We start from the raw sequence: 52,908 nt of genomic DNA, 5'->3' as shown, positions 1-52,908 counted from the left end.
ATCGCCGCCGCCAGCGTGCCGCCGGTGGCCAGCATCGGGTCCACGACGTAGCACTGCCGGCCGGACAGGTCGTCGGGCAGCCGGGTGGCGTAGGTCTCCGCCTGGAGCGTCGACTCGTTGCGGATCATGCCGAGGAAACCGACCTCCGCCGTGGGCAGCAGCCGCGTCATGCCCTCCAACATGCCGAGCCCGGCCCGCAGGATCGGGACCACCAGCGGGTACGGCCGCGCCAGCCGTACACCATGGGCCTCGGCGACGGGCGTGCGCACCGTGACGTCGGTCACCCGGACGTCACGAGTGGCCTCGTACGCGAGCAGAGTCACCAGTTCGTCCGCGAGCCTGCGGAACGTCGGCGAGTCGGTGCGGACATCCCGCAGCGCGGTGAGCTTGTGCGCCACCAAGGGATGATCGACGACGAGGGTTTCCATAAGGGACAACGCTATCTTGTGTGGAACGTACCGGCACGTCGCGGAACTGGTTTTGATCACAATTTGGTCGGAGCCGCCCACGGCGGGTAGGCACGTCTGGAACGATTGGGTGCCCTACTAGTGGCCGTCAGGTCAGGGATCGGGTGGATGGACGATGGCAGACGAAGACGCCCTTGATTTTGCCGTCGTGGTCTACCGCGAGGACGGCTGCTGGGACGCCGAACTACTTCCTATCGGGCTCACCTCCGACCTGCACGGGCTGATCCACTCGCTACGCCAGCAGCCGAGCGAGAGCGGCACGATTGGCCTGGTCGCCGTTGGGGATGAGTTCTTCGTGGCGCTGCGCGTTCTCGGAGAGCGGGTCGATGTCTTCCTGTCCGACATCGCCGCCTCCTGGGATTTCCCGCTCGCCCAGCAGGTCCTCGAATACATCGACGTCCCGATCCCCGACGAGGATGAGCTCGACGAGATCCTCCAGGACGAGGACACGGTGCTGCCCGCGGGCGACCTGTCGATCTTCGCCGACCTCGGGCTCGACGAGATGGAGCTGGGCATCCTGTCCGGCGACATCGACCTGCTGCCCGAAGACGTCCTGTCCAGCATCGCCGGGCGACTCGGATTCTCCGAGCCGTTCGAGCGCGCCATCGAATCGGTCTTCGGCTGACTCACGGGAGTTCGGGATGGCCTCTAACACCTTCTCTGCGGCTTTCGTCAGGACCGAGGACGGCTGGAGCGGTGCCGAGGTCGACCTCAGCGCGGCCGAGTTCGTCGACGATCTCGGCGACGCCGTACAGGAGAGTCTGGGCCTGGCCGGCGATGAGCTGGCGCTGCTGTGCGTCGAGGTCGAGGACGAGTGGTTCGCCATCGCCCGCTACACGGGCGAGGAGGAGCCGCGCGTCTTCCTGTCCGACGCGCACGCCGGCCTGACCGACACCCTCGGCGAGCTGTTCGCCGAGTTCGCCGGTGTCGCGCCGGAGAAGGAGGGCAACGGGCTCGGCGTGAAGCCGTCCGGCGACTTCGAGCTGCTGAGCGACCTCGGCGTCAGCTCCGAGGAACTCCTGGAGCTCAGCATGGAGGAGGGCGTGCTGCCCGCCGACGTCCTGTCGGTCATCGCCGAGCGCCTGGCCTTCGCCGACGAACTGGACCGCCTGCGTTGACCCACGCGGCCGCCATGCGCCTGGCACTCCAGGAGGCCCGGCAGGCCGGGGCACGCGGCGAGGTCCCCGTGGGCGCCGTGATCCTCTCCGCCGAGGGCGAGGTCCTGTCCCGCGCGGGCAACGACCGCGAGGCGAGCGCCGACCCCACCGCCCACGCCGAGATCCTCGCCGTACGGCGGGCCGCCACGGCACGCGGCTCCTGGCGCCTGACCGGCTGCACGCTCGTGGTCACCCTGGAGCCGTGCACCATGTGCGCGGGCGCCGCTGTGCTGGCCCGGGTGGACCGGATCGTGTACGGCGCGGTGGATCCGAAGGGCGGCGCCGTGGGTTCCCTGTGGGACGTCGTCAGGGACCGCCGCCTCAACCACCGCCCCGAGGTCGTCATGGGCGTGCTCGCGGATGAGTGTTCCGCGGTACTTAAGGAGTTCTTCGCCACTCGGCGGATCCGGTAAGCTCATCGGCGGTGGTGTCGCCTAGTGGCCGAGGGCGCACGCCTCGAAAGCGTGTGATGGGGCAACTCATCCGTGGGTTCAAATCCCACCACCACCGCGCACCAAAAAGAGCCGTTGACCTGCGTGTACAGGTCAGCGGCTCTTTGTGTCTCCAGGAAATGGACACACATTTGGACACACCAGGGGCCGCGCGGAGGTCGGTGGCTCCTACGGAGGGATGTCCAGATCGTGGCCAAGATAGATCACCGGCCGACCAAATCCGGCATGCATTACCGCGTCCGTTGGCGCGTCGACGGCAAGAAGGACGGCCGCATCGACAGCGAGACGTGTCACGACTACACCACCGCCCGCCGCTTCAAGGGCCTGGTCGAGGCTCACGGCGAGAACCGACCGCCCGGCTACCCGAAAGGCTGCCGCGGTATCGGCATCGGCGCAGCGGTCGAACCCGTCCCTGAGCCAGCGCCGCCCGCGCAAGAGCTCGCCGAGGCCGCTGCCGTCGGCCGCTCGCTGGCCGAGGTCTTCGAGGAGTACGTCGGCCAGCCGCACCACCCCGCCGAGGAGCGGCAGTTGGAGAACTACGCCGATCAGTTCGACCTGCACGTGCGACCGGCGGTCGTCACGCTGGCGGACGGGCGCCGGGTGGGCCCGCTGGGCGGGCTGGATGTCGGGCAGTTCACCGTCGAAGTCGGCCAGGCCTGGGTCGCGTGGATGGAAGGTCGCGGTTACAAGGTCCGCGGCGAACTCATCCCGTACGCGCCCAAGTCCATCCGCAACGTCCACGGATCCGTCTTGTCTCCCGCGCTGGCCTTCGCCGCCACCCGCGGCTACATCGCCGCCAACCCCTGCGCCAGTGTTCGGCTCCCGGCCCTCGAGGGCCGCGCGGTCACTCGCGACGAGGTCCCCACGGCCGACGAGATCGCGTTCTGGATCGTGCTCGCCTACCAGATCAGCGAGCTCGCGGGCGACATGGTCACGCTCGCGGTGGCCACCGGCCTGCGCTTCGGCGAGCTCACCGCTCTGCGCCGCCGGGACGTCGACCTCAAGCGGCGCCTGCTGACGGTCTCCGGAGCCATCAAGGAGACGCGCAGGCCTAGGCGGCTGTATCGCGCGCCGTACGGCAAGAGCGACAAGGCGCTGAGGACGATCCGGATCCCCAAGGCCGCAGTGCCCGTGCTACGCCGCCTCATCGAGGACCTCGCACCGGACGACCTGCTGTTCACCGCTCCCCGGGGCGGCATCCTGCACTCCAACGGCTGGTCGCGGATCTGGGCCAAGGTCGCCGACCTGGCTCAGAAGTCCGGCATCGTCACGGCGGCGACCCTGCACAAGTTCCGCCACTTCCACGCCACCGAGCTGCTGGCCGCCAACGTGAGCATGGACACCGTCAGCCGCCGCCTCGGTCATGCCTCCATCCTGGTGACCACCGCGCTGTACGGACATCTGTCACCCGAAGCGGACCAGCGCGCCGCCGAGGTGCTCGAGCTCGTCATGAGCCCCAAGCCCAAGAAGGCGAAGAAGGACAAGAAGAAGCGCAAGAAGACCAAGCAGGACGCAGCGGTCCCGCTGGCCGCCTGATCAGGAACTCAGGGCAGGCTGCTCATGCTCGCGTTCGACCGCGTAGCGCGTGGTGGGGATGGCGATATCGGCCGTCGCCACCGCGCGCTGCTCGGCCCAGTACGTTCGCCAGATCACTAGCATGATCGTTCCCTCGGGACACCCTGTCTTCGCCGCCTCCTCGGCCGTGGCCATGCGGGCAGTCTCGCGTTCGACGATCCGATCCACCTGGACACCGATCTGCGCCATGCGCCCCACCACGCCCTGAGTCGCGTACGGGCCCTCCTCGGGAAAGGCGATCGGCGTTCCGCGCACGAGCTCACCCGGCTCCCAGGACGTTGCCACGACTGCCGGATCGTCATCGACGTACCAGACGTATTGGATGTGCACCACATCGGCGCCGATGTTCAGGCCGAGCCGCTCGGCCACGGAGACGGAGGCCGGCTGTGTCGCCCCCGTGCATCGGAAGCTTCCTGCTGCACCGTCCGCGGGTCTCAGGTCCGGCAGGAAGGGCGGAGCGCCGTACAGGCGGACGTTGGAGCCAGTACGTAGCAGCCGGCGCACAGTGGGCCGTTGAGCCACGTACGTGCCCGATCCCTTGCGGCGCTCGATGAGGCCCTCACGTTCCAAGAGATCGAAGGTCGCGTTGACCACGTTCGAGCTCACGTTGCGTTCTCGGGAGAGTTGCGGCCGAGAAGGGAGCTTCTCGCCTGCGGCGAGCTGTCCGATCAGGATGCGTTGCCTCAGCTCATCGGCCAGTTGTACGTACAGCGGCGCTTCCACCCGGACAGCTTGACGGGCCTGGACGATACGGATCAAGCTGTCCCGACAGCATGTGAACTTGCCGTTACAACTCAGGGGACTTGGATGGCCGAAGAGGAGTCCTTCGACCTCATCCTGCCTGCGATCCCAGCGATGTGCGCGACAGCCCGACGCTTCGCCCGCGGTCTCGTCGAGCACCTGGTGGACGAGGCCTCAGCACACCGCATAGAGATCATCGTTGGTGAGATGGCGATCAGCGCCCTCGCTGCCCTCCCCGAAGGGATCTCTCCGGGCCGCCTGCACGTGCGGGCTGATATCCGACTCGATCGTGTGCGGTTCGAGGTGATCGAGGCAGGAGAGATCGCACTCGTCGACCGCCGGCCCTGGGATTCAAGGGCATACAGCCTCACCCTCATGACCGGGTTGGGCTTCCGCTGGGGACGTGACCTCACCACGGCGGGCGAGGTCGTGAGATGGGTCGAGATTTCGTTAGGTAGCAGCGGTGAGGCCGGTGGACGACCACCTCATGAGCGCTCCTTGATGGCCCACTTGGACGCCGCTGGGGTCGACCTTGAAAGCGCCGAACACCGTAGTGGTCTCCAGGGCCAGCGCGGTTGACCATAGGGCTTGCCGCTCCGTGGTTCCCACCTGCCTCGTACAGTGAGCTGCGAGGGTCGCGGTGGCGGCGGCCTGGACCGCCGGGTAGTCCGGAGCATCGCCGGTCCGGTCCTTGTACCGGGCTACGAATTCCACCTCGCTCAGGCCGAGGTGCGCTTCACCACCACTTCCAGGAATCCATTGCCCGACGCCGTAAACCCCCTGCGGGTGATCGAGAGCCTCGCCGAACTCTTGGACTCCGGCAGCCACGGCGCAAATGGACTGCGGTGGGCGCGGCAGTTCTCTAACGAGCCGGACGCGCTCGACGTCCTCCTCGAACGAGCCAGCGCAGAAGAAGTTCCAAGCTTCCCGGGGCGACGGGAGCGCTTCGTCCGGTCCAAGACGCACGGTGGGGATCTTCATCGAGCGAGCGACCTTCTCGGCTCCGTCAGCGACCTGTTGCCCGAAGCGCCCCTTGCCGTGAGCGATCCATAGTCGGCCAGAGCGTTCGGACCGCAGCACCCGGCGAATGAACGGCTCCGCATAGAGGCTCGTTGGGGTCAGTACAGAGATGACGTGGCCAGGATGCGCTGCCTCGACATCGTCGCCAGACCCGCCGTGGTTCCAGAGGAGGCGATCAAGAGACGCGATGACCCTCCCGGCCCGCCGCATGAGGTGCGTGGAGTACGGCCCAAGGATGATGTCGGAGAAGTCGGCCAAGCGGCGAAGCCCCGCTTCAAGAACGTCCGGCTCGCTCTGGTCATCCTCGATCATCAGCTCGGCGGCCTGATCGGCGTCCCGCCAGACCTGGAGGCCGGCAGCGGCCTGGCGTCCGAAACGCGCGTGTTTGCCGGAGAGCGAGAGGCAAGCTCCGATCCGAAGCGGGCGGGGGCCGGCGGTCATCTCATCTGCACCTCGTATCGGAACGCGTGGCTGGCCGCGGACATGACAGAGTCCTGCACTTCCACTGGCCTGTCCTCGGAGTCGTAAACAGTGCGGACCACCTGAACCACTGGGACGCCCAACATGAGCCCGAGAGCCTCAGCTTCAGCCGGTGTCGGCATCCGTGCCACCAGGTCGTCGATGGAACGGCTGATCAGTCGGCGGATTGGCCCGTCCGGATCCTCGATCACCGCATATACGCCACCCTTGATCATGTTTGGCTCGGCGATGGGTGTGCCCTCGGCGAACTCCGCAGGGTAGTAGCTGTCGCAGAGGGCGACGGCCTCGTCGTTGGCGGTGAAGATCCGCCGACGAGCGATGACCGGCGCGCCCTCTGCGAGGTTGAGGCGTTCGGCAATCGCCGCTGTCGCCGGAACCGTGGCTACCTCGTGCACCCGCTGCGCCGGGATCATGCCCTGTTCCAGTACTTGGGCGTTGAAGCCTGGGAGTCCCGCCTCTCGGTGTCGGCGGAAGTTCGAGCCGCTGATCAGGAGTCGTACCCGGGGCTTGTTACGGACGAAGACGCCTTGACCTTGCCTGGAGGTCAGCAGCCCTTCTGCTTTGAGCAGCGCGAGGGCCCGACGCACGGTTGGCCGCGTCGTTCCGTAGCGCTTGGCTAGGTCGTTCTCGGACGGGAGCTTCTCGCCCGGCACCACCGCTGCGCCCAGAATCTCTGCGCGCAGTTCATCGACGATGCGCTGGTACGGGAAGCCCTGGGCTTCGGACATGGACAGAGGATACAAGTCCACTTGGATTTCCAAGTACCTTGACTTGTAATTCCAAGTGAGTTTATCGTCGAGGACGCGAACTTGTAATTCCAAGTGGGGCGCGAAGTAGGACGCCTTGCAAGGTCAGGTTCGCGCTGACCTAGACACAGGTCGGGCCCGCTCCGGCGCCGCAGACGACCAGAACGGGCCCTTGATCAGGAAGAGGTCCTGACCCGTGGCCAACCATAGACCTGACGCGAGCGCGGTCGGCTTGGATGTCGCCGAGTGCGAAACTCCGTCGGTAGCGCTCAAGTCGTCGTGCCTCCAGTTACTCGCTGAGGGCTACATCACCGCGCTGAGTGTGTGCGACCGGTGCGCGAGCATCGTGGTGAGCGCGCTGAACCAGGCGAGTCCCGAAGAGTTGTACTGGCACCCGAGTATCGCGTTGCGCGTGGGGAGCGAGCGATGAGCGGCCTCACGCTCGACCTGGCTCCGCGAGCCGCTCGCCGTCGTCCAGCCGCTCCGGCCCCGGTAGTGCGCGAGCAGTGCTACAGCGTGGATGATCCGCCGTTGGCGATGGGGTGCGCGGTTTGCGGCCACCCGCCCTACGCGCACGGCTGTAACGCTGCGGGCCCGCACGAGTATGCGGCGCCGTCGGCCGAGCTGATGGCCGAGCGGTTGAGCATGTACGTGGCCTGCGGATTGCATCGCCGCCGGATGTCGGACGCAGAGTTCCGGCGCACACACGTCTGCCTCACGGCGGACGTCGAGGCAGCCGACCTCGGCGAGGTGGAGCCGGTGGCAACGGTTCCGGCCGAGGCCGCTGCAGAGCGTCGAGTCGAGCAAGTGGCGGTTGTGCTTCCGCTTGAGGCGAGAAGCCGTGGACGCGATCAGGCACGGTCGCTGGCTGCCGCGTGTCGTACCTCAAGCGTGGCTGTTCCTGCAGCGCGAGGCGTCGGGGGAAGGCCGAGTGCCGATGGATATGAGTTCGCTGGAGGGGCGGTGGCCCGGATGGCGGGCATGGCGACCGCAGAACTCGCTGGCGTGGTGCGCGGGCTGGGGGCCGGAGCTGTCGGCCGAGCAGGAGGCCGCAGGCTGGGCACGGGTCGCGGCCGCCGACGAACTGGCCGCTCTCGAACGGCTGCTCGCCGTCCTACCCAATCGGCTCGACCCCGCGCGCTAGATCGTTCCGCGGGCGGAGCTGGCTATTCCGGCTTCGACCGGCTCCCACAGAACGACCCGCCCTGGCTCGAACATGCCGGGCCGCGAGCAGATACGCCGGGCCGTCGGTTGCTCTTGGGCCGAGCCGCCGAGGCCTTGATGGAGGTGGCGTGAGTGGCCGAAGTCAAGACGTGCGGTGACGCGCTGGAGTACAACATCTACCAGGTCTTTCGCCAGTGGACACGCCTCGGGCACACGCCGCGGGAGGCACGTGGCGTGGAGTTCCGCCTGGAAGAACTGGCCTGGCTGTCGGCGCTCGCGTATTGGACGCTGCGCCATCACATGCTGGCGTTGACGAACGCGCTGCAGTTCGGTGCGCCCGTGTGGCGGATCGCCGATGCGATGGGGATCGCCAGGGGCGACGTGGCCGCGATCCGAGCGGTATGGGAGCCCTGGGCACGCCAGGAGGTTCACGACCACGAGCATGGTTACGGCCTGGTCTCCGGCGAGTCGTTCGAGTACATCCTGCGTGTGCTCGCTGACGCTGAGGCTGCAGTGCGGTGATGGCCGGTCAGCCGAACGTCATGATGTCCGAGGCCGTCACGTACGCACTCCTCAAGGCTGCGATGAGGGTTCGGTGGCAGCTCACCCGCCGGCAGCGTGAGGGAATCGAATGCGTCTCGTGCGGTCGAGATCTCGTTGTCGAGGTCACAGCGGCCGCGGGCCCTGCGGCGTTCTTCCGCACCGATGGTTGCCGCCCGGCTGTCTGCACCACCTGCGTTGCCGAACACCAGGTGGGCATCCAGTTAGAGGAGCAGTATCCGGCATGGCGGCTCTGGCGTAGCCGAGGCTCAGGGGTTGCGGGCGTCGGCGCCTGGTACGCCACTCGCCGCATCGCTCTGCCTGCCCCTCTGCGCCGCAAGGGGTGGCCGGCGACTCTCGACGCGCCCACGCTCGACCAGCTCGAAGCCAAGCTCGCTGAGCGCGTTCACGTCGAAGACCTGCTGCTGGCCGGTACGGCGCGCTCGCCCCGACGAGAGAGCACAGATCCATCAGCGAGGGAGGGTGACAGAGATGGCTGAGCCCGTAAGGAACTGGAGATTGAGCGGCGGCGACAGGCAGCGCTGGCCGGACGGCAGTGAGGTCAGCCCGGCCAGTCGGGCTGCTCTGCGCCGGATCAGCGCGGTTGTCCGGCGCGTGTGCGCCGGACGCGGTGCGGAGTACCGCTCAGATATCGGTGGGCCAAAGGCCGTCGCGTGCTGACCGTGAAGGCCACCTACGACCTGGTCCGCCGTTTCGATGCCGACGGCGGCTACAGCGTGCTGGTCGAAGGCCAGCTCGCCGGGCTTGCCCGGCCGGTCGTTGACCGAGCCGGTCAGGTGGTCGGCTGGTCGCCCTGCCGCGTCAACGGCGCTCAACTGGGAGATCCCATGGACATGCTCACGGCCGCGGCACGCCGGGTGCTTATCCACTTCCATCACTAACCGCGGCCCAGCCGCCGCACTCGGGTGGCGTCTCTGCCGATGGGGCGGCGGCTGGGCTGTACGGAACACAGTTCGAGCACGACGAAAGGAAGTCACACCACCCTCTGGAGGGATAGTGCTTGAGGACTTCGAGCGCGGGCGCGTGGCCGCGTTCTTCCGCCGCATCACCGAGGCGCACCCCGTCACTGATCAGCCCGCCAGCCTGGTCATCACCCATCTGCTCGCCGAGCGCCCGGCCTTCCTGCACGGCGTCGCCCGGCTCTCCGACGTCGTGGCGATCTTGCCCAAGCCCCGCTCCATCAACGAGGCCGCACTGCGCGAGGTCAGCTCGGCCATGCAGGTAGACGAGCTCGACCGGCAGACCTTCTCCAACCCTGAGCACGTCCTGGCCTACGTCGAGTCGCGGGCCGCCGGACGCGACCTGGTGCTTCTGGATGTCGGCGGCTACTTCGCCCCGGCGCTGGGGCAGCTGCACATGCAGTTCTCCGGGAGGCTCATCGGTGTCGTGGAGGACACCGAGAATGGCCACCAGCGCTATGCCCAACTCGACAAGCCACCGTGCCCGATCTTCTCCGTCGCCCGCTCACCCTTGAAGGACCCAGAGGACTACCTCGTCGGCCAGAGCGTCGTGTTCTCGACCGAGGCCCTCGTACGCAGCCGCGACGACATCCTTAACGGCCGCCCTGCCTGCGTCATTGGCTACGGCAAGCTCGGCCGCTCCATCGCAGCGATGCTCCATGCCAAGCACGTCGGTGTCACCGTCTACGACCTAGACCCCGTCCGCCGCGTCCAAGCCGTCTCCCAGGGCTACCGCACCACCGCCACCCTGACCGAGGCCCTCGCCGGAGCCGGGATCGTAGTGTGCGCGACCGGCAACATGGCCTTACGCGAGGAGGACTTCGGCCGCGTCGCCAACGGCGCCTACATCGCAAGCGTCACCAGCAGCGACGACGAGTTGGAGCTGTCGGCCCTGAGCGGTCTCTACACCCGTGCCGCCGCAGAGCCGCACGTCACCAAGTACAGCCGTACGGGCCACTACTTCTACGTGCTCGCCGACGGCAACGCGGTCAACTTCCTGCACGGCGCATCCGTCGGCGCATTCATCCTTCTGGTGCAGGCCGAGATCCTCGCCGCGCTCGCCCTGCTCGCCAGCAGCGACCACGATCCGGGCATGTGGGAGGTTCCCGCCAATGTCCGGCAGTCGATTGCGGCCACCTGGCTCACCTACTTCCATGAGGTGTCATGACCGTCACCCGCGAGGAAATCCGCGACGTCGTAGCGCGATATCTCGAAGCCCACCCGGACCGCGCACCCGACCTCCTGCCCCTGTTCGCCACGCTCAACGGACAGGCAGACCCCACCTCGCGCATCACCTTGCCACTCCATGTGACCTGTAGCGCCGCCGCCATCAACGACACTGGCCAGGTCTTGATGATCCACCACAGAGCGCTGGACAGGTGGCTACTGCCCGGCGGTCACGTCGAACCCGAAGACCTCACGCTGTACGGAGCGGCGCTACGCGAGCTGGAGGAAGAGACCGGCCTGCCCTGGCAGCATGCCGTCTCCCCACCCGCCCACGACATCATCCCCGTGGACATCGACGTCCACGACATCCCAGCCAACCCGGCCAAAGGCGAGCCCGCCCACCAGCACGCCGACTTCCGCTTCGCGTTCTGGGCCAAGGACAGCACCATCTCCATCCAACCCGAGGAGATCCTCGCCTACGCGTGGCGCCCGCCCACCGACCTGCCTACACCACGCCTGGCATCCAACGTCGCCTCCATCTGAACCGTCTGGAGCACGAAAAGGGCGCCCCGCTCGATCCCCTTTCGGGGACCGAGCGGGGCGCATCCTTGTGTACCAGGGGACGGTGGTCAGCCCCGGAAGGTGTACGGTTCGCGATCACCGGTGGTGCCAGGGCCGCTTGTGGAGGTATAGCTGGGCTGGCGCTTGGAGAAGAACAGCACGCCGAGCCAGGGCCAGCGCTTCTCGCCGGCACGGACGACCGCGTAGTACGCGGAGACCGCCAGCGCGACGACGACGATGGTCATCTGGTCCACGGGCAGGTCGATGCCGAACTTGGCGAGGAACGCGGCGATGGAGGGGATCCAGATCGCGGCGTAGGTGCGGATCAGGCTGACGAGGTGATCGGACATGGCCATGCTCCCTCAGGGAAGGTGAAGCCCTCACGCCGGTCGACGTGAGGGCAGGGTGATGAGGTCTCAACTGCAGGAGTCGATGCTGCGCACTGCGTCGGTGAGCTGGCGAACGCCTGCGGCGCCCTGTTGCGGTACGACGCCGTTGCCGAGGGCGTGCATCTGGGCGGTACGGGAAAGGCCGGGGATGGCGGTGACGTGCCCGTCGGGCAGGCCCATCATCCACTCGACGAACCGCGCGGCGAGGCGAGGTTGTCCGCGGGTGCCGAGTTCGGTCGGTGCCGGGGCCGATCGCTCCATCACGTGTTCCCACCGCCGGATAGCCGCCTCGTAGACTCCCCAGTCGGGGATGCGGTCCCAGTTGCTCTCGATCAGCTGGTCGTCGGCTCGCCATTCGGCTTCGACGCCGACAGGAGCACCGTGGACAGCGGCGGCCGGAATCCAGGGCTGGGCTTTCGCCCCAGCGTCCCTGTGTCGCTGGCCCTGGGCGTCGGCAGCAGCCGTACCGCCACGGCCAGCGGCATCGACCGCCGCGATCGCTGCTGATCTCGGCGAGCCAGCCACGACTGCGGGCTCTCCCCGTCGTTGGGGTTCGAGGCTGTCGGGGTCGGCAGCAGGTACGCGCAGACCACATCCGGCAGATTCAGCTGATGCTTGCCCCGCCGACGGGACTCGGGGCTGGCGGCGCCACGGGAGTCTCGGGCTGTCGGGGTCGGCAGCAAGCAGGAACATGCGCTCGCGCCGATGGGCTGCGCCGACATCCGATGCTCGCAGGCTCGTCCACGCTGTGTCGTACCCGAGCGCGGCCAGGTCCCCGAGTACGCGGTCGAGTCCGCGCCTGCGGAGGGCGGCCACGTTCTCCACGACGACGAGCGCCGGTCGTAGCTGGCGAAGGGCGTCGGCGATGACGAACCACAGTCCACTGCGCGTCTCCTTGGTCATGCCAGCTCCGCGGCCGGCGTATGAGATGTCCTGGCACGGGAACCCGGCGGCGACGACGTCGACCGGCGGCACAGCTGCCCAGTCGACGGCGCTGATGTCACCGAGGTTGGGAACGTGCGGCCAGCGGTGAGTGATGATCTGCGCGGCTCCGCGGTTGTTGTCCGCGGTCCAGGCCAGTTCGGCGTCGAACACCGTCTGAACGGCCATGTCGAGGCCGCCATATCCGGTGCAGAACGAGCCCAGCCGGAGCGGATCGGTTGTGCAGGTCATGGGTAACTCCCCAGCCGCGCACCGTTGTCCGGTGGCGGGTCGGGCGGGGAGGGGTGGACGTCGGGGGGTTCCGGCCCTCAGCTACCCCCCGATGAGCTGAGGACCGGAAGCCAGAGACCGAGCGAGGTTGGCCCGGTTCAGGTGATGGGCGCGGTCCAGGCGGCGCGCCAGGTGGCCTCGTCGACAACGCCGGTGGCGGTCAGGCGCTTTTCGCGCTGGAACTTGCGGCAGATGCTCCCGTCGATGCCTGCGTCGAAACGGCCGTCGACGGCGAGGTCCCAGCCGCGGGCGCGCATACGGCGCTGCCAGATGCGGACCTGGTCGCCTTCACTGCCGGGGCCCAGACGGGAGCCCTGCCAGGTAGGGACCTTCACTTCCTCGTCGCCCTGGCCGTCGTCGGCCAGCTCGGCGGTGAGGTTGAGCAGGCGGTCCCACGGGAAACCGCGCCCGGGGTCGGTGTGGTCGCTGCGCCGGTAGACGAGGCTGACGTCGGCGTGGCTGGTGAAGCCGCGGCGGCCTGCCCGCAGTTCGGTACGGCTCAGCTTGCGGATGGGGATGCGATAGGAACGGGCCCAGGTGGCGCACTGGCGGGCGGCCTGGTCGAGGAGGGCTCGGGAGTAGGTGTCGGTCCAGTCGGCGCGGGACTGCCGGGCGTAGCCTGCGAGTTCCAGCTGTAGCCCGTCACTGTTGGCGCCGGGCGCGGCCCAGGCCGTGTCGCGGTCGGGCACGCAGCGCACCAGGCTGTTGTTGTCGGCGCATATGTGCGCCGAGGCCTTGGTGGAGCGGCGGGCGAAGTAGCGGGCGACAGCTTCGGCCGTGTCGCCCTTCTCCGGCGCCTCCATGGAGTGGATCACGATAAGCCGGATCGGGGACAGGCGGCCGCGGTGGTAGTTGGCGGCGCGGATGGTGAGCATGTAGGTCTCCTCGCGTTGGGCGGACGCGGTCGCGGCGGATCAGGTTTTGAGCAGGGTGAGGGTGATCGTGATGGCCAGACCGCAGGCGGCGATCACGACGGAGATCCAGGTGGCTCGGCGGGTGGAGCTGCCGGCGGCGTCCAGGCGGGCGGCCTGGGCGCCCTCCAGCACGCGCAGCCGTTCGTCGTGGCGGTCGACACGGTCAGTTAGCTCGTCCTGACGGCGCTCGGCCTGTTCGGCGCGTTGCAGCAGAAGGGCGAGCTGGCCGCGGATTTCGGTGAGGCCGACCTCGAGGAGGCGGCGGAGCTCGGCGACGGCGGCGGTCAGGCCGCTGGACGGCTCGGTCATGGCGCTCCCTTCCAGGGATGTGCTCCGGCCCGGTGAAACGGGAGCTCCACTCCGGGCGATGAACAGGAGTGCGGCAGGGGGGCGCCGGTGTTCTCCGCGTGGGCGAAAGGGGTTGCGGGTGTCATCTCCGCCGGGGCGCGGAAAGCTGGGTTGGAGCAACAGCGCGGTGCTCGGGCCGATCTTGATCTTGCTGACCGTGGTAGGCATCGTCGCGGTCGGGGCGGCCACGCTGGCGATCGTGTCGAACATGTCCGCCAGCCCGCCGCCCCGTGAGGCGGCCGCTGAGTCGGCACAGACGGGCTCGGTTCAGCAACCTGCGCAGCAGCCGTCGATAGCGGAACAGTTCGTGCAGCCGCAGGGCGAGCCGGCGCCGAGCACGACGGAGAATCTCCGCCCTGGGGCGGAGGAGGTCAAGGTGCGGTTGGTCGCGCAGCGTCTGTTCGACGCGTACGCGGGTGCCGACTACGGCGGGTTCTGGGATGGCTGGTCGGCCCAGGGGCAGCGGCTGATCTCCCGGGCGGACTACGTGCGCTTCTTCCAGCTGTGCCCGCAGATCGCGGCTGGCGTGCGTTTCACAATCGGTGGGGTGACAGTCGCCGGCCAGACGGCCAAGGTGCAGGTGAATCGACTGATCGCGACGCTCACCTACGACTTCGTCCTGGAGGGTGGCCAGTGGCGGTACGTCCCCACGGCCGAGCAGCAGCGGGAGTACGGCAGCGGCAGCGTTGACCAGATCGCTGCGGACAAGCGTTCGCGGGCGCTGTGCGGGGGCGCCACTCCGGCTCGATGACCCCGAGCTGGTTATGTCGAAACCCAGCGGATCTCGAACCGGCTGTCCTGATCGCTGGGCAGGACGTTGAGGCCGCCGCCGGAGTTCTGGTAGACGGCGACCTCGACGAAGTCACTGACGTTGAGGTACATGTGTCCGCTGATGGCGACGGCGACTTGCGCGGCTCCTCCGGGGATGGCGGCGACGACGGCACGGTTTTGTCGGGTGGCGGAGGTGGCGTTCTTCTGGAACATGACGTCGCGCCAGCCGCTGCCGTTGGCGGCGAAGACTGCTGCGGCGCCCAGGCTGTGCCAGCCGGCGGTCTGCGCCACATACCGGGTGTTGTTCGTCGTGGTGGAGTGGCCGCCGTCGCGGTCCAGGTCCTCGGTCTCGTAGGTGAGGGTCTGGTGGATGCCGTTGGGGAGCAGCTGGTTGGCGGTCTTGCGCAGGATGGCCATGGGCGGGGCGAGCAGGAAGGCCAGCGCGTCGCGCAGTTCGGCGTTCATCTTGGCGGCCGACAGCACCTCGCCAATGGTCCAGGTGCGCGGCGTGGGGACCGTTGCCATCAGGTCCCCCTCTGGGCGGGAAGGCCGAGCAGGTTTTGGCAGGCCGGGCAGAGTGGTTGGCCGGCGGCATGCAGGGGGCGGCAGGGCAGGCATGGCCAGAACTGCAGGGCGGTGGGCAGGGACTGCAGATTGGCGGTGAGCTGTTCCATGTGCTCGGGCCAGATCAACGCGGCGGTGTGGCCGCTGCCGGCGGCTGCGCATTGGGTGCACCAGAACCAGGTGGCCTCGGCGGGGAGGTTGAACGCGGAGCCGCACTGCCAGGGGCAGTCGGCGATCCAGCGGCCGTCGTCGACTCGGGCGTAAGCGCGGGCGGTGGGGTTGTGGCCGGTGGGCCGTGGCACGGGTCGGCTGGCGCGCGAGGGCAGGCTGTCGAGGTGGTCCCAGAGGTTCTGCCAGGTCCGGATGGGGGCGGGGGTGGGGATGGCCTGGTCGGCGAAGCGCAGGGGTGAGCGGATCACGGGGGTCACCATCCGAGGGCGTTGTAGTCGAGGGTGCCGGCGAGGGGGTCGTCGAGGATGAGGGTGGGCGGCTGCCGTGGTGAGGTGTCGAGGCGGAAGGTCCAGGTGGAGTCGGTGATCTGGTCTTCGACGCCTTCGCACCACAGGTCTACGAACGGTCCGGGTGCTTGTGAGGGGAGGTCGGTGATGCGGATGTGCTGGCCGATGTCGCTGCCGAGCATTTGGGGCCAGACGCTTGCGAGGTTGTGGGCGGGCACGGAGACCTGTCCGGCGCGCGGCTGTGGATCGCTGTAGGTGCGCAGGGTGTGGTCGGCGCGGTAGGTGGCGTCCTCCTCGTTGATCAGCAGGGTGTCGAAACGCTCGGGATATTCGCCGTGCTCGTCGACGGAGTCGGTGTCGACGGCGCGGGTCGGCGGCATGTCGGGCCCGGTGCGGGTGATGGTGATGTCGTTGATCAGCAGTTGATCGTCGGTGGTGAATTGCAGGTCCGGGCCGAGTTGGTCGGCGGTCAGCACGATGGAGGGCGCGCTTGCGGCTTCGCGGCGGAGCCTGCCGTGGAAGACGGCGGCGTCGTCGCCATCGATGAAGAACAGGCCGGCCTCAGACAGGGCGATCTGCTTGAGTGCGGTCAGCGGGGTCTGCTCGGCGTGAGGGTGGGCCGCGAGCTGGACAGATCCGACGTCCATGCGGGTACGGGTGATGCCGCCCCAGCCGGCGATGCGGGCGGCGCGCGGTCCGGGCATCTCGGCGTGGTAGCCGTAGGTGACCTCGGCCATCGCGGCGGCCTGCTGGGCGGTGATGATGGTGTTCCACGCGGCGATGTGGGAGACCGTGCCCTGGAGGAACTGTCGCGGATCGTCGACGGTGCCGGGGTAGCCGCCGGCGAACACGCGGGTGAGCGGCGGCCAGGCGGCGCCGGGTGGGCTGGTTGCGGTGAAGATGCGCTCGATGCCGTCGATGTAGCCGCGGGTGGTGATGCCCTGGCCGGCGCCGCGGAACAGCACTGTGACCACGACGTGGTGAAGGAAGCCGTCGCCGAGGTTGACCGCGTTGGTCGAGCCGGTCCCGATGCCGTTCGGGGTCCGCACGCCGACCGACAGGGTGGTGGTGGACTGGTTGTAGTTGACTCGCAGGTGGACGTCGTCGGATCCGTTGTCCAGGTACAACAGTCGCTGCTCGCCGGCGAGGGCGCCTGACGAGATGACCCAGAGGCTGACCGAAATGCCGGGAGTGCCGCCGATCGGCGTGGTGAGCCCCTGGGCGAGCAGATAGCGGCCGTTATTGGTATCCACGGGCGTCAGCTGGACGCCGGTGGTGCCGTCCGGGCCTTGGAGGACGCCGAACTCGGCGGACCCGTTGCTTCCGGCTCGCCTGACGCGCATGTACGGCTGCGAGCTGGCCGCGGCGTTGGCCGCCAACGTGGAGCCCGGTGGCTCCCCGCACGGCCAATAGGCCACCGGCTTGGTTGCCAGCATCACCTGCTTGATGGCCTGCCGGATGCGCCCCCGGCTGAGGAGTTTGTGCCGGTCGGTTGCGCTGATCCGGGTGGTGCCGAGCACGCCGTTGGTCCACCCCGACGGCCATCTGTCGACGAAGCCGGTGAAGCGGCGGTACTCCTCGCCTGGCGACTTCCAGGCGGTGGGGGCCGCGGCCTGTTCGACCTGCCAGGCCGAGGTGAGGATGGCGGCGTCGGTGGCCGCCCCCATCACTCTCATGACGACGCGGGCGAACGCCGCGCCCGCAGGCGCGGACGCAGTGACTGACACGCTTTGATAGGACGTCGTGAGGACCACGGACGTGCCACTGGTGTCCGTTACCAGCACGCCTGCGGCATTGAACCAGCGCAGGTAGAGGGCAACCGAGACGGAGTTCGTCTCGCGGCGCGCCTGGCAGCTCACTGCGTAGGCCGTACCGGGGATGACGTGGAATGCCTGCTCGGTGGCGGTCGCGGTGGACTTGCTGCCGATGCGCAGCAGCTCGCCGTCACTCCAGGATGCGGCCGCCCAGCGGATCGCGGAGGTCTGCCCGGGCGGCGCGGTCGTGCTGGTGCCCAGGCCGCCCGAGGTGGCCGAGAACTGGCCGGCATCTGTGCTGCGGCCCTGCGCCCGCAAGAGCAGGTTGGGTGAGGACGGCCAGCGAGCACGCAGGCGGATCATGCGGTTGATCTTGACGTTGGGGTAGTACGGCGAGACGGCTCGGCCGGAGGTGAAGCGGCCGTCGCTGTTGTCGAAGGCGACGCTCATGGTGCCGGGCTGGACCTCGTCGAGCTCATGGCTGCGCCGGCGCGAGATCGTGACGCCCTCCTGCCACTCCACCCAGGGGCTGACGTCGTGCCAGAGCGGGTTTCCTTGGGAGTCGCGGGTGAGGGCGATCTCGATCCAGGCCTGTGGCATCTCGGTCATGACGTGGCGAATCCCAGGTTGAAGCCGCGGCTGCGTGCCTCGGCGAGAGCGGCGATGACCAGCCGGGAGATCTCTTCCCGGCTGACGAGCGGCTGGCCGTTGAAGTGGAAGACGAACGTCACACCACCGCCGCCGGCGACCAGGGGCAGAGGGCGGAAGCGGCCGGGACCCAGGGCGGCGTCGCGGACGCTCGGGTCGGTGAAGCCCGCGCCGGGAGCGTTGGCCAGCAGGTCGAGCAGACCCGAGCGGCGGGCGAGTTCGGCCGCTCGCGCAGGACGGGTGAGCGGCAGGACCACCTCGGGGCCGGCCTCGCCGACGACGGCCAGGGTCTGGCGGTGGATGATGGCGCCGTCGGCCAGCCGCGGCAGCGAAACCCGGGGTGCGCCGGGCACGAGGTCGGCGACGATGTTCATGATGCGCTCGATCCAACCGATCACGTCGTTGAGCCAGCCCTTCAGCGCCGAGCCGACCCTCGCCATGCCCGCGTTGGCCTGGTCTGGCAGGCCCAGGAACGCGCCGATCACCAGCTGCGCCAGGCCGACGACGAGTTCCAGGCTGCGCGCCAGCGTGTTGAGGAACAGCACCCCCTGACTGGAGAAGATCTTGATGGCGGCGAGCGCCTCGGGCGACTCCAGGAACTTGGCGATCAGGGGAGTGGCCTGGGCGGTCAGATCGGCCAGGATGCGAACCAGGTCGGTGAAGGGGGGCAGAAGCTTGGGCAGCTCGGGGATCAGCGGCCGGATGATCTCCACCAGCAGCTGCAGCAGCATGGGGACCAGGGGCGCGGCCTGGCGGAACAGCTCCAAGCAGGCCAAGGCCAGATCGGTGACCGCGGGCACCAGCTGGGGCGTCTGCTGGATCAGCAGGACGAGGACGTCGCCGCCCAGCCGGACAAGATCAGGAAGGAGCTTGACGATCTCGACGAACAGTGCGGCGAACCCGCGCGCCAGGTTTCCTAGATGGGGCGTGACCTGCGGCAACGCGTCACGGAGGGCGGCCAGGACCTCGCCGCCGACCTCGCGCAGCGCCGCGTTCAGCGGGCCGAGATGGGCCGAGGTGTCGCGCAGCGCGAGGGCCAGCTGGTCGCCGAGCTGCCCGGCCAGCGGGAGGACGGCCTCGGCCGCCTCGCGCAGCAGTTGGGACAGCTGCGGCAGGATCGGCAGCAAGATCCCCGACAGCGCGGACGTCACGGGCTCCAGCAGCCTGGCCAGCAGCGTGAGCCCGGTCCCCCACCGCTCGACCAGGATTGCGGCGAGTTCGACCGCGGGCGGGATCAGCGGGGCGAGCGCGATCAGCATGCTGGAGATGCCCTGCCCGAGGGCGAGGAGCCCCTGGGCGACCTGAGGGTTGGCGAAGGCGCGGGCCAGCGCGTCCGCGACCGTGATCAAGCCGGGTCCGAGCGCGGCCACCGCCGCTCCCAGGGCGCCGATCAGGCTGGTCAGCCCAGGCCCGATCGCCAATGCCAGGCCGGCAGCCTGGGGCGCGATCAGGGCGAGCGCGCCGGCCAGGGCGCGCAGCACGGGCCACAGGGCGCGGCCGATGTCGCCCAGGGCGCGGAAGACATCGACCAGGACGTCCTGGCCTTCTGCCGAGTTGACCCATTCGGAGAAGGCGTCGATGAGCTGGCCGAGGACGCCGAGCGCGTTGCCGCCGGCGGAGCGGATCGCGTCGAACAGGCCGCCCAAGAGCCGGCCGACGTCGGCGGCGATCGAACCCAGCGCGCGCAAGACGATGAGGGCGTTGTCCATCCACTGCAGCGCCTCGCCGGAGGCGACCGCATTGGCGATGAACTCGCCCAGCCGTCCGACGGCCAGGGCGATGCCCGGAGAGAGGTCGGCCAGCCAGCCTGCGCCGAGCACTCCCAGGTCACGGAAGCCTGCCAGCAGCGGGCCGGCCGCGGGTACCAGGGCGGTGACCGACCTGTGCAGCGAGCTGAACACCGATTCGACCGCGCGCAACGATTCGCCGGAGCTGGCGAACTCGGCCAGCTCGCGCGCCCCCTCACCGAGCGCCTCGGCGACCGAGGACATGCCATCCCGCAACGGCCCGATCAGGACGCCGAGCTGCGTGACCTGGCCCAGCAGCGGCTGAAAGAACGCCTCCTGGACCGCGGCACGCAGCTGCTGGATCGGGTTGTACAGCGCGTTCAGTTCGAACGCGGCCGCGCTTGCCGCTGGCGACAGGCCGGCGACGGACTCCAGGAACGCCTCGTAGTCGGGGCCCAGGGCGGCGGCGAAGGCCTCGCCGACACCGGCCGTCGCGATCTTGAGGGTCGCCATCGCCGCGGCGCCGAGCAGTGCGCCGCCGGGCAGGGCGGCGATGGCACCGGCCGCGGGCGCGAGGGCGGCGGCCAGCGACAGGGCGCTGCCGGCGGCCGAGACGGCGCCCGCGCCGAAGGTCGCGAGCGCCGCGGCGGTGACGCCGAGCCGGGCAGCAGTACCCACAGTGGAAGCACCAAGACTCGCCAACTGGCTGCCGAGCGCTGTGACGCCGCGGCCGGCGGCGGACAGCCCGCCGCCGAGATCCGCGGCAGAGCGGCCGAGCTCGGCCAGATCACCGCGGACGGTACGGCTGATACGGCCGATGCCGTCCAGGCGGCGGCCGAGGCGCTCGGCGGCATCCCCGACGCGCTCGAAGGTCTTGCTCGCCCCTTGGTCGCGGGCGAAGATGTCGAAGCCCATGTTGGAGGCCATGACGAGACCTCCCTCGCGGGCATAGGGTCAGGTTTCGTCAGGCGACTCCAGGCAGGTGTCGACGAAGGCGCACATGAGCTCGAACTCGTCGAAGGTGAGCAGGTCGACTTCGCGCGGCGGCAGATGGCAGAAGTGGGCGAGCAGAGGCAGGTAGCGGCGACGCTTCAGCGCGAGGTCTTCGCCGCGCCGGCGGGCTCGGTAGGGTCCGGCGTCGCCTCACCCTCGTTTTCGATCTTGAACGTGGCGAGGTCGACCACGTAGGTGCCATCGCAGATGTCGTCGAAGGTGACGTCCTTGCCCATGCGGAACTTCAGGATCAGCCAGGCCAGGCCCGCGATGGCGAGCATGTCCTGTGCTTGGAGGGCCTCGCCGAGCTCGGGCGGGCGCCAGCCCGTCGCCTTCTGCAGGGCGAGCGCCTCGTGCAGGGGCAACTTGCCCAGCTCCAGCTCGATGGTCTCGCCGGCGATGCTGATCTTGGCCATTCAGGATCCCTTCTCGATCTTGGTGGCGATGGTGTTCAAGGCCGTCTGCACGGCGGCGCGCACGGTGGGCAGGTGCCGCCTGATGGTGGAGGCGAACCAGGGTCGGCCGAACTGGGCGACCCAGACCTCGTCGTTGCCGAAGACGGGGTGGCGCCAGCCCTTGGGGTTGTCGAGGTGCCGGGGCAGGTTGCGCTGGTCGGCGGGCAGGCGGCCGCTGTCGACCTCGATGCGCACCCGGGTGCCGCGGCTGGTGCGGCCGGTGCGGATCTTCAGCCGTACGGCGGAGGCGACGGTGGCCCGCAGGCCCGAGGAGCGCTGGGCCCGGAGCTTGCGCTTGTCCTCGTCCTTGGCCCGGGATCGGTCGTAGTGGTGGCGCTCCCTCTGGCGGCCTCCACCGCCCCGGGCGCCGCGCACAGGCAGTGTGTTGATCGCCCGCTTGGTGTCGGCCACGGCGGGTTTGGCCGCGGTGCGGATCGCCTTGTTCAGTTCCTTGTTGAGGTCCTTACGACCCGCGTCCTTCAGCCGCTGCGACAGCCGCGACAGTTGCTCGGCGCCGGTGATGCGCACGTCCACCGTGGGCTGCCCTACAGGGCGGTGTCGGCGGAGACGAGCTTGATCTGGATTGGGGAGTTCGCCTCGTCGTCGTAGGCTTCCCAACTGGTGGTCATCTGGACGACGTCGGGGCCCTCGACCGCGGGCGCCGCCTCCTTGACCTTGATGGCCGGCAGGATGAACGACAGCTGGTTGTTGTTGCCCGCGCCGGTCGGGATCGCCGAGCCGGTCAGCGCGAAGTCGAGCGCCGACGTGGTGTTGGACTTGATCAAGTCGTACAGCTCGGCCTTGCTGTACTCCGCGGTGAAGGTCCCGGTGATCGTGGGGACGTTGTTCTCCAGCTGCTCGCGCTTGGTGCCAGCCTGGCCGATCCCGTAGCGCTCGGTCGCTAGCGGGGTCTCCATCTTGATCGAGATCTCTTTGATCACGGTAGAGACCAGGGCACCCCCGGTGACGGTCATCTCGCCCGAGGCGGTGGCCGCGGTGCCGCCGAGCTTCAGCACGCCCTGGCGGAAGTCGTATACCTCCGTGCCTGTGACGTAGGAGGCGACCGCGAGAGGTGCGGCCAGGTCCTCGTCCCAGCCGTCGACATCCAGGCTGAGCGTGGCCATGGAGTCGGAGGAGAGCTTGAACTCCCAGCCCTTGATCTTGCAGCCGCGGTAGGTATGGGCGCGCACCACTCCGGTCGGCTCGGGACGGCCGACCTGGATGGTCATGCTCTTGCCGACCATGCCGCCCGGGACATGGATCTGCTTGTAGGCGGAGCTCGCGGCGATCTGCTGCGGCAGGGCGGTCGAGCCGAGCATATGGGCGACCAGCAGCCCCATGCCGCGGGTGGCCCACTCCATCGCGAAGCTGCCATCGACCGTACGGCGGGACTGCACGACGCGGGCGGCGAGCTTGAACTTGCGGCCGGTCCGCAGGCCGCTGGGTTCGGCGAAGGTGGGCTTCCAGGCGAGGTTTTCGCTGGTGAACTCGTAGAAGCGGGTCGGGGTGACAGCGGTGCCGACGACGGTCTCGGCGGCGAGGCCGAGCTGGGCATCCAGGCCAGTTCCGGTCGGCATTACGCGCTCCTCTTGACGGTCTTGCTCGCGGTGCCGGCCTCGTGAACGAGCTCCCACGTGGTCCTGGGCCAGGCTCGTGCCTGCTCGTCGGCGCCGACAAGGTAGGCGTCGCTGGTCTGCTCGGCCAGCTCGGCATCGACGATGATGATCTGGCCGGGCTCGACGCTCGGCCCATCGCCCCGGCCAAGCTGCAGGTGTTCACCAGAGATGTTCTTGAACCTCAGCACGTGGGCTCCTAAATGCGGGTGGTGATGGCGACGGTGAACGGCAGGCGGGCCAGGGCGCCGTCGTCGGTCTGTTCCTGGTGCAGCCGGCCTGTGGTGATGGCGGCGATGGTGGGTGGTGGTAGGCCCAGGCCGGGATTGCTACGCAGGGCGGCCTCGACGGCCGCGAAGAGGGCATAGGCGCGCTGGCGCACGGCGCGCGCGCTGGTGCGGCCGTCCCAGCAGACGATCGCGCAGGTGATGAGGATCTGCTCGGTCTTGTGGGCGCCGCCCAGGCCGCTCCATTCCTGGGTGGTCTCCGCGGCCAGGCCGTCGTCGTCGCCGTCCCAGCCGACGTGAACGACGTCGAGCAGGACGTCGTCGGTCACCTGGGGGCCGTCCATGACGGGTGTGCTGGGCAATGCAGTGGTGAACCTGGCGACCAGGGCGTCCAGAACGGCGGGTACGCGAGAGGGCGCCATCACGCGATCCCGAGGGCGATGTCGCCGAGCAGTTCCAGCGCGCGGCGGGGGATGGCGTATCCCATCCGCGGGTCCCACACCTCATCGGCGCCTGCGGCGCGCGCGCCGCCCATTCGGCCGCGGCGGGTCTCCCATTGGTGGGCCACGATGATGCGGGCGGCCAGCCGGATGTGGGCCAGGATCTCGCGGCGGCCTGCGGTGTAGGAGATGGTGATGTGGCCGTGTTCCCAGTGGCTCTCGTGGGCGCCGGCCATCCGGGTGAGGACTCCGGCCTCGGCGTCGAGCTCGTAGCCGGCTGGCGGCAGGGTGCCGCCGCCGGGCAGAGTGACGCTGTCTATCTGGAGGACGGGACGGTGGGCGAGCAGGAGGTGGCGGGTGCCGCCGCGCAACTGCTCGGTCCGCGCTGTGGGGAGGGCGGCGCCGACGTGGTGCTCGATGATGACCGCGCTGGCCCGGATCCACTCGCTGATGTCGGCATCGTGGGTGGTGTCGGTGAGGGGGATCTTGAGGTGGTTCTTGGCGTCGGTCAGCGAGATGATGCCCGCCTCGCTCCACAGCGCGGCGACGTCGAAGGGCTCCTCGTCGGCGGTAGCCGGTCCGGTGGTGAGCCAGCGGGCGACGTGCCGGCCCGCCGTGATGGCGGGGTGGTCGTGGCGGTACTGCCCGACCCCGGCCTGTTCGGGGATGAAGGGGCCCGCGGTGGATCCGTCGGGCAGGCGGATCGTGAGGGTGATGGACTGCGGGGTAACCAGTACGCCGTCCAGCCGTACGTCGTACCGCAGTCGGGCTGTGCCGCCGAAGGCCACCGTGGACACGGACTAGTCCTTGGCCTTGGCGGCCGGCGGCTTGCGCGTCACGGTCTTGTTCGGCGGACTGGGCTGGGAGGCGTTGCCGGCGGCCGCGGCCGGTGTGTGCGCGCTCAGCGCGGAGATCAGGCGCGCGGCCTCTTCCAGAGCGCGCCCGGCGAGCACATCCTGCCCGCCGCCGGCGTGTCCAGCGGCAGCCTCCTGCAGCTCGGTGATGCGGCCGGTGACAGCGTCGGTGACGCGCTGGATCTCGCCGCGGATCGCGTCGGCGCGTTCGCTGTCGCCTTGCGCGCCGATGATGGCGAGCTCGTTGCGGTAGCCCTGCAGCTCGGCCAGCAGGTCATGAGCCATAGTCAGGTCTCCTCCGATGTTCAGGGGCGGCGAGGCCTGCCGGAGGTCCGGCGGCAGGCCTCATGCAAGGTCAGTAGCCGGCCGGGGCCGCGACGCCGGTTCCGCTCACGACCGAGATGGTTTCCGGGCGGCGGTTCGGCATGAAGGCCGCGTAGTTGAAGACCTGGAAGCGGACCTGCAGCGTGCCCGACAGCACTTCGGTCAGCACACGGGTGCGCATGGAGCCTTCCCACAGGTACAGGTCCGAGGTGCGGGCGGTGATGATGCGCTCCTCGTTCGTGCCGGCGCCGAGGTTGGCCGGGATGTTGCCGTCGGCGATGATCGGGAAGTTGAGCAGGCGCCCGACCGGGCCCTCGACGTCGCCGCCGGTCTGCAGGGCGATCGGGTTGAACGGGGCATTGGTCTCCGGCAGGATCAGCGGCCGCTGCTGGGCGTCCAGCTGGGCGGCCATCCAGAACCAGCGCGACGGGGTGAGGAACAGCGCGCTGGGCATGGCCTTGCGCCCCTTGGCGCTCAGCGACAGGGCCTGCATGAGGGGCGCGTACAGCTCGGCCAGCGTCGGCGTGGCGTCGGTGTAGGTGACGGCGTTGATGCCGGCGACGTTGAGCGCGCCGAGAAGCTGCCCGGCGGTGCCGGAACCGGTCAGGCACTGGGAGTCGAGCTGCATGTTGTAGTCGGCGATCAGGTCGGCGAAGACCACCTCGTCGAAGGCGACCGGGCTCTGGTCGAGCAGTTGCATGGCCACGTCCTGCTGGCCGGCGATGGTCCGCACGGGCGCGTTCACGAACGTGTCCGTGAGGTCCTGGCTTATCACCGCTGCGGCGTCCGCGGTCTGTACCCCGGTGCGCGTGCCGGTGGCGATCTTCGGCACGTTCACGCTGTCGGTGCCGGTCGGCAGGTCCATGGTCCGCACAGTGTTGGCGAAGGCGCGGCCGAAGCGGGGCAGGTCGATGTACTCATCCACCAGCCACAGCGGCGGTACGAAGTAGCCGCCCTGGCCGTCGACGCGGTTGGGGTTGACGCGCTTTTCGAAGACGGACTCCGCATGCCGGATGCGCTCGCTGCGGTCGAGCTCGGCCAGCTGCTGGTGGGCGCGCTGTTCGCGGGCGTGTTCACGGGCGGGCAGCTCGACGTCGAGTTCGGTCGCGTGGCGGGCCAGCCGGGCGGCCGCGTCGGTGTTGTTGCGCAGGGTGGCGTTGGCCAGGTCGAGGAAGTAGCTGTGGCCGTTGCCGCGGGCGTAGGTGAGCGGCTCGGAGGTGACCTTGACGCCGGAGCGCTTGGGGCTTTCCGGGCTGGTCTGGCCGAGCTTGGCGGCCAGCTGGTTGTTGGCGTCCTGACGGCGCTCGGCTGCCTCGGCCGCCTCCAGCCGCCCGCGCGCTTCGGTGATCTTTCCGTCGTGCGCTTCGAGCGCGGCGGCGCGCTCCTCGAACTGCGTGGTTTCCTCGGCGGTCAGCGCGCGGGCTTCGGTCTTGGGCGCCTCCAAGACGGCGTTCATCGACGATGCGAGCTCGGCCCGCTGGTTCAGCAGCGTCTGTAGCTGCGAACGCAGAAACTCCAGCACGGAGTCCTCCTCATGGATTCGTGATCTTGTCGCACGTGTGCGACAAGATCGGTTCGGGCCTGCGGCTGGTCGGTGGTGGCGGCAGTGGTGGCGCGCCGATGGGCGCGCTCCGGCTGGGCTCCGGCGCGTCAGAGGGCAGGCGGTACAGGTCAGCCGAGGGCCAGGGCGCGGGCCCGGGCCTCGGCCAGCGACAGCGGGACTCCTGCTGCCGAGTCATCGGGTGCGGCGTCAAGGCGCTGCTGCAGCCGGGCGATCAGCGCGCGGGCCTGCTCGGCGGGCAACTGGTCGAAGACCGCCGAGCGCATCACGTCCACCGTGGTGGCGGGGTTGGCGCCGAAGTTGACCACGGAGACGTCGCCGCGGTGCATGTCGACTTCGAGGATGGCGCGCTCGTCGTAGTCCGGGCTCCACTGGCTCTTGCCGTACGGCACGCGGAAGGCGAAGGACATCTCATCGACGCTCCGGTCTTCCAGGGCGGCGAGCATGTCGCGCACATCGCCGCGGGTCGGGTTGACCTCGGCGCGCATGTGCAGACCCGCGGTGTCTTCGGCCAGGGCCAACGTGCCCGCCTTGGTGTAGGCCATCGACAGCCCCGCGTGGTTGAGCAGCAACTGCACCTGCGGGTTCTCGCCGAGGGTCTTGGCGAACGCGCCCTGGCGGATGACCTCGGTGTAGGCGCCGTACCAGTCGTACATCTCATACGGCGACTCGGTCACGCTGGCGTACCCCTCGACCACGGTCAGACCGCCGGCCTGGGCGCGCACCTCCAGCCGGACCGGGTAGCTGCGCCGCTCGATACCGCCGGTCGTGGCGCGGTCGCTCTTGTTCACGATGCGTCCTCTCCGGAGCCGTCGCCGCCGCCGTTCTCCGGCAGGAGCGCGTCGAACTCGGCCAACTGCACGGGCGTCATGGGCGGCAGATCCTCCAGCGCGCGGGCCTCGCTGGGCGCCTGGATGTGGTTGCGGATGGCCAGCCGGTAGGCGCGAAAGCGGGTCATGATGTCGGTGCGCAGCAGCGCTCCGCGGGCGAACCGCACGTAGGTGCCCGGCGCGAGCATGCGGGTCAGCGCGCGCTCGATCCGGGTCAGGTGCGGGTCGAGCGCGTAGATGAGCAGCTGCAGGTTGCGCTGCTCGATGTTCTGGTACGTCATCGCCCCGCCGGTCTCGTAGCCCAGCACCTCGGCCACGCCAGGGCCGAAGATCCGGCAGCACTCGGCGGAGGTCAACTTGGCCGTCTCCAGGAACTGCGACTCCTCCGGCGCGATCTGCAGCGGCTTGAAGTCCCAGTCGCCACCGAGCACCAGCGGCTCACGACGGCCGGAAATGGCGGCCAGGAACCGCGCCTTGGCGACCTTCGCCTTGCCCTCGTTCAACTGACCGCTGGTCTTCAACAGGCCGGTCGGGTGGGCGCCGTCGTCGAAGAACTGGTGACCGAACCGCAGCACCGACAGGCCCAGCCCGATGGTCAGCATGTGGTGGCCGATCGGCGACAGACCGAGCAGCTTGCCGGGCAGCGGGTAGGCGCGGCTGTGCCACAGTCGGGCGGCGTCGATCTTCTGGCCGGCGATGCGCCATTCGGGCACGCCGTTGGTCGCATCCCGGTGCACCGTGACGTCATCGGGGTGCTGCAGCACGAGCTGGGTCGGCAGCCCGTGGTCGCGCTCGGCGATGAGGGCGATGCCATTGCCACGCATGCCGTAGCACCACACCAGTTGCTGCACCCAGTCGCCGAACCCGTGGCCGTCACCGGCCGGGTCCTCCAGCCACTCGGGCAGGTCGACCTGCCGCTTGCCGGTGCCGCGGCCGGTGAAGGCATCCAGCGGCAACATTCCCGCCGTACCGGCCAGCAGCATCACCGAGGCCCACACCGCGACCTTGCGCATCGAGGCCTCGGCCGAACCCGCCAGGGCGTCGGAGGCGACCACGGTCTGGCTGTTGGGCGGGATCTGCCAGCGGCTGGCGTCGAAGATGCGTCGCTCGCGCGGCCCGAAGAACAAGCTCACGACTCCCGCCCGCCCTTCACCCGCGCATACGCGCGGTCGGCCAGCAGTAGCGCGCCCGCGGTGATGAATCCCGCCGGGGGCCAGGCCAGCCACGCCCCATATGCGGCCAGGCCCAACCCGAGCAGGCCCGGCCCGGCGGTCGCGACGACGCGCACCGCGGTGCCGGCAGGCTCGGCCCAGCGCAGCATGAGCCTCGTCAGGACAGAGCGCAGCTTCACACCCACCCCCTTGTCACCAGATGTTGTCCAACGGGTCGCTCTCGGGCTGGGTGACCAGGCCCCAGACGGCATTGGTGACCGCGACCAGCGGGCAGATGTCGATGGCGGTGTGCCGACGTGACCAGGCCCAGGCGCCGTCACCGATGTTCCGCTGCTCGGCGCCGGCCACGGCGGCGGTGAGCGCCGGCTGGTCGATGTGCCGGAAGCGGTCCTGCTCGATCGCGTCATACAGACCGGTGCAGGCCTGACCGACCTCGCGCAAGGTCGGCACCAGGACCTCGATCCCGGCGTTGGTCAGATCGGCAATCAGGTTTCCGGCAGGGCCTGCGGCATCGACCACGACAGCCAGCGGCTCATGGCGTTCGACGAGTTCGACCAGGCGCTCGACCATCCACCCGGTACCGCGGCGATGCTCGACGACTTCGCCGTGCAGAAGGCTGTCGGCGCGGCGGCCGGCCACCCCGATGGCGCCCATGCTGCGGTCCGGCGTCACGTCGGCGGCGAAGACGACCGCGCCCGTGCGGCGCGAATCCACGTCGCGGCGGGAGCTCCACAGCTCCTCGGATATGACCGACCAAGCGGCCTCGTCGCGAGGATAGGTGCCGACGCCGAGCCGTTCGCGGGCGAATTCCTCCGGCGACAGGGCGCGCAGTTCCTTGGCGACGAATTCCGGGGTGATGCGGATCCCCAGCGCGGGGTTGGCCTGGGCCACCAGCCGCAGGTCGCCGAGCGCCTCTTTGATCTCGGCGACGGACTTGCCCTCCAGCGCCGACATCGTGTCGTCGGGCACGGAGTGCTCGGCGAAGCACAGACTCGGGTCGCCGCCGGCGATGCCGCGTGTGCGGACGCTGCCCAGCTGCCAGGAGTCTTCGAAGCCAGCGGAACTGCCGTAGTACAACTGCGGATTGGGCCGGGCGGACATCGTGGGCAGCAGGGCGGCCATCTCGGGCGGGCCGAGCTTGAACGCCTCGTCCATGATGTTCAGATCGCCGCTGAACCCGCGGCCGGAGCTGCGCGAGCGGGCGATGAACCGCAGCCGCTGCCCCGACAGCAACTCGATGCCCTCTTCGCCGTGCGCGGTGATCACCTTGCGCACGCGGCGCCGGAACTCGTCGGTGTTGTCGATCAGTCCCTTGACCCGTAGGAACATCTCGGTGGCGGTCTTGAACTCGTGCGCGCTGTAGAGCAGCAGCTGCTCATCGAACAGGAACAGCCCGCCCAGGATCCGGGCCTCGAAGATCGCGCCCTTGCCGTTTTGGCGGCTGACGATGATGCAGCACTCGAAGCACAGCCAGTGCCCAGCCTCATCCTCGGCCAGGGCGTCGTCCAGGAACGCCTGCTCCCACGGGTCGAGAACGAGCCCGGCGCGCGCCGCCAGCTCCCCGACCTCGGGGCCGGAGGTGTGGAGGTAGGGCGGGACGGAACGGATCCGCGGCACCTGTAGGCCCCGGATCGGCGCAGTACGGCTCACGCCTGCGTGCGCCGCCGCTGCTCGCGGCGCCGTCGCACCTCGTCCAAGCCGTCACTGGCGGCCTTCTTGCGCCCGACGCGGCCCAGCTCGGTCAACGTCCGGCGCAGCTCCGATGTCAGCCGGGCCTGATCGGCGGCCTTCTCCACGCCGTCATCCAGCGTGCGGGCAAGGCCGAGGGCCAGAACGGCGAAGGCTTCGATGCCCTCCAGGGACTCAAGGCCGCGCAGGTCTTTGCGGACCGCGCGCTCCTGCGGACCCTGGCGTCGCCGCTCGGCCATACCGACCCCCTCGCTTTTCGCATGCGGGGAGAGAAACGGGAGCGGGTCGAGGGGTCACCCGCGGTCCCACCCAAAAAGCGCTGACCTGCGGATATCTGATCCGCACTGCGACCTGCGGAAACGTTCTGGATTGAGCGCTGCGTATGCGTGTTCTAAAGCGGTTACCAGGCCTCGGAGGTCGGCAGCGCAGGGGCCGGGCCGACGCCCTTCTCTTGGTTACACATACGGCCACAGTGGGGACATCCTTCGACCCCGTGCGGCGTGCGCCGGGGGCCATGAGCGGGACGCAGGAAGCGCGGGTCGCGCGGATCCAGCCCACACCGTTCGAGTTCCCCCAGCGGTGGATCATGGTCCACCTCATTGGCGTCGGGGTGCCCGCACAGCCAGCAGATCGAGGAAGCAGCCAGAACCTGGGCGCGAATACGCCGCCAAGGCCGTCCCGCACGTCCCTTCGAGCGGGCCACGCCCACCCCCCTGACACGCGAAAGCCCCGCGCAGGCGGCGGGGCCGGTTCCGGGTGAAGATCACTCCAGTCGATCACAATGGTGCGTTCGTCCTGGTTGATCTGTCAAGTGGGTGGTTCGTTCGGCGACTACCCGGATCGCTTGATTCCCATGCCGTCAAGAGTTACGAATCCGTCGTGGTTGCCGCAGCGGGTGGGAGGCTGGAGGAATCCTTTCTGGCGGTGCCAGACGCCTTTGCCACTGAACTCGTCGCCGTCGAGAAGGCGGCCTACGTCGGGGATCTCGACACCTCGCTTGCCGTCAGCAGCTCGGATGGAGGAGGTGCCTTTCGGCCAGAGCGGGATGGCCGTTTCATCGGCCACGTCGATGACCAGGCAAGATTCGCTGTCAATCCAGCGCAGTCGAGCGTTTACGGATACGAGAGGTGCGGATTCTTTCTTCTTGTACACGAGGATCTTCGGGTCAGTTCCGACTACACAGAGGTCAGCCGTGCACTGCGTCGAGGAAGGTGTGGGCATGGTGGCGCCTTCGGCGGGAGGTTGGGATGAGGTGCAGGCAGATAGCCCCGCGATACCGGCCAGTAGGACGGCCACAGTCGATCGCCTCACAGGTGCACCTCCCGAAGAACGGGTCATGGATGACTGGGCCGCCATCAGCCACTCGCCGGCAGCAGCCCAGTAGGGCAGCTTAGCGGGTCCAGACGTAGTAACTGGCTCCGTTGTAGAACCGGTTCACGGGCGTGAAGGCACAGTAGAAGCCGCCGTTAGGAAGCTGAGCCGCGCCCTTGAGGACTCCGTAGGCCTGTGCATCGCGATAGAACGGCCCGCCGCTATCGCCGAACCAACATGTAGTGCTCGTAGCATTGATATTTGTAACCACCTGTCCGCCGACGTTACCGATGGTGTAATTTAGCGCGACGATGTCGCCACAGCTTCTTCCGGTTGCGAATCCGAATTTGCAGACGAAGTGGCCATCGACTGGACCTCCGGATCTGCTGTCGGCGTAGCGTTTCTGACCCCAGTCCCAATAGAACGTCCGGGTCGCAGTCATCGTGCCGTGGTCATACATTCCGACGTCACCGCCGGGGCCCTCGTAGGACCACTTGCTGTTCACGGTGGTGCAATCGCCATCGCCGGACTGATTGCAGTAGGTGCGCTGACCTTGGGTCGAGCAATGCCCGGCAGTGCCGAGTCGCTTAGTGCTTCCGCTCGCGGAGATCAGATTGAAGTTGGAGGTGCAACCTGACAGGTTGCCTCCACCTCGGATGTATTTGTCGAAGTTCGTGTCGAGCGGCCCATCGCCGACTGACACGTTGACCTTGATGGACGAGTTGGCCGTCGCTGCCGTTGCGATTGCCTGCAGGGCGCTGGTCGCCAATGTGTTCTTGGCGCGCTTCGCAGGTACCACCAATGCTTCAACAGTACCGTTGCGAGTGCTGTACCAGGTCGCGACATTGGATATATCGGCGTTCTTTTGTAGTGCTTGATGCACTCGGCCCTGTGCCTGCGGGAGTTCAGATTCTGTGTAGCCCAGGTTTCCCTTGAGTTCCACTGGCACGGGCAGCGTCTTGGCCAGTTCGACCGCCTGGGGAGGAATTGCGCTCCTGAAGCCGATCCAGACGCTGCTTCCACTGTCCGTTACGTACGCGAACCCGGCAAGCTGGTCAGCGAAGGTGGCCTTCAAGCGATCGGCTACTTGATCGCCGAGTCGCTGGTATCCGTAGCGCTCTATCGCCTCGTCGAGGGATATCTGTTTGGCTTTCGCCATTCCTGCCAGGTCCTCTATCTGAACGGCAGACAGATCGTCGATCATGACGTCCGGGATGTCTACTGGCCCGTCTGGCCAGTTGGCCGTAGCGGACGGATCGGTCTCGCCCTTTTTCTTGATGTATGCCCTTATTGCTTGTTCCAGAGGGATTCCTCTGGCTGCGGCGTCTTTCTTGATCGATGTCAGTGTGGGGCGCGACACTGTGGGTTGTTCACTGGCTGAGAGCGTGATTGCTACCTGAGCTGGGCCCGGTGGGCTAGGGTTGGGATCGGCTTGAGCTGGGCCTGCGGTCAGACCGGCCAAGAGAAGGCTGGCACAGGCTACGACGGCGAACTTGGATGGCCGTAAGAGGCTGGAAGATCGCATAACTGCGATCCTGACTCAGAATTTCTAGAAGTCGCAATGACCGGAGCGTAGCTTTCCTGATAGGCGAACACGCCGAGGATGCGGGGCGGCGCCGACAATAGGTTCTCATTCTCCTTGTGGTTGGCCAATGTGCAGGGGATTGGGAAGTCAGCTGACTTCGCGCAGGATGAGCGCCAGGACGTCGCCGAGGCGGTACAGGGGGTGGTCGGCGCTGTCGGTGCCGCGCAGGGCCAGGCGCCCGCGGTGGGCGTAGCCGCGGATCATGGACGGGGTGACGTGCTGGCCGAGTCCGGACAGGGCCCGGGCAACCTCGGTGGCGGTGCCGAGCACGTCTTCGGCTGCAGCCAGCAGGATCGCGCGCCGCAGTTGGATGGAGTGCTGGGTGCCGCAGTGTAGGCAGGTCATGACAGGGGCGTGTGGACGGGCGTACAGGTCGGTGTCGCATTCGCCGCCGCCTTCGAGGGAGACGCTGCAGATGCCGAGGTATACGCGGTCGGCGGGCCGGTCGATGGCGTGGGTGGCCTGCCGTACGGCGTTGGTGATCTCCTCGACGGCTTCGCCGGCGGCTTCGTGGTGACGCAGGGACTCGATGCGGCGGGTAAGCCAGTCGGCCATTCCCGCCAGAGTGTCGGGCGCAGGGGTGCGATACGTGATCAGGCGGCACGAGCCGTGCTCGCAGGTGCTGCAGGTGGGGCCGGTGGGCTGGGCCGGATCGGTTTCTTCGAGGACGCGGATCCAGCCGACCAGGGCGGTGCGCAAGATCCAGATGGCCTCACTCGCCTCGGGGGCGTACGGCAGAGGTGTCTCGCCGCCGCCGCGGCGTCCGCCGGTGCCGAGCCGGGCCTGGCGGGCCAGAGCGATGTCGAGGTCGTCGGCCAGTTCGTCCCGAACGCGCACGAGTTTCTCCCGCAGCAGGGCGGCGCACGAGTGACAGGCCGGCGCGCCATTCGGTGAGGGCCGGTCACAGCCGTCGACGGTGCACAGCGGGTTGGTCATCGGCGCCGCCTGCGGGCGCGAGCTCGACGGCGGCGAGCGTAGGCGTGGCCGTCGATCGGCAGCGGGCGGCGGAATCCGCGGGGGTTGCAGCGGGCACAACCACGCCGGTGGCGGCGAGCCTCCGGCCCGGAGGCCAGGGTCCATACCGCTGCGTGATGGCTGCTGAACCACGACCCCAGAGCGCGATGGAGCGCGACGACGAACGGCCGGAGAGTCTGGTGGAGCCCGTGCTGGAATCGGGCGATCTGCTCGCCGAGGTTGTGCTCCATGATCGTCCTCCCATCCTAATCGTACTGACGTTCTATATCTCGTGATTGCTGGTGGCGGGGCTTGGCGAGCAACTCGCGGGCGAGCGCGGCGCCGCGCTGGTAGTCGCCGCGACGGCTGGGCGGGGGCGGCCGTTCGAGCGGCGGGCGCCAGCCGCGGGCAAGCATGTCGGCTATGAACGCGTGGGCGATGGCCCAGGCCTGCTCGGTGGACAGGTACGGCATCAGACGGCGCGTGAGCTCGCGTCGGCCCAGCTCGCATTCGTCAGAGATGCCAGTCATCGCCGACTCGCGGGATGGCAGGTGGGGCACGGGCCCAGATCGCGGCCGTCATCGCCCTCGATACGGCGTGCGGGTGAGCATCGGCCGCAGCGCGGCGACGGCGTCGAGGTGGCTGGCTGCTGGGTCCACCACGGGCCGTCATGCAGGACGCGGCCGGGCCCTTGCGTGGCGGGGTCGGCGGCGACAGCGAGCAGCGCCCGCTGCACCCGCGACCACGGCGTCGCTGACAGCTTCGGGTCGGCCAGCACCCGTTGGATCGTCGAGGCCTGCCATTCCGGCCGGATGCGCTGCAACTCGCCGACGAGGGCGCCGACGCGCTCTGCCGCGGTCGGCTCCGCGTCGGGGGTCGACGCAGCCGCCGGGGGGTTGGGGGGAGGGGGATTCTTCGGAGAAGAATCCAACCCTGCCTGTGCCTCTGTCTCTGCCTCTGTCTCTGCCTCTGGGCGATCCGACCGAGTCGCAACCGATTCGCTGGCTGCGATCGTCCACCGATCGCTTCGAGCGATCGCCTCGCGACAGTGCACGCAGGTGTCTGGATCAAGCTGCAGGCGCTGCTCGTGCCAGCGGCGGTGGTTGCCGAACGTGGCGGCGCGGGCGCTCTTGTCGGCCTTCTCCTGGGCGTCTTGCTGGACCTGCTGGCGGGACTTGTTGCGTTTGAGAAAGCCGGGGATGTGCCAGCCGTCGGCGACGGCCTGCACCAGGCCGACCTCGACGAGGCGGGCGACGTCCTTGGAGCCGAGCGCGGACGGGTCGGGGAATACGAGAATGCCGAGTTGCTCGGTTGGTACGTGCCCGTCGGTCAGGTTGCGCTTGGCGTAGCACAGCATCTGCACGTACAGGTCGCGGATACGACGGGCGTCGCGTCCGAACCGGGCCAATGCCCGCACTTTAGGGTCGTCGGCGAAGTCCACGTTGAGCTGGATGTGGATCTCGGCGCGTGCCATGGCTGTGGTCTCCCGATCGTGCTGGTGTGGATGAGGGGTTAGGCGTGCGCTGCGGGGGCGACCTGCCAGGGCGCGATCAGGCCCCAGGTGTCGAGCGGGACGGAGGGGGTGGTGGCGGGCGCCCACGAGGGGCACCCGCGGCAGTAGCAGCGGGCGGGCGCGCAGCTGCCGCCGGAAGGTTCGGGCCGGCCAGCGACGGCTGCGGGGGTGTGCCGGGGGCACCGCCAGCCGCACGGGTAGGGCCTGGCCCGGTGATCGCCACAATGGCGTCCGCCGAGCCAGTGCCCGCACGCGGGCGCCCTACCTGCCATCGCCGTCGTCGACCAGGGCGCGCTCGACGATGAGATCGGCCGCCCGGGCGGTGAGGTGTCCATCGCGGTCGAGGACCTCGGCCACGCGCAGCAGCGCCTCGACGTCGAGATAGCGGACGTCGACTCGCTCATGGAGGTCTACGCCGAGTTGCTCGGCCATCTGGTCGCCGTCGTCGATGTCGTCGCGGATGCGGTCGATCAACGCGGTCAGGCTCACGCGGCAACTCCGCCGGCGGGCGGCTGACTGAGAGCTGCATCCAGGGCCTCGACGAGTTCCTGGCCGACCAGCGCCTCGACGCGTTGGCGTCGTTCGTCGACGCCGGCCAGCCCAGGCGAGCCGAGGAAGAGGAAGGCGTTGACCTCCTCGGCGTCCGCCGGGCGCACGATGACCGACGCGCACGGGCGGCTGATCAGGGTGAAGGCGAACTCGCGCAGCAGCTCATCGGCGTCCAGGAGCCGCGGTTGATCGCGGCCGTCGACGATCAGGCGCCAGTGCCGCTCGTCACCGATCAGCCGGGGGACGATTTCGAGGTCACAGTCCCACAGCGCGGTATCGACGCGCTCGTGGTCGGCGCCGGCGGCGCGCAGCGCTTCGAGCACGGTGAGCCGGAGCTGTTCGCGGGTGGCTGCGGGCATCAGACCTCGCTTCGGGTCAGACGTTGATCAAGGAGGTTGAGCTGGCGCAGGGCGTGCTCGCTGTCGGGCAGCGCGTCGAGCGTGTCGCGGGCGGTGCGCAGCTGATACATGGCGCGCTGACCGCGGCGAAGAGCGTCTTCCTGCTCGGGGGTGGCGATCTCCAGGCCAGTCAGGCGCAGCTTGACGGTGGGGGCGCGTTCCTCTTCGTCGTAGGGCTCTGTGCGCTCCACCGAGGTGATCTCCACGATGCCGACCACCGACGTCCCGAGCCGAGTGAACAGGGTGGCGGTGTAGGGCTGCAGGACCTCCTCAAGGCGCTTGAGGAGCTTGCTGTCGAGCTTGGACGCAGGCATCAGCCGGTGACCTCCGGAGGGTTGCCGCCGCCGGGGCAGCGATCGATTGAGCTGGGGGAGTCGCGCACCTTGTGCGCGGTGAGCATGCCGTCGAGGCGGACAGCTATCACGTAACCGCATTCGGGGCATCGGCCGGTGTGGGCGCGGGCGCTGACGTCGCCCATCGCGGTGCGTGGCAGCACCTGGTCATCGGGCACGACGCCGAGCACGATGAGCGCCAGGCGGCAGGCCTGCAGGTCTTTGGCATGCTCGGGGTGTAGGCACGGGGGATCACTATCGGTGCGGCGACTGCAGCCGTGCTGGTTGGCCAGGCGGCGAACGAACCACCCGGCGTCGGCGAGTTCGGCCTGCCACAGCGCCTCCTCGGCTTCGGCGCGGTACGGGACATAGGTCAGGGAGCCGCCGCGGGACTGCTCTCCGACAACGGGTGCCGAGCCGCCGACGCGCTGGGTACGGCCGTGGGTGTCGGCCGCTGCTACGCGGGTCGAGGCGTCCATCAGGGCACCCGCCAGACTCGAATGACCGCGCCCGGTTGATCGAGCGCGCCGACGTCGCCGGCGTACAGCTTGCGCGGCTCGTAGTAGCCGACCAGACGCGCGTCGTCAGCCCAGATCTTCGCGGTGGTGAAGGCGTCCTCGGTAGAGCGGATCAGCTTGGACAGATCCGGGTAGACGGTGTGGTGGCTCCGCTTGACGCTGCTGCCGCGCGGCAAGCTGAACACGAACTGCGCGACCAGCGGGCCGTCGAGCGGCTGCCAGTCGGGCAGGCCTCGCGCGGCCGCCGCGGCGGCCGCGGCCCGACGGGCGGCGGCGTCTACGCACGCGCGCCAGGGCTTGACCTTGGCCGAGCTCTCAGCCAGAGCCACCTTGCCGGTGAACGCCCGCTCGCTCCCGCGGCCCCGGTAGATCGCGTGGGCCTTCTTGCTACCCTGCGGGCCGGGTGTGCCGTAGACCACCACGGTCAGCTCCGGCTCACCGATCGATGGTGCATTGCCCAGGACGGCCAGCACGTGCAGCAGGCAACGCGGACAGCGTTGCGCCAGCGGGAGCGGACACACCGATGCGTGCGCCGCCAGGCCGTCGCGCGCCCCGGACAACTCGGCCAGCACCTCGGCTACACCCCAGGCCATCGCGACACCTCCACACGCTCGGAGTTCTCGACGTCGCCGTTGGGGTCGAATCCGAGCTGCTGCAGTAGGGCGCGCATCTCGGAGGCCGCTATCCCGTAGTAGCCGACGGGTGGCAGCCGATCCCAGGATTCCGCCAGCGCGAGCACGCCTGTGAATAGGAGCTCCAGTCGCTCGTTGGCGAGAGCGGTCGCATTCTGGCTGGAAGCCAGTAGGCGCCCCAGCTCTTCATTCGCAGCGTTCCCCTCGTAGAGCTCGAAGTGGGCGATGCCGAGGTCGCCGCCGAGAGTTTTGGCCAAGCCGGTCAGCTGGCCGACATCCTTCTGCAGGCGGACCACCTGTTGCTGCGCGGCCGCCAGATCCCGAACCAGCCGGAGCTTGGGCAGCCGCAGCAGCGCTGCCAGCTGCTCGCCAACGGCGCGCTCGGCCGTCTCATACGCCCTCCCTGCCGACATTCCCACGGCAGTGCCGACCAGAATGCCGAAGACGCCCGCTGCGGCCATGAGGATCGATAGGCCTGCTGGCTCCAGACGAATCACCGCAGGCTCCGATCCCGAGTCTCCACACGCGCCTGCTGCTGGTGCGGGGTCGGCTGCTCGAATGGGTGTGCGCGGGCGCGCCCATGCAACAACGCCAGCTCGTGGCCGCTCTCGCGATGCCCGCACCACCTGCATCCGTCGACTGGTGGTGGACACCCGTTGGTCCAGCGCACTAGGAGAACCTTGGCTCTGGGTGTGAACAAGGACAGGCTCATGCGGGGCCTCCCGAAAGCGGCTTCTGAGCGGCGAGCAGCTCGCGGATGGACTCGCCCCGGATGATGTCGAGGTACGAGACGATCAAGTCCCGAGGTGGAAGCGGACGTGCCTCGGGGTGAGACAGAATGGACATGCAACCAACGGTCCTTTCGAGGGTCGAGCCCCTGCGCCCGTGCCAGCGGGAGTCGCAGGGGCTTTGTCGTTGCCGTCGTTGACGGCCTCAGGAGAGTCCGAGCAGCTCTCTGAGTGCTGCCGTGGAGACCCAAATTCGGGTACTGGTACCGCGCGGCAGGATCGGGATCTCGCCACGGTGGACCGCTGCGTACGCCGCAGCGCGGGACAGGCCAAGAGCTCGGCCCGCTTCGGGAACGGTCATGCGAGGCTGGACCTCTGGGTCAGGAATGGTCCGGTGTGCCCGCCGCGCTGACGCCGAGATCGCCATCACTCGCTACCGCCACCGGGTGAGATCGGCGTTCGCAAGATGGCCGCTACCTCGATGGACAGGGTGTTGGCGATGCGCTCGGCGAGGCCCACGCTCACGACGGGCTTGCGCTCGTGCTCGACGCGGCTCAGGTGGGAAACGGAGATGCCGACCCGCTCGGCCAGGGTCGCTGAGGTGAGGCCGCGGAGAGTGCGGAAGCTGCGAATGGCTGGGCCGTTGTGCGGAACGGTGCGAGCGCGAGACATGAGGTGAATATAGGGCACAGTTACCTATTTCGGGAACAGTGACCGGTACACCTGTTCGAGTAGGTCATGGACTCCAACAGTGTGTTGGCGATTGGGAGCTTCCTGACCTGGTGGGTACTGTTACCGATTTAGGAATTGACATGCCCTTACGTGCCCTATGAAGATCAGGGCGACCGAACCTGTGCACTCAGGTAGGGCTGTGGATACAACTGGGAGTTGGTCATGCAGCACACGCAGGCGGCCTGGATGCGGCTGGGCGACCTGCTGGTTGCCCGGCGGCGTTCCCTGGGTCGCGACTATCGCAACCGAAAGCACTTCGCCGAGGAAACCGGCTTGGACTACAAGATCATTAGTGATCTTGAGTCCGGTCGACGCGCCAACTACTCCGCCGCCACCTTGCTGGCGATCGAGAGCGCCTATCGATGGCAGTTCGGCTCGGTTCAGGCCGTGCTGGCCGGCGGGCAGCCTGCGGCGATTCCCCTGGGCGAGGGCTCGCTACTCACTCCTATAGCCGAAGCCAGTGACGGGCACTCGCGTCGGTACGAGTTCGTCACCAACGAGGGGGAGACGGTGATCCTGCAGGAGGTGCTCGGTCAACCGTTCGAGATGTTCGCCTTGGAGGTGCAGAAGGCGATCGAAGCGACCCCGCCGGAGAGGCGTGAGGACGCCATCCGGATGTCCCGCCAGGTCCTGTGGGCGATGCTCAGAGAGATGGGCGCCGATCTACCAGACGTCCCTGCGAAATAATGCAGGATTGAGCGTTTCGGTCACCCAATTGTGATCAAAACACCGACATTCAGGTTTGCCCAATCTTGACAGCTGTCCCTATGCTCCCATTTCTAACGATCATCACCAATCGACCGTTATGGCAGGTGTCGATGGCAGAGATGGAAGCGGGGTCCCCCAGTCCGCTACGCGTCCGGGTCGCGCTTGCGCCGCCCGGGGTCACTGGCCCAATGTACGCGCGTCAGGGCAGGTGTATGGCCATCTTGACCCCCGACGGGTACGACCGGACGGTTGCCGCGCTTGGAGCGTTGCATCTGACGGCCGGCCCCGAGGACTACGACGAGGTCTGGCGGGAATTTGATCTCCCCGTGCCGGCGCCACCCTTTCAGGCGGCGCGCCAGGCAATGCAGAAAATCCGGTTCGCGTCGTGACCGAGCGCGGTCCTAGCTGGCGCTCCAACAAAAAGTGCATGAATTGTGCAAATCTGCGCAGTCTCTGCACAGAACAGACCGATATGCCGCCAGAGCGACAGCTCGCCACCCTGCGCCGGCTCGCACTGGACCGCCGGCCCTCCAACTGCCGCTGTGAACGAGCGGCCTTACGATGGGCCGAAGTACACCTCGCCCAGGCTCGCGACGTCGCGGAGGATCCCGACGGGCGCGTGACGGTTGCGGTCTCACGGGACTGGCACCGCTGGTATCTGCGCGACCTCTACGCCGCCGCCACCCGGCGCCGGTAGGGCGGAACCCATTCCAAGATCATCGGTGTGTCCAAATGGACACACCGCCCGTCTTGCGCGGTCTTGTGGCGTCTCGTTTTGTCTTGATCTGTTCGGCCTTGACCAGCTAACGTGCCGTTCAAGCAGGCCAAAGCGTTGTCCGTACCGGGTTCAAATCCCACCACCACCGCACCAAAAGAGCCGTTGACCTGTGTGTACAGGTCGGCGGCTCTTTGTGTCTCCAGGAAACGGTCACACCAGGGGCCGCGCGGAGGCCGGTGGCTCCCACGGAAGAACGACCAGATCGTGGCCAAGAGGGATTCGGCATCCGTGCGACGAGGCCGATGGAACGGCTGGTCCGGGCCCTCGATCACCGCACAAACGCCGGCGGGGAGGGGTGGACGTCGGGGGAAGCACAAGGAGCCGGCGGGTAAATGATCGAAAATGAACACGTCGGCCTGACTCTTCAGGAACAATTGCTGTTATGCGGGCATTGGGGAAGTTAATCGGCGCTGCCCTGATGGTTGCGTGGGCAACATCGGGGTGCGGGGTTGTTGACAGGGTGCTGGGTTCGAAGAGCTATACGGCCGCCAGCATCTCGATGGAACCGACCATCAAGGATGGTGAACGCTTCTCCGCCAGCTTGGTCGGCGACGATTACGTGCCGAAGATCGGCGATATCATCGTCTATCGCGAGCCGCCGGCCTGGCGCGAGAACCCGGAAGACGGCGAGGTCACCGCGGTCTCCCGCATCATTGGAACGCCCGGAACCTCCGTGGAGTGCTGCACCAGTTCGGGCAAAATCCAGGTGGATGGAAAGCCGCTCGACGAGCCATACGCAGTGGGAGATACCGCGGACTTCTCCTTTAGCGCGAGCGTCGGCAGCGGACGATTGTGGATCATGTGCGATAACCGGGATTCCTGTCTGGACTCTCGTACGCACCAGAACAAGGGTGCTCCCGGTGGCGGCACCATCGCCCTCTCCGATGTGGTCGGCGTTGTCGATCGCATCGGCGAACGGTAGGCGAGCCACGGAAGGTGGCCGCGGCGGTGAGCGGCCCGTACGGGTCGCCTCTTCACGTTTCTTGTGACCGTCCGCGATGACGTGTGATCATGGCCCGACTTGACTGTTTCTTTACCGGGGGTTTTTCGTGAAACGTCTGATCGCGCTCGTCTCCGGCCTGGCCCTGGCCGGGACGCTCGTCGCGGCACCGGCCCAGGCGGCGGCCGCGCCGGTGCGGCTGAAGCTCAGTTTCGGATGGTGCGAATCGGCCTGCGCGATCCGCATCAAGGTCGTCAACAACAGCCGTCGCAACATCGCCTGGGTGGGCGGGACCTGCCGCCTGCACATCAACGGCCGGTACGTCGGCAAGGGCACCATCTACGTGGGCCCGATCAAGCGCGGCCACTCCCGCACCAGCACCTGCAACGTCGTGGACGACCGCCTTGAGGACGCCTGGTACGACTTCCAGGACAACGGCGGCCTCTGGCAGCGCTACGCGAGCGTCAAGGCGAAGCCGTACTACCGTCGCTGAGCGTCAGCTCGGGGGCAGTTCGAGGACCCTGGCGTGCAGGATGGACCGCTGGTGCAGCGCGGCGCGCAGCGCCCTGTGCAGGCCGTCCTCCAGGTAGAGCTCGCCCTGCCACTGGACCACGTGCGGGAACAGGTCGCCGTAGAACGTCGAGTCGGCGGCCAGCAGCGAGTGCAGGTCGAGCATGGCTTTGGTGGTGACCAGCGAGTCGAGCCGGACCTGCCGCGGTGGTATCTGCGCCCACTCGCGGTGCGTCAGACCATGTTCGGGATAAGGACGTCCGTCGCCGACCAACTTAAAGATCACCCATTGATTTTAGGAGAGAATCCGATTTCTTGCGCTCTCCACCGCCGTCGGCCCAGGTCGGCGCGCGTCGCATTCGCCGCGAACACCGGCGGTGTGGCCGCCGGGGAAAGCCCTCAGATCGCTCCGGTGAACGTGTCGCAACGCTTGGGGTCACCGCTCTGGTAGCCGACCGTGAACCACTTCTCGCGCTGCTGTGAGGTGCCGTGGGTGAACGCGTCGGGCGTCACCCGGCCCTGGACCTTGCGCTGGATGCTGTCGTCGCCGACCGCGGCGGCCGCGCTGAGGGCCTGGTCGATGTCGGCCTGGGTGAACGGCTGGCTGTAGAAGCCGGTCTTGACGGCGTTGTTCGCCCAGACCCCGGCGTAGCAGTCGGCCTGCAGTTCCAGGCGTACGGCTCCGCTGCTCGCGCCCTGGCGGCTGTTGCCGACCCGGTTCATGGTGCCCAGGAGGTTCTGGACGTGGTGACCGTACTCGTGGGCGATGACGTAGGCCTGGGCGAAAGGCCCGCCTTCGGCGCCGTAGTCGCGCTGGAGGGTGTTGAAGAACGTGAGGTCGAGGTAGACCTTGCGGTCGCGGGGGCAGTAGAAGGGGCCCACCGCGGAGTCGGCCGCGCCGCAGGCGGTGTTGACGGCCCGGGAGAAGAGCACCGTCTTGGCCGGGGTGTAGGCGCCGCCGCCGCGCGCGGCGAAGGCCTGCTTCCAGTACGTCTGGATGCTGTTGACGATGCCGACGATGCGGCAGTCCTCGGACTGGTCGGCGTCGGCGCCGGTCTTGCAGCGCTCGGCCAGGTTCCCGCTGGGCGTGGCGGCCGGCGCGGGCGGCGCCTGCCCGCCTCCCTGCGGTTGCTGCTGGTCGCCGGTGAACGGGGACGGGACGATCTTGAACACGAACAGCGCCGCCACCGCCAGGATGATCAGCAGGCAGCCGCCGCCCTTGCCGCTGATCGGCAGCGACGCGCATCCGGCCGGCAGCATCCCTCCGCCGCCGCCCTGCTTCGGGCCGGTCGCTCGTACGTCCTCGATCTCGGACGGGTCGAGCTTCGCGTCATCGTCGAACTGCATGTGAGACGACTTCCCGGGTAGCAGCCCGAATACGCTCCGTAATCAGCCATTTCTGGCACCAGGTTACCCTTGTGGGGTGACAGCTGGTTTGGTGGGAATTGCACTGGTTTCGCTGGGCATGGTGCTGACGCCCGGCCCGAACATGATCTACCTGGTCTCGCGGTCGATCACCCAAGGCCGGCGCGCCGGTCTGATCTCTCTCACGGGCGTGGCGCTCGGCTTCACCGTCTATCTGACGGCGACGTGTTTGGGTCTGACCGCTCTGTTCGCCTACGTGCCCGCCGCCTATACGGCGTTGAAGCTGGCCGGCGCGGCGTACCTGCTGTGGCTGGCCTGGAACACCATCAAGCCCGGCGGCGCCTCCGCGTTCGAGGCCCGTGAGCTGCCCGTCGAGCGGCCGCGCAGGCTCTTCGCCATGGGTCTGCTCACCTGCCTGCTCAATCCGAAGATCGCGATCCTGTATCTTTCGCTGCTGCCGCAGTTCATCGACCCGTCGATGGGACATGTGCTCCTGCAGAGCCTCGCGCTGGGGTCCGTGCAGATCTTCATCGGCACGCTGGTCAACGCGCTGATCGCGCTGTCGGCGGGGGCGCTGGCGGCATTCCTCGCGACGCACCCGCGCTGGGTGCGCATCCAGCGGTACGTGACCGGCACCGTCCTCGGCGCCATGGCCGTCCACATGGCCACCGACCGCACCAAGGCGGTCGTCGCCTGAGGCCTAGGGTGATCGCGTGGATGACTTCTGGATGTCGGTGAACAAGCTCGTCGCCGCCGCCGCGGCCTACATCACGGACCCTCGGGGGCGCGTACTCCTGGTCAAGCCCAACTACCGCGACCACTGGAACTTCGCCGGAGGCCTGATCGACGAGGGCGAGCACCCCTCGCAGGCCTGTGCCCGTGAGGTGGCGGAGGAACTCGGCCTCACCACCACGCCCGGCAGCCTGCTGGTGACCCAGTGGCTCATGCCCCTGGACACCTGCCCGCTGCCGTCGGTGCACTTCATGTTCGACTGCGGCACCCTCGACCCCGGCACCCCGATCACCCTGCAGGCCGAGGAACTCGACGACTACGGCTTCTTCCCCATGGAAACCGCCGCCGAACTGCTCCGTCCGCACGCCTTCGCCCGTCTGTCCGCCGCGGCCTCCGCGCGCGACTCCGGCGCCCCGAGCTTCCTGGCGCCGGAGGACGTCTAGCCGGCCGGTCCTGCGCGCCGGGTCGCCCGCGCGTAGGACCAGACCGTCGCGGCCATCAGGCCGAGCACCACGATCCCGAGCACGCCGTGGTACCACTGCCAGCCCACGCCCAGCCCGAGGAATCCGTCCGCGATCATGACCACCATGCCCGCCCCGACGCCGAGGAACGCGACCCCGAGCACCGCCAGCATCAGCGGCCGCGGCACCCGGCGCCCCACCCTGGTCACCGTGGCCATGAAGAGCGCCGCACCGATCAGCCCGTTGGCGGCGGCGAACCACTGCGCCATGGAGACGTTCATCACGTCACGGGCATAGCGCGCGTACTCCTCGGCGGGCACCACCGGCCCACCGGGGAACCCCAGCTTCCCCTGGGCCGCGAACACCGCCTTGCCGGCGCCGTACCCGAGAAACAACACGGTCATCGTGTACGCCGGCCAGCGCATCATCGCCATGCCCCCGAACGTAGGCAGGCGGGCCGCGCGATCCCTCCCCCGGACGGGGGAGACCACTCCCACGCAAAGGGGATCGCGTGGACAGCGCGCCGGTCCGCAGGGCAGGCTGGTAGCCGTGACCGGCAGATCCGACCCGCGCCTGCGCGAGCTCGTCCTGCTGCGCCGCGTACGTGACCGGATCGACCGCGACTACGCGCAGCCCCTGGACGTACAGGCGCTGGCGCGCGGCGCGCACATCTCGGCCGGGCACCTCAGCAGGGAGTTCCGCGCCGTCTACGGCGAATCGCCCTACAGCTACCTGATGACCCGGCGCATCGAACGAGCCATGACCCTGCTGCGGCGCGGCGACCTGTCCGTCACCGAGGTCTGCTTCGCAGTGGGTTGTTCGTCGCTGGGCACGTTCAGCACCCGGTTCTCCGAACTGGTGGGCATGTCGCCGAGCACCTACCGCCGCCTGGCCGCCAAGGACGCCGAGGGCATCCCCGCGTGCGTCGCCAAGCGGATCATGCGACCGATCAGGAATCGAGAAGCGGCCGCCGCGCGTGCCGACCTACCGTGAGGTGCATGAACCTCACGATTCACCTGACATTCCTGCCCGCCGACGACCCTGAGAAGTCGCTCGCCTTCTACCGCGACGCGCTGGGCTTCGAGGTACGCAAGGACGTGGGCTACGAGGGCATGCGCTGGATCACGGTCGGGCCGCCGGGCCAGCCGGAGACGTCGATCGTCCTCGAACCGCCAGGCAGCGACCCGGGCCTCAGCGACGACGAGCGCCGCACGATCGCCGAACTGATGGCCAAGGGCAGCTACGCGGGCATCGTCCTGGCCACCTCCGACCTGGCCGCCACCTTCGAGCGCGTCCAGGCCGCCGGGGCCGACGTCGTCCAGGAACCGGCCGACCAGCCGTACGGCCTGCGCGACTGCGCCTTCCGCGACCCGGCGGGCAACATGGTCCGCATCAACCAGATCTGAACATCCGCCCGAAAGCAAAAAGAGGTTGTGCCGCCGATCACGGCACAACCTCTCCAGGCTGAGCGGAGGATAGGGGATTTGAACCCCTGATAGGTTGCCCTATACACGCTTTCCAAGCGTGCGCCCTCGGCCACTAGGCGAATCCTCCGCGGATGAGCTTACCGGACTCCCGGCGCTCTGGAGACCACGATTTCGCTGCAACAAGCACTGCCGGTTGTGGCTAGACTGTCCAAGGACCCCTCGCGCGGCGTCATCCTGTGAACCTCCCCAGGGCCGGAAGGCAGCAAGGATAAGCGGGCTCTGGCGGGTGTGCGGGGGGTCTCTTCGTTGGGAGCCCCCTGCAGGCGGGATGGTCGCATGAGCCTTGCGCTTTACCGCAAGTACCGCCCCGGGACCTTCGCGGAGGTCAAGGGGCAGGATCACGTCACGGAGCCGTTGCGCCAGGCGCTGCGCATGGGCCGGATCAACCACGCGTACCTGTTCAGCGGGCCGCGCGGGTGCGGCAAGACCTCCAGTGCCCGAATCCTGGCGAGAAGCCTCAACTGCGAGAAGGGCCCGACTCCCGACCCCTGCGGTGAATGCGAGTCGTGCGTGGCGCTGTCCGCCACCGGGCCCGGCCACCTCGACGTGATCGAGATCGACGCCGCCTCCCACGGAGGCGTGGACGACGCGCGCGACCTGCGGGAGAGGGCGTTCTTCGCCCCCGTGTCCGCGCGTTACAAGATCTACATCATCGACGAGGCGCACATGGTGACCCGCGAGGGTTTCAACGCGCTGCTGAAACTCGTCGAAGAGCCGCCGCCGCACCTGAAGTTCATTTTCGCGACGACCGAGCCGGAAAAGGTCATCGGCACGATCAAGTCGCGTACCCACCACTATCCCTTCCGGCTGATGCCGCCCGCGACGCTCCGGGCGCTGCTGGAGGAGATCCTCAGCTCCGAGAACGTCCCCTTCGAGCCCACCGCGCTGCCGCTCGTCGTGCGCGCGGGCGCGGGTTCGGCGCGTGACTCGCTGTCCATCCTCGACCAGTTGCTCTCGGGCGCCGAGGACGACGGCGTCACCTACGCCAAGGCCGTCTCCCTGCTCGGCTACACCGACGGCGACCTGCTCGACGAGGTCATCGGCGCCTTCGCCGAACGCGACGGGGCCAAGGTCTTCGGCGCGGTCAACCGCGTCATCGAGGGCGGCCACGACCCGCGCCGCTTCGCCGCCGACCTCCTCGAACGTTTCCGCGACCTGGTCATCCTCGCCAACGTTCCAGAAGCCGCGTCCAGCGGCCTGCTCGACCGCCCCGCCGACGAACTCGAGCGCCTGGTGCTCCAGGCAGCCTCCATGGGCCCGGCCGAGCTCACCCGCGCCGCCGAGGTCTTCAACGCGGGCCTCACCGAGATGCGCGGCGCCACGTCGCCGAGGTTGCTGCTGGAGCTCATGTGCGCGCGCGTGCTGCTGCCGGGCGCGGCGGCGGGCGAGGAAGCGCTGCTGGCCCGCCTGGAGCGCCTGGAGCGCGGCGGCGTGGTCGCCCAGATGGCCGCTCGCACCCCCCCTTCCTCCGGTACGGCAGGCGCCTCCGGTCACCCGGGTGCCTCCGGCAGCGCTGGAGCGGTCTCCGGTGGGGTTGGGGCGGGTGGCGCGGCCGCCGTGGGTCATGGCGCGGCTCAGGCGGCCCAAGGCAATCCGGGCGGCGCGAGCGCGGGTGTGGCGGGCGGCGATTGGCCTGACGCGGTGCGGCCCGGCGCCGGTGGCACGGGCATGCCCGGTGGCTCGGCGGTCGTGTCCGGTGGTGCGGCGGTCGTGTCCGGTGATTCCACGGGAGCGTCCGGCAGTCCGGCGGGAACGCCTGGCGGGTCGGCCGGGGGGCATGCGGGTGATGGCACGGCCGGTGGTAGCGCCGGTGCGACCGACGGCGGGTCGGCTGTCGCGGACGCCGGTGGCATGGCTACTGGGCAAGCGGTGGCCGGTGGGCCTGGGGCGATTCTGTCGCAGTGGCCTGCCGTACTGGCGGCGCTGAAGCAGCGGAGCATCGTCGTCTGGGCGAACGTCAGCACCAACGCGCAGGTCGTGGGCGTCGAGGGCAACATTGTCACGCTCGGCTTCGCCCAGGTCGGCGCGATGAAGAACTTCACCGGCGGTGGCAAGGACGCCGTCGTCGCCAGCGCCTTGGGCGATGTCCTCGGTGGCAAGTGGCGGGTGGAAGCGGTGGTCGGCGGCTCACCGGCCCCCGGCGGTCGCGGTGGCGCCCCCCAAGGCGGACGCCCCGGCCCGCAGAGCGGCAACCCGAGTCAGCAGAGCGGCAACCCCGGTCCGCAGGGCGGCAACCCGGGTCAGCAGGGCGGCAATCCCAGTCCGCAGGGCGGCGACGCGCCGAGCCCTCCTGTCACCCAGCAGGGCAACCCTGGCAACCAGACCAGCCCCCAGCCCCAGCCCCAGCCCCAGCCGTCCCCCGACCAGAGCGCACCGAGCCAGCCGGGCCCCACCGCGCCTGACAACCCGCCCCAGGCACATGCCCCGGCGGCCGAGGACGCCGCCGGCTCGGCGAGGGCGACCACGGACGAGTCGTGGCCCGACGCGCCCGACGACATGAGCCCGGGTTCGCCGCCGATGCCCGATCCCGGCCAGGCGGCCGCGGTGAAGACCGGCGGCGGCATGGCGGCGGCCCGTTCGGCCGCTCAGGCGGCGGCCCAGTCGGGCCCGCGGGCCCCCAAGCCCCGCCAGGGCGGCGCCTCCGCCTGGCCGGACGCGGTGCCGAGCCGGAGCAAGAGCGCCGACTCCGACGAGGTGGACCCGCTCAACGACGCCGACGCCGACCTCGACGCCGTGGGCGGCATGGCCCTGCTCCAACGCGAACTCGGCGCCCAGGTCATCGGCGAGATCGACCACACGTAACCGGTCAGGGCGAGCGCAGGCGGATCCGCGCGGTGATCGCCCGGGGGTCGGTGGTGGGCAGGGTGGTGCTGAGCCGTTCCAGGATCTGCATGTCGTCGCGCCCGTTCGCGGTCTGCGCGTAGATCCACAGGTCTTCCGGTGAGCCGCTGCGGAGCAGGCTCGCGCGTACCTGGACTTCGAGCTCGTCCCGGGCTCTGCGCAGTTCGGGGGACTCCGAGCGGGGCAGCAGCGGGCCCGGGTAGGCGCGGGCGACGGCTGAGGGGTCGCCGGCGGCCAGGAGGCTGCGCAGCTCGACGAAATCGGCTTCGACGGGGGAGGTCAGCCGGTACGGCTTCGCGCCGACGGTGTCCCCGAGCTGGGAGCGGAGCCGGTGGATCTCGGCGCGGATGGTGACCGGGTTGCCGGCGTCGCCGTACAGGTAGAAGCAGAGTTGTTCGGCTGTCAGGCCGCGGGGGTGAAGCGCGAGCAGGGCGAGGATCTCGGCGTGGCGCAGGGACAGCGCGAGGTGCCGCCCGCCGAGGCGGGCGGTGGGCTGACCCTCGCCGAGGAAGGTGAGCTGGAGCGTGGGCGGCGCGCTCTCCGTGGTGACGCGCAGGAGGTAGCCGTCGTGGAAGGGCTCCAGGAGTACGGCGCGCCCGCCGGGAAGGACGTAGCGGCCACCGGCGGCGGGCCGGGCGATGCGCTCGCCGAGCAGCCCACCAGGATCGCCGGCGATGACGCGGCCGGTGGCGGTGACCAGGATGCCGGCGTGGTCGCGCAGCCCGTCGAAGCGGCGGCGCAGGCGCTCGTCGCGCTCGTACATGCGGACGGTGAGCTGTGACTCGGCGAGCTTCGCCGTGGCGGTCACCAGGGCGACGGTGGCGGGGTGGAGGCTGGGGGCGGTGCCGCTGATGTCGACGATGCCGAGCACCTCGTCGGTGTCGGGGTCGACGATCGGGGCGGCGCTGCACGACCAGACGTGCAGGACCCGCATCAGGTGCTCTTCCGAGTAGACGTGCACGGGCGTGCGGTCGGCGAGGGCGGTGCCGATGCCGTTGGTGCCCACGCTGCCCTCTGACCATTTGTGCCCGTCGGCGAGGCCGACGCGGTCGGCGCGGCGCATCATCGTGCGGTTGCCATCGCGCCACAGGATGTTGCCATCACCGTCGGTGATGATGGCGACGTGCCCGCTCGCGTCGGCCATGGTGGTGAGCGTGCCGGCCAGGAGCGGCAGCAGCGGCTGCAGCGGGTGCGACTCGCGCACGTCGTTGATGCGGGACACGTCGTAGACGAGCGGCGCGGCGGCGTTCTCCGGATCGACGCCGGCTTCGATGGATCGCTCCCATGACGCCGAGATCAGCCGGCGTGGAGCGCCCTCCGGCAAGGTGGCGCCCGTCCATGCGGCTTCATGGGCCCCGCGCAGTTTGCGGGAGTACGCATCGAGACTGGCGTAACTCATCGGCCACTCCAAGTAGTCAACCCCTATGAATCACCCTCGCGGTCAAGGGTTCCCAGCGCAAGCCGTTCAGGGGATTGCACAGGGTGATTGAACGATCGCAACCTGTGTGCAACGTTGCCGCCGCTAGCGTCCTCCACTGAAACGTCGGCGTGGTGCGGCCGCTCCGGCCGGCGTGCTGGCCGGGTCCCGGACGCTGGAGGGGGGCCGGGACCCGGCCATCAAACGGAAACACCTGCTCTCCGCAGTGCGGGACTGCGCCCAAACACCGTAGGCTCGTGGCAGTCAACGACGCGGAGCCATGAGGAGCGCACGAAGGTGAATCCAGGGGATGTCAACCTGCAGCAGCTGCTGGAGCAGGCACAGCTCATGCAGCAGCAGCTCGCGAGCGCCCAACAGGAGCTCAACGACGCGCAGGTCGAGGGCTCGGCGGGTGGCGGCATGGTCACCGCCGTGGTCAACGGGGCACGTGAGCTGCTCGAGCTGAAGATCGACCCGAGCGTCATCGACGCCGGCGACGCGCAGGACACCGCCGACACGATCGCGGACCTGGTGATCGCCGCCGTCCGAGACGCCTTCCGCGCGGCCGACGAGCTGCAGCAGGAGAAGCTCGGCCCGCTGGCCCAGGGACTGGGCGGCGGCGGTCTCGGACAGTTGCCGGGGTTCTAGGCCATGTACGAAGGGGTCGTCCAGAACCTGATCGACGAACTCGGGCTGCTGCCCGGCGTCGGTCCCAAAAGCGCGCAGCGGATCGCCTTCCACCTGCTCGCGGCCGATCCCGCAGACGTGAAGCGGCTGGCGCACGCCTTGCTCGAGGTCAAGGAGAAGGTGCGCTTCTGCGGTACGTGCGGCAACGTCGCCGCCGAGGAAGAGTGCCGTATCTGCCGTGATCCCCGCCGGGACACCCACGTGATCTGCGTGGTGGAGGAGTCCAAGGACGTCGTCGCGATCGAGAAGACGCGCGAGTTCCGCGGCACCTACCACGTGCTGGGCGGCGCGATCAGCCCGATCGACGGGGTGGGCCCCGACGATCTGCGCATCCGTGAGCTCATGACCCGCCTGGCCGACGGCCGGGTGACCGAGCTCATCCTCGCCACCGACCCCAACCTCGAGGGGGAGGCGACGGCGACCTACCTCGCCCGTCTGGTCAAGCCGATGGGCATCAAGGTGACACGACTGGCCAGCGGTCTGCCTGTGGGCGGTGATCTCGAGTACGCCGACGAGGTCACCTTGGGCCGCGCGTTCGAAGGACGGAGGCTGCTGGATGTCTGACCAGTGGAGCGCTCTCGCTGATGAGATCGCTGGACACGCACAGAACTACGTCGACGGCCTGACCAGGGTCGCGGGCGGCGAGGGCGGCGACGGCATCTGGTCGTTGCTGCTGGTCGAGGTGGCGCAGGTGAGCCTCGCGGGCGCGAAACTGGGCGCCAGCCAGGACGTGATCCTGGCCGGCAACTGGGAGCCGCCGCTGAGCGAGGATCCGGACATCGACGGCGTGCGTACGGCGCTGGCCGAGCTGCTGGGCGCGGTCGACGACTACGCCGAGGTCTTCGACCCTTACAAGGACACGGCGGTCACGCCGTACCGGCTCTCGGACGACCTGACCGCCGTCGCGGCCGACCTGATCCACGGGCTGCGGCACTTCGAGGCGGGCCGTCCGCACGAGGCGCTGTGGTGGTGGCAGTACTCGTACTTCAACACCTGGGGCAACCACGCGGGCGCGGCCATGCGCGCACTTCAGGCGCTCGCCGCGCACACGCGGCTGGACGTGGCTGAAGAGGCCCTGTCCACATAGTGGTCCGGCCCAGCGGTGTCACGGAGGCTCGTCGGTAGACTGGCAGCTCACAGTCCAGACCGGGAGACTCTCGTGGCGCTCGTTGTGCAAAAGTACGGTGGTTCGTCCGTCGCCGACGCGTCCTGCATCAAGCGGGTCGCGCAGCGGATCGTCGCGACGAAAAAAGCCGGCAACGACGTGGTCGTGATCGTTTCTGCCATGGGCGACACGACGGATGAGCTGCTCGACCTGGCCGAGCAGGTGTCGCCGCTGCCGCCGGGCCGTGAGCTCGACATGCTGCTGACCTCGGGCGAGCGCATCTCGATGGCCTTGCTGGCGATGGCGATCGCCAACCTGGGCCATGAGGCGCGTTCGTTCACCGGATCGCAGGCGGGTGTGATCACCACCTCCTCCCATGGCAACGCGCGCATCATCGACGTGACGCCGGGCCGTATCCGTGAGGCGCTCGACCACGGCCGCATCGCGATCGTGGCCGGGTTCCAGGGCGTCTCGCAGGACACCAAGGACATCACCACCCTCGGCAGGGGCGGCTCCGACACCACCGCGGTGGCGCTGGCGGCCTCCCTGGAGGCCGACGTCTGCGAGATCTACACCGACGTCGACGGCATCTTCACCGCCGACCCCAGGATCGTGCCCGCAGCCAGAAAGAT

At 68.8% G+C, this 52,908-nt stretch carries 66 protein-coding genes, 2 tRNA genes and 1 other RNA gene (2 of these 69 only partly in view); 26 read left to right on the top strand and 43 right to left on the bottom strand.

Going from position 1 to position 52,908, the window contains the following annotated elements:
* Window positions 1–428 carry the 5' portion of a uracil phosphoribosyltransferase gene (gene upp / locus ACFWYW_RS14740; protein WP_379613102.1) on the bottom strand. 211 nt of this gene lie to the left of the window's left edge, so the window shows 428 of its 639 coding nt (coding positions 1–428); its start codon is at window positions 426–428; the stop codon falls past the left edge of the window.
* 154 nt (window positions 429–582) lie between these two features.
* Between upp and ACFWYW_RS14735 the strand changes: the two genes are divergently transcribed.
* The 5 genes from ACFWYW_RS14735 to ACFWYW_RS14715 all read left to right on the top strand — a co-directional run bounded on the left by ACFWYW_RS14735 (window position 583) and on the right by ACFWYW_RS14715 (window position 3,612).
* Window positions 583–1,092, top strand: a complete 510-nt coding sequence (locus ACFWYW_RS14735; protein ID WP_379613103.1) for a tRNA adenosine deaminase-associated protein — start codon at window positions 583–585, stop codon at window positions 1,090–1,092.
* A gap of 16 nt (window positions 1,093–1,108) precedes the next feature.
* Window positions 1,109–1,585 (top strand): tRNA adenosine deaminase-associated protein, encoded by a 477-nt coding sequence (locus ACFWYW_RS14730; protein ID WP_379613104.1) that lies wholly within the window; start codon window positions 1,109–1,111, stop codon window positions 1,583–1,585.
* A 14-nt stretch (window positions 1,586–1,599) separates the two neighbouring features.
* Window positions 1,600–2,037, top strand: coding sequence for a tRNA adenosine(34) deaminase TadA (tadA, locus tag ACFWYW_RS14725; protein ID WP_379613105.1), 438 nt, complete (start codon window positions 1,600–1,602; stop codon window positions 2,035–2,037).
* 10 nt (window positions 2,038–2,047) lie between these two features.
* Window positions 2,048–2,134, top strand: a tRNA-Ser gene (locus ACFWYW_RS14720).
* Window positions 2,135–2,301: 167 nt separating this feature from the next.
* On the top strand, window positions 2,302–3,612 hold the full coding sequence (locus ACFWYW_RS14715) for a tyrosine-type recombinase/integrase (RefSeq protein WP_379613106.1): 1,311 nt from the start codon (window positions 2,302–2,304) through the stop codon (window positions 3,610–3,612).
* Here the strand turns inward: ACFWYW_RS14715 and ACFWYW_RS14710 are convergent, their stop codons facing one another.
* From ACFWYW_RS14710 to ACFWYW_RS14700, 3 genes are all read right to left on the bottom strand, one after another.
* Window positions 3,613–4,551: a GntR family transcriptional regulator gene (locus ACFWYW_RS14710; protein WP_379613107.1), complete on the bottom strand. Its 939-nt coding sequence runs from the start codon at window positions 4,549–4,551 to the stop codon at window positions 3,613–3,615. It abuts the gene before it with no gap.
* 291 nt (window positions 4,552–4,842) lie between these two features.
* Window positions 4,843–5,853 carry an ABC transporter substrate-binding protein gene (locus ACFWYW_RS14705; protein ID WP_379613108.1) on the bottom strand — a complete coding sequence of 337 codons (1,011 nt, stop codon included), beginning with the start codon at window positions 5,851–5,853 and terminating at the stop codon, window positions 4,843–4,845.
* Window positions 5,850–6,620 (bottom strand): GntR family transcriptional regulator, encoded by a 771-nt coding sequence (locus ACFWYW_RS14700; RefSeq protein ID WP_379613109.1) that lies wholly within the window; start codon window positions 6,618–6,620, stop codon window positions 5,850–5,852. Before ACFWYW_RS14700 ends, ACFWYW_RS14705 begins: the two co-directional genes overlap by 4 nt.
* Before the next feature lie 961 nt (window positions 6,621–7,581).
* On the opposite strand from ACFWYW_RS14700, the gene ACFWYW_RS14695 reads away from it, so the two are divergent.
* The 6 genes from ACFWYW_RS14695 (at window position 7,582) to ACFWYW_RS14670 (ending at window position 11,032) form a co-directional block, all read left to right on the top strand.
* Window positions 7,582–7,782 carry a hypothetical protein gene (locus ACFWYW_RS14695; RefSeq protein WP_379613110.1) on the top strand — a complete coding sequence of 67 codons (201 nt, stop codon included), beginning with the start codon at window positions 7,582–7,584 and terminating at the stop codon, window positions 7,780–7,782.
* Window positions 7,783–7,934: 152 nt separating this feature from the next.
* A complete protein-coding gene (locus tag ACFWYW_RS14690; protein WP_379613111.1) occupies window positions 7,935–8,324 on the top strand; it encodes a hypothetical protein in 390 nt (129 codons plus the stop codon).
* The gene (locus ACFWYW_RS14685) at window positions 8,324–8,842 is read left to right on the top strand and encodes a hypothetical protein (RefSeq protein ID WP_379613112.1); all 519 of its coding nucleotides are present in this window, start codon (window positions 8,324–8,326) and stop codon (window positions 8,840–8,842) included. Before ACFWYW_RS14690 ends, ACFWYW_RS14685 begins: the two co-directional genes overlap by 1 nt.
* A 174-nt stretch (window positions 8,843–9,016) precedes the next feature.
* Window positions 9,017–9,244 carry a hypothetical protein gene (locus ACFWYW_RS14680; protein WP_379613113.1) on the top strand — a complete coding sequence of 76 codons (228 nt, stop codon included), beginning with the start codon at window positions 9,017–9,019 and terminating at the stop codon, window positions 9,242–9,244.
* 115 nt (window positions 9,245–9,359) lie between these two features.
* Window positions 9,360–10,490: an adenosylhomocysteinase gene (locus tag ACFWYW_RS14675; protein WP_379613114.1), complete on the top strand. Its 1,131-nt coding sequence runs from the start codon at window positions 9,360–9,362 to the stop codon at window positions 10,488–10,490.
* Window positions 10,487–11,032, top strand: coding sequence for an NUDIX hydrolase (locus ACFWYW_RS14670; protein WP_379613115.1), 546 nt, complete (start codon window positions 10,487–10,489; stop codon window positions 11,030–11,032). The genes ACFWYW_RS14675 and ACFWYW_RS14670 overlap by 4 nt, the downstream gene beginning before the upstream one ends.
* 86 nt (window positions 11,033–11,118) lie before the next feature.
* Here ACFWYW_RS14670 and ACFWYW_RS14665 read toward each other — a convergent pair whose 3' ends face one another.
* The 4 genes from ACFWYW_RS14665 to ACFWYW_RS14650 all read right to left on the bottom strand — a co-directional run bounded on the left by ACFWYW_RS14665 (window position 11,119) and on the right by ACFWYW_RS14650 (window position 13,874).
* Window positions 11,119–11,400: a hypothetical protein gene (locus ACFWYW_RS14665; RefSeq protein ID WP_379613116.1), complete on the bottom strand. Its 282-nt coding sequence runs from the start codon at window positions 11,398–11,400 to the stop codon at window positions 11,119–11,121.
* 66 nt (window positions 11,401–11,466) lie between these two features.
* Window positions 11,467–12,612 (bottom strand): DNA cytosine methyltransferase, encoded by a 1,146-nt coding sequence (locus ACFWYW_RS14660; RefSeq protein ID WP_379613117.1) that lies wholly within the window; start codon window positions 12,610–12,612, stop codon window positions 11,467–11,469.
* A 137-nt stretch (window positions 12,613–12,749) separates the two neighbouring features.
* Window positions 12,750–13,526 carry an N-acetylmuramoyl-L-alanine amidase gene (locus tag ACFWYW_RS14655; RefSeq protein WP_379613118.1) on the bottom strand — a complete coding sequence of 259 codons (777 nt, stop codon included), beginning with the start codon at window positions 13,524–13,526 and terminating at the stop codon, window positions 12,750–12,752.
* 39 nt (window positions 13,527–13,565) lie between these two features.
* Window positions 13,566–13,874 (bottom strand): hypothetical protein, encoded by a 309-nt coding sequence (locus tag ACFWYW_RS14650; protein WP_379613119.1) that lies wholly within the window; start codon window positions 13,872–13,874, stop codon window positions 13,566–13,568.
* 166 nt (window positions 13,875–14,040) lie between these two features.
* On the opposite strand from ACFWYW_RS14650, the gene ACFWYW_RS14645 reads away from it, so the two are divergent.
* The gene (locus tag ACFWYW_RS14645) at window positions 14,041–14,664 is read left to right on the top strand and encodes a hypothetical protein (protein ID WP_379613120.1); all 624 of its coding nucleotides are present in this window, start codon (window positions 14,041–14,043) and stop codon (window positions 14,662–14,664) included.
* An 11-nt stretch (window positions 14,665–14,675) separates the two neighbouring features.
* Here ACFWYW_RS14645 and ACFWYW_RS14640 read toward each other — a convergent pair whose 3' ends face one another.
* From ACFWYW_RS14640 to ACFWYW_RS14495, 30 genes are all read right to left on the bottom strand, one after another.
* Window positions 14,676–15,209, bottom strand: a complete 534-nt coding sequence (locus ACFWYW_RS14640; protein WP_379613121.1) for a hypothetical protein — start codon at window positions 15,207–15,209, stop codon at window positions 14,676–14,678.
* On the bottom strand, window positions 15,209–15,667 hold the full coding sequence (locus ACFWYW_RS14635; protein WP_379613122.1) for a hypothetical protein: 459 nt from the start codon (window positions 15,665–15,667) through the stop codon (window positions 15,209–15,211). Before ACFWYW_RS14635 ends, ACFWYW_RS14640 begins: the two co-directional genes overlap by 1 nt.
* Before the next feature lie 5 nt (window positions 15,668–15,672).
* The gene (locus tag ACFWYW_RS14630; RefSeq protein ID WP_379613123.1) at window positions 15,673–18,069 is read right to left on the bottom strand and encodes a hypothetical protein; all 2,397 of its coding nucleotides are present in this window, start codon (window positions 18,067–18,069) and stop codon (window positions 15,673–15,675) included.
* Window positions 18,066–20,762, bottom strand: a complete 2,697-nt coding sequence (locus ACFWYW_RS14625) for a hypothetical protein (protein WP_379613124.1) — start codon at window positions 20,760–20,762, stop codon at window positions 18,066–18,068. The genes ACFWYW_RS14630 and ACFWYW_RS14625 overlap by 4 nt, the downstream gene beginning before the upstream one ends.
* A gap of 164 nt (window positions 20,763–20,926) precedes the next feature.
* The gene (locus tag ACFWYW_RS14620; RefSeq protein WP_379613125.1) at window positions 20,927–21,244 is read right to left on the bottom strand and encodes a hypothetical protein; all 318 of its coding nucleotides are present in this window, start codon (window positions 21,242–21,244) and stop codon (window positions 20,927–20,929) included.
* The gene (locus tag ACFWYW_RS14615; protein ID WP_379613126.1) at window positions 21,245–21,817 is read right to left on the bottom strand and encodes a hypothetical protein; all 573 of its coding nucleotides are present in this window, start codon (window positions 21,815–21,817) and stop codon (window positions 21,245–21,247) included.
* A gap of 11 nt (window positions 21,818–21,828) precedes the next feature.
* Entirely contained in the window at window positions 21,829–22,860 is a 1,032-nt protein-coding gene (locus tag ACFWYW_RS14610; protein WP_379613127.1) for a phage tail tube protein, read from the bottom strand.
* Window positions 22,860–23,087, bottom strand: coding sequence for a hypothetical protein (locus ACFWYW_RS14605; RefSeq protein ID WP_379613128.1), 228 nt, complete (start codon window positions 23,085–23,087; stop codon window positions 22,860–22,862). Before ACFWYW_RS14605 ends, ACFWYW_RS14610 begins: the two co-directional genes overlap by 1 nt.
* Window positions 23,088–23,095: 8 nt before the next feature.
* Window positions 23,096–23,545, bottom strand: coding sequence for a hypothetical protein (locus tag ACFWYW_RS14600; protein ID WP_379613129.1), 450 nt, complete (start codon window positions 23,543–23,545; stop codon window positions 23,096–23,098).
* The gene (locus tag ACFWYW_RS14595) at window positions 23,545–24,360 is read right to left on the bottom strand and encodes a hypothetical protein (RefSeq protein WP_379613130.1); all 816 of its coding nucleotides are present in this window, start codon (window positions 24,358–24,360) and stop codon (window positions 23,545–23,547) included. The genes ACFWYW_RS14600 and ACFWYW_RS14595 overlap by 1 nt, the downstream gene beginning before the upstream one ends.
* Before the next feature lie 3 nt (window positions 24,361–24,363).
* Window positions 24,364–24,702, bottom strand: coding sequence for a hypothetical protein (locus ACFWYW_RS14590; protein ID WP_379613131.1), 339 nt, complete (start codon window positions 24,700–24,702; stop codon window positions 24,364–24,366).
* A gap of 70 nt (window positions 24,703–24,772) precedes the next feature.
* Window positions 24,773–26,263 carry a phage major capsid protein gene (locus ACFWYW_RS14585; protein WP_379613132.1) on the bottom strand — a complete coding sequence of 497 codons (1,491 nt, stop codon included), beginning with the start codon at window positions 26,261–26,263 and terminating at the stop codon, window positions 24,773–24,775.
* Window positions 26,264–26,412: 149 nt separating this feature from the next.
* Window positions 26,413–27,093: an HK97 family phage prohead protease gene (locus ACFWYW_RS14580; RefSeq protein ID WP_379613133.1), complete on the bottom strand. Its 681-nt coding sequence runs from the start codon at window positions 27,091–27,093 to the stop codon at window positions 26,413–26,415.
* Complete coding sequence (locus ACFWYW_RS14575) at window positions 27,090–28,265, bottom strand: phage portal protein (protein ID WP_379613134.1); 1,176 nt, start codon at window positions 28,263–28,265, stop codon at window positions 27,090–27,092. The genes ACFWYW_RS14580 and ACFWYW_RS14575 overlap by 4 nt, the downstream gene beginning before the upstream one ends.
* Complete coding sequence (locus ACFWYW_RS14570) at window positions 28,262–28,483, bottom strand: hypothetical protein (RefSeq protein ID WP_379613135.1); 222 nt, start codon at window positions 28,481–28,483, stop codon at window positions 28,262–28,264. Before ACFWYW_RS14570 ends, ACFWYW_RS14575 begins: the two co-directional genes overlap by 4 nt.
* A gap of 13 nt (window positions 28,484–28,496) precedes the next feature.
* Window positions 28,497–29,921, bottom strand: a complete 1,425-nt coding sequence (locus ACFWYW_RS14565; protein ID WP_379613136.1) for a hypothetical protein — start codon at window positions 29,919–29,921, stop codon at window positions 28,497–28,499.
* A gap of 29 nt (window positions 29,922–29,950) precedes the next feature.
* Window positions 29,951–30,232, bottom strand: coding sequence for a hypothetical protein (locus tag ACFWYW_RS14560; protein WP_379613137.1), 282 nt, complete (start codon window positions 30,230–30,232; stop codon window positions 29,951–29,953).
* A 592-nt stretch (window positions 30,233–30,824) separates the two neighbouring features.
* On the bottom strand, window positions 30,825–31,145 hold the full coding sequence (locus ACFWYW_RS14555; protein ID WP_379613138.1) for a hypothetical protein: 321 nt from the start codon (window positions 31,143–31,145) through the stop codon (window positions 30,825–30,827).
* A gap of 238 nt (window positions 31,146–31,383) precedes the next feature.
* On the bottom strand, window positions 31,384–32,508 hold the full coding sequence (locus ACFWYW_RS14550; RefSeq protein ID WP_379613139.1) for a S1 family peptidase: 1,125 nt from the start codon (window positions 32,506–32,508) through the stop codon (window positions 31,384–31,386).
* A gap of 468 nt (window positions 32,509–32,976) precedes the next feature.
* Window positions 32,977–33,726, bottom strand: a complete 750-nt coding sequence (locus tag ACFWYW_RS14545) for a hypothetical protein (RefSeq protein WP_379613140.1) — start codon at window positions 33,724–33,726, stop codon at window positions 32,977–32,979.
* A gap of 95 nt (window positions 33,727–33,821) precedes the next feature.
* Complete coding sequence (locus tag ACFWYW_RS14540; protein WP_379613141.1) at window positions 33,822–34,094, bottom strand: hypothetical protein; 273 nt, start codon at window positions 34,092–34,094, stop codon at window positions 33,822–33,824.
* A gap of 15 nt (window positions 34,095–34,109) precedes the next feature.
* Window positions 34,110–34,373: a hypothetical protein gene (locus ACFWYW_RS14535; RefSeq protein ID WP_379613142.1), complete on the bottom strand. Its 264-nt coding sequence runs from the start codon at window positions 34,371–34,373 to the stop codon at window positions 34,110–34,112.
* On the bottom strand, window positions 34,370–35,317 hold the full coding sequence (locus ACFWYW_RS14530; RefSeq protein ID WP_379613143.1) for a hypothetical protein: 948 nt from the start codon (window positions 35,315–35,317) through the stop codon (window positions 34,370–34,372). Before ACFWYW_RS14530 ends, ACFWYW_RS14535 begins: the two co-directional genes overlap by 4 nt.
* A gap of 300 nt (window positions 35,318–35,617) precedes the next feature.
* Entirely contained in the window at window positions 35,618–35,845 is a 228-nt protein-coding gene (locus ACFWYW_RS14525) for a hypothetical protein (protein ID WP_379613144.1), read from the bottom strand.
* Entirely contained in the window at window positions 35,842–36,264 is a 423-nt protein-coding gene (locus ACFWYW_RS14520; RefSeq protein WP_379613145.1) for a hypothetical protein, read from the bottom strand. The genes ACFWYW_RS14525 and ACFWYW_RS14520 overlap by 4 nt, the downstream gene beginning before the upstream one ends.
* On the bottom strand, window positions 36,264–36,617 hold the full coding sequence (locus ACFWYW_RS14515; RefSeq protein ID WP_379613146.1) for a hypothetical protein: 354 nt from the start codon (window positions 36,615–36,617) through the stop codon (window positions 36,264–36,266). Before ACFWYW_RS14515 ends, ACFWYW_RS14520 begins: the two co-directional genes overlap by 1 nt.
* The gene (locus tag ACFWYW_RS14510) at window positions 36,617–37,114 is read right to left on the bottom strand and encodes a hypothetical protein (RefSeq protein WP_379613147.1); all 498 of its coding nucleotides are present in this window, start codon (window positions 37,112–37,114) and stop codon (window positions 36,617–36,619) included. Before ACFWYW_RS14510 ends, ACFWYW_RS14515 begins: the two co-directional genes overlap by 1 nt.
* The gene (locus tag ACFWYW_RS14505; RefSeq protein WP_379613148.1) at window positions 37,114–37,746 is read right to left on the bottom strand and encodes a RusA family crossover junction endodeoxyribonuclease; all 633 of its coding nucleotides are present in this window, start codon (window positions 37,744–37,746) and stop codon (window positions 37,114–37,116) included. Before ACFWYW_RS14505 ends, ACFWYW_RS14510 begins: the two co-directional genes overlap by 1 nt.
* Window positions 37,731–38,282, bottom strand: a complete 552-nt coding sequence (locus ACFWYW_RS14500; protein WP_379613149.1) for a hypothetical protein — start codon at window positions 38,280–38,282, stop codon at window positions 37,731–37,733. Before ACFWYW_RS14500 ends, ACFWYW_RS14505 begins: the two co-directional genes overlap by 16 nt.
* Window positions 38,283–38,939: 657 nt before the next feature.
* On the bottom strand, window positions 38,940–39,185 hold the full coding sequence (locus ACFWYW_RS14495) for a helix-turn-helix domain-containing protein (RefSeq protein ID WP_379613150.1): 246 nt from the start codon (window positions 39,183–39,185) through the stop codon (window positions 38,940–38,942).
* Between the two features lie 222 nt (window positions 39,186–39,407).
* Between ACFWYW_RS14495 and ACFWYW_RS14490 the strand changes: the two genes are divergently transcribed.
* The 4 genes from ACFWYW_RS14490 to ACFWYW_RS14475 all read left to right on the top strand — a co-directional run bounded on the left by ACFWYW_RS14490 (window position 39,408) and on the right by ACFWYW_RS14475 (window position 42,164).
* A complete protein-coding gene (locus ACFWYW_RS14490; protein ID WP_379613151.1) occupies window positions 39,408–39,932 on the top strand; it encodes a hypothetical protein in 525 nt (174 codons plus the stop codon).
* A gap of 233 nt (window positions 39,933–40,165) precedes the next feature.
* Window positions 40,166–40,342: a hypothetical protein gene (locus ACFWYW_RS14485; protein ID WP_379613152.1), complete on the top strand. Its 177-nt coding sequence runs from the start codon at window positions 40,166–40,168 to the stop codon at window positions 40,340–40,342.
* A gap of 771 nt (window positions 40,343–41,113) precedes the next feature.
* Entirely contained in the window at window positions 41,114–41,653 is a 540-nt protein-coding gene (lepB, locus tag ACFWYW_RS14480) for a signal peptidase I (protein ID WP_379613154.1), read from the top strand.
* Window positions 41,654–41,780: 127 nt separating this feature from the next.
* Complete coding sequence (locus ACFWYW_RS14475) at window positions 41,781–42,164, top strand: hypothetical protein (RefSeq protein ID WP_379613155.1); 384 nt, start codon at window positions 41,781–41,783, stop codon at window positions 42,162–42,164.
* A 3-nt stretch (window positions 42,165–42,167) separates the two neighbouring features.
* Here ACFWYW_RS14475 and ACFWYW_RS14470 read toward each other — a convergent pair whose 3' ends face one another.
* The gene (locus ACFWYW_RS14470; protein ID WP_379613156.1) at window positions 42,168–42,467 is read right to left on the bottom strand and encodes a type II toxin-antitoxin system VapB family antitoxin; all 300 of its coding nucleotides are present in this window, start codon (window positions 42,465–42,467) and stop codon (window positions 42,168–42,170) included.
* 113 nt (window positions 42,468–42,580) lie between these two features.
* The gene (locus tag ACFWYW_RS14465; protein WP_379613157.1) at window positions 42,581–43,528 is read right to left on the bottom strand and encodes a neutral zinc metallopeptidase; all 948 of its coding nucleotides are present in this window, start codon (window positions 43,526–43,528) and stop codon (window positions 42,581–42,583) included.
* Between the two features lie 91 nt (window positions 43,529–43,619).
* On the opposite strand from ACFWYW_RS14465, the gene ACFWYW_RS14460 reads away from it, so the two are divergent.
* Both ACFWYW_RS14460 and ACFWYW_RS14455 read left to right on the top strand, forming a co-directional pair.
* Window positions 43,620–44,243 (top strand): LysE family translocator, encoded by a 624-nt coding sequence (locus ACFWYW_RS14460; RefSeq protein ID WP_379635219.1) that lies wholly within the window; start codon window positions 43,620–43,622, stop codon window positions 44,241–44,243.
* A gap of 16 nt (window positions 44,244–44,259) precedes the next feature.
* Window positions 44,260–44,721, top strand: a complete 462-nt coding sequence (locus ACFWYW_RS14455) for an NUDIX domain-containing protein (protein ID WP_379613159.1) — start codon at window positions 44,260–44,262, stop codon at window positions 44,719–44,721.
* Here the strand turns inward: ACFWYW_RS14455 and ACFWYW_RS14450 are convergent.
* Window positions 44,718–45,173 carry a hypothetical protein gene (locus ACFWYW_RS14450; RefSeq protein ID WP_379613160.1) on the bottom strand — a complete coding sequence of 152 codons (456 nt, stop codon included), beginning with the start codon at window positions 45,171–45,173 and terminating at the stop codon, window positions 44,718–44,720. The genes ACFWYW_RS14455 and ACFWYW_RS14450 overlap by 4 nt on opposite strands.
* Window positions 45,174–45,288: 115 nt before the next feature.
* Between ACFWYW_RS14450 and ACFWYW_RS14445 the strand changes: the two genes are divergently transcribed.
* Together ACFWYW_RS14445 and ACFWYW_RS14440 are read left to right on the top strand one after the other, a co-directional pair.
* Entirely contained in the window at window positions 45,289–45,732 is a 444-nt protein-coding gene (locus ACFWYW_RS14445) for a helix-turn-helix transcriptional regulator (RefSeq protein ID WP_379613161.1), read from the top strand.
* 5 nt (window positions 45,733–45,737) lie between these two features.
* Window positions 45,738–46,145 (top strand): VOC family protein, encoded by a 408-nt coding sequence (locus tag ACFWYW_RS14440; protein WP_379613162.1) that lies wholly within the window; start codon window positions 45,738–45,740, stop codon window positions 46,143–46,145.
* A gap of 63 nt (window positions 46,146–46,208) precedes the next feature.
* Here ACFWYW_RS14440 and ACFWYW_RS14435 read toward each other — a convergent pair.
* Window positions 46,209–46,293, bottom strand: a tRNA-Ser gene (locus ACFWYW_RS14435).
* Between the two features lie 83 nt (window positions 46,294–46,376).
* On the opposite strand from ACFWYW_RS14435, the gene ffs reads away from it, so the two are divergent.
* An RNA gene (gene ffs, locus ACFWYW_RS14430) (signal recognition particle sRNA small type) lies at window positions 46,377–46,472 on the top strand.
* A gap of 30 nt (window positions 46,473–46,502) precedes the next feature.
* Window positions 46,503–49,028 (top strand): DNA polymerase III subunit gamma and tau, encoded by a 2,526-nt coding sequence (locus tag ACFWYW_RS14425; protein WP_379613163.1) that lies wholly within the window; start codon window positions 46,503–46,505, stop codon window positions 49,026–49,028.
* A 4-nt stretch (window positions 49,029–49,032) separates the two neighbouring features.
* On the opposite strand, the gene ACFWYW_RS14420 is transcribed toward ACFWYW_RS14425, so the two are convergent.
* Complete coding sequence (locus tag ACFWYW_RS14420; protein ID WP_379613164.1) at window positions 49,033–50,466, bottom strand: GAF domain-containing protein; 1,434 nt, start codon at window positions 50,464–50,466, stop codon at window positions 49,033–49,035.
* 315 nt (window positions 50,467–50,781) lie between these two features.
* Here ACFWYW_RS14420 and ACFWYW_RS14415 point away from each other — a divergent pair, with 315 nt between their 5' ends.
* The 4 genes from ACFWYW_RS14415 to ACFWYW_RS14400 all read left to right on the top strand — a co-directional run.
* The gene (locus ACFWYW_RS14415; protein ID WP_379613165.1) at window positions 50,782–51,132 is read left to right on the top strand and encodes a YbaB/EbfC family nucleoid-associated protein; all 351 of its coding nucleotides are present in this window, start codon (window positions 50,782–50,784) and stop codon (window positions 51,130–51,132) included.
* A gap of 3 nt (window positions 51,133–51,135) precedes the next feature.
* The gene (recR, locus tag ACFWYW_RS14410) at window positions 51,136–51,735 is read left to right on the top strand and encodes a recombination mediator RecR (protein ID WP_379613166.1); all 600 of its coding nucleotides are present in this window, start codon (window positions 51,136–51,138) and stop codon (window positions 51,733–51,735) included.
* The gene (locus ACFWYW_RS14405) at window positions 51,728–52,258 is read left to right on the top strand and encodes a DUF5063 domain-containing protein (protein ID WP_379613167.1); all 531 of its coding nucleotides are present in this window, start codon (window positions 51,728–51,730) and stop codon (window positions 52,256–52,258) included. The genes recR and ACFWYW_RS14405 overlap by 8 nt, the downstream gene beginning before the upstream one ends.
* A gap of 72 nt (window positions 52,259–52,330) precedes the next feature.
* Window positions 52,331–52,908: the 5' end (the start) of an aspartate kinase gene (locus ACFWYW_RS14400; RefSeq protein ID WP_379613168.1), read on the top strand. It continues 712 nt past the right edge of the window; the window shows 578 of its 1,290 coding nt (coding positions 1–578); the start codon lies at window positions 52,331–52,333; its stop codon lies beyond the right edge, outside the window.

This window comes from Nonomuraea sp. NPDC059023, assembly GCF_042740095.1.
In the GTDB taxonomy this organism is placed as follows: Bacteria; Actinomycetota; Actinomycetes; order Streptosporangiales; family Streptosporangiaceae; genus Nonomuraea.
The sequence above is the reverse complement of the archived record's forward strand: the minus strand, read 5'-3'. Positions and strand labels throughout refer to the sequence as shown.

Excerpts from the sequence above, each read along its gene's own strand:
- ACFWYW_RS14695 (WP_379613110.1), top strand. The coding sequence starts at position 7,582 with ATGAGTTCGCTGGAGGGGCGGTGGCCCGGATGGCGGGCATGGCGACCG.
- ACFWYW_RS14425 (WP_379613163.1), top strand. The coding sequence starts at position 46,503 with ATGAGCCTTGCGCTTTACCGCAAGTACCGCCCCGGGACCTTCGCGGAG.
- ACFWYW_RS14665 (WP_379613116.1), bottom strand. The coding sequence starts at position 11,400 with ATGTCCGATCACCTCGTCAGCCTGATCCGCACCTACGCCGCGATCTGG.
- ACFWYW_RS14420 (WP_379613164.1), bottom strand. The coding sequence starts at position 50,466 with ATGAGTTACGCCAGTCTCGATGCGTACTCCCGCAAACTGCGCGGGGCC.
- lepB (WP_379613154.1), top strand. The coding sequence starts at position 41,114 with ATGCGGGCATTGGGGAAGTTAATCGGCGCTGCCCTGATGGTTGCGTGG.
- ACFWYW_RS14550 (WP_379613139.1), bottom strand. The coding sequence starts at position 32,508 with ATGATCGACGATCTGTCTGCCGTTCAGATAGAGGACCTGGCAGGAATG.
- ACFWYW_RS14530 (WP_379613143.1), bottom strand. The coding sequence starts at position 35,317 with ATGGCACGCGCCGAGATCCACATCCAGCTCAACGTGGACTTCGCCGAC.
- ACFWYW_RS14705 (WP_379613108.1), bottom strand. The coding sequence starts at position 5,853 with ATGACCGCCGGCCCCCGCCCGCTTCGGATCGGAGCTTGCCTCTCGCTC.
- ACFWYW_RS14670 (WP_379613115.1), top strand. The coding sequence starts at position 10,487 with ATGACCGTCACCCGCGAGGAAATCCGCGACGTCGTAGCGCGATATCTC.
- ACFWYW_RS14495 (WP_379613150.1), bottom strand. The coding sequence starts at position 39,185 with ATGTCTCGCGCTCGCACCGTTCCGCACAACGGCCCAGCCATTCGCAGC.
- ACFWYW_RS14450 (WP_379613160.1), bottom strand. The coding sequence starts at position 45,173 with ATGGCGATGATGCGCTGGCCGGCGTACACGATGACCGTGTTGTTTCTC.
- ACFWYW_RS14640 (WP_379613121.1), bottom strand. The coding sequence starts at position 15,209 with ATGGCAACGGTCCCCACGCCGCGCACCTGGACCATTGGCGAGGTGCTG.
- ACFWYW_RS14520 (WP_379613145.1), bottom strand. The coding sequence starts at position 36,264 with ATGCCCGCAGCCACCCGCGAACAGCTCCGGCTCACCGTGCTCGAAGCG.
- tadA (WP_379613105.1), top strand. The coding sequence starts at position 1,600 with ATGCGCCTGGCACTCCAGGAGGCCCGGCAGGCCGGGGCACGCGGCGAG.
- ACFWYW_RS14600 (WP_379613129.1), bottom strand. The coding sequence starts at position 23,545 with ATGGCGCCCTCTCGCGTACCCGCCGTTCTGGACGCCCTGGTCGCCAGG.
- ACFWYW_RS14465 (WP_379613157.1), bottom strand. The coding sequence starts at position 43,528 with ATGCAGTTCGACGATGACGCGAAGCTCGACCCGTCCGAGATCGAGGAC.
- ACFWYW_RS14540 (WP_379613141.1), bottom strand. The coding sequence starts at position 34,094 with ATGGAGCACAACCTCGGCGAGCAGATCGCCCGATTCCAGCACGGGCTC.
- ACFWYW_RS14700 (WP_379613109.1), bottom strand. The coding sequence starts at position 6,620 with ATGTCCGAAGCCCAGGGCTTCCCGTACCAGCGCATCGTCGATGAACTG.
- recR (WP_379613166.1), top strand. The coding sequence starts at position 51,136 with ATGTACGAAGGGGTCGTCCAGAACCTGATCGACGAACTCGGGCTGCTG.
- ACFWYW_RS14535 (WP_379613142.1), bottom strand. The coding sequence starts at position 34,373 with ATGACTGGCATCTCTGACGAATGCGAGCTGGGCCGACGCGAGCTCACG.
- ACFWYW_RS14685 (WP_379613112.1), top strand. The coding sequence starts at position 8,324 with ATGGCCGGTCAGCCGAACGTCATGATGTCCGAGGCCGTCACGTACGCA.
- ACFWYW_RS14730 (WP_379613104.1), top strand. The coding sequence starts at position 1,109 with ATGGCCTCTAACACCTTCTCTGCGGCTTTCGTCAGGACCGAGGACGGC.
- ACFWYW_RS14405 (WP_379613167.1), top strand. The coding sequence starts at position 51,728 with ATGTCTGACCAGTGGAGCGCTCTCGCTGATGAGATCGCTGGACACGCA.
- ACFWYW_RS14515 (WP_379613146.1), bottom strand. The coding sequence starts at position 36,617 with ATGCCTGCGTCCAAGCTCGACAGCAAGCTCCTCAAGCGCCTTGAGGAG.
- ACFWYW_RS14440 (WP_379613162.1), top strand. The coding sequence starts at position 45,738 with ATGAACCTCACGATTCACCTGACATTCCTGCCCGCCGACGACCCTGAG.
- ACFWYW_RS14560 (WP_379613137.1), bottom strand. The coding sequence starts at position 30,232 with ATGGCCGAGCGGCGACGCCAGGGTCCGCAGGAGCGCGCGGTCCGCAAA.
- ACFWYW_RS14510 (WP_379613147.1), bottom strand. The coding sequence starts at position 37,114 with ATGGACGCCTCGACCCGCGTAGCAGCGGCCGACACCCACGGCCGTACC.
- ACFWYW_RS14620 (WP_379613125.1), bottom strand. The coding sequence starts at position 21,244 with ATGGCCAAGATCAGCATCGCCGGCGAGACCATCGAGCTGGAGCTGGGC.
- ACFWYW_RS14655 (WP_379613118.1), bottom strand. The coding sequence starts at position 13,526 with ATGCTCACCATCCGCGCCGCCAACTACCACCGCGGCCGCCTGTCCCCG.
- ACFWYW_RS14505 (WP_379613148.1), bottom strand. The coding sequence starts at position 37,746 with ATGGCCTGGGGTGTAGCCGAGGTGCTGGCCGAGTTGTCCGGGGCGCGC.
- ACFWYW_RS14650 (WP_379613119.1), bottom strand. The coding sequence starts at position 13,874 with ATGACCGAGCCGTCCAGCGGCCTGACCGCCGCCGTCGCCGAGCTCCGC.
- ACFWYW_RS14715 (WP_379613106.1), top strand. The coding sequence starts at position 2,302 with ATGCATTACCGCGTCCGTTGGCGCGTCGACGGCAAGAAGGACGGCCGC.
- ACFWYW_RS14660 (WP_379613117.1), bottom strand. The coding sequence starts at position 12,612 with ATGACCTGCACAACCGATCCGCTCCGGCTGGGCTCGTTCTGCACCGGA.
- ACFWYW_RS14625 (WP_379613124.1), bottom strand. The coding sequence starts at position 20,762 with ATGGCCTCCAACATGGGCTTCGACATCTTCGCCCGCGACCAAGGGGCG.
- ACFWYW_RS14490 (WP_379613151.1), top strand. The coding sequence starts at position 39,408 with ATGCAGCACACGCAGGCGGCCTGGATGCGGCTGGGCGACCTGCTGGTT.
- ACFWYW_RS14590 (WP_379613131.1), bottom strand. The coding sequence starts at position 24,702 with ATGGCTCATGACCTGCTGGCCGAGCTGCAGGGCTACCGCAACGAGCTC.
- ACFWYW_RS14610 (WP_379613127.1), bottom strand. The coding sequence starts at position 22,860 with ATGCCGACCGGAACTGGCCTGGATGCCCAGCTCGGCCTCGCCGCCGAG.
- ACFWYW_RS14735 (WP_379613103.1), top strand. The coding sequence starts at position 583 with ATGGCAGACGAAGACGCCCTTGATTTTGCCGTCGTGGTCTACCGCGAG.
- ACFWYW_RS14485 (WP_379613152.1), top strand. The coding sequence starts at position 40,166 with ATGGCCATCTTGACCCCCGACGGGTACGACCGGACGGTTGCCGCGCTT.
- ACFWYW_RS14630 (WP_379613123.1), bottom strand. The coding sequence starts at position 18,069 with ATGACCGAGATGCCACAGGCCTGGATCGAGATCGCCCTCACCCGCGAC.